The organism is Paenibacillus algicola (assembly GCF_005577435.1).
Taxonomy (GTDB): Bacteria; Bacillota; Bacilli; order Paenibacillales; family Paenibacillaceae; genus Paenibacillus_AQ; species Paenibacillus_AQ algicola.
The window spans coordinates 15,001-72,671 of the sequence record NZ_CP040396.1 but is presented as its reverse complement, the minus strand read 5'-3'; the positions used below and the strand labels follow the sequence as shown (position 1 = coordinate 72,671).

57 protein-coding genes, 2 rRNA genes and 1 riboswitch (2 of these 60 only partly in view) are annotated in these 57,671 nt (G+C 53.8%); of the genes, 3 read left to right on the top strand and 56 right to left on the bottom strand.

Annotation, left to right across the window (positions count from 1 at the left end):
• From folP to pth, 30 genes are all read right to left on the bottom strand, one after another.
• A protein-coding gene (gene folP / locus E6C60_RS00345; RefSeq protein WP_138223953.1) for a dihydropteroate synthase crosses the window boundary here: on the bottom strand, window positions 1-71 show its start. The gene continues 805 nt to the left of window position 1, outside the view; the window shows 71 of its 876 coding nt (coding positions 1-71); the start codon lies at window positions 69-71; its stop codon lies off the left edge, out of view.
• The gene (locus E6C60_RS00340) at window positions 68-976 is read right to left on the bottom strand and encodes an aminotransferase class IV (protein WP_138223952.1); all 909 of its coding nucleotides are present in this window, start codon (window positions 974-976) and stop codon (window positions 68-70) included. The genes folP and E6C60_RS00340 overlap by 4 nt, the downstream gene beginning before the upstream one ends.
• Window positions 973-1,554 (bottom strand): aminodeoxychorismate/anthranilate synthase component II, encoded by a 582-nt coding sequence (gene pabA / locus E6C60_RS00335; RefSeq protein ID WP_138223951.1) that lies wholly within the window; start codon window positions 1,552-1,554, stop codon window positions 973-975. Before pabA ends, E6C60_RS00340 begins: the two co-directional genes overlap by 4 nt.
• Before the next feature lie 12 nt (window positions 1,555-1,566).
• Window positions 1,567-3,207, bottom strand: coding sequence for an anthranilate synthase component I family protein (locus E6C60_RS00330; protein ID WP_138223950.1), 1,641 nt, complete (start codon window positions 3,205-3,207; stop codon window positions 1,567-1,569).
• Between the two features lie 209 nt (window positions 3,208-3,416).
• Window positions 3,417-4,355, bottom strand: coding sequence for a cysteine synthase A (gene cysK / locus E6C60_RS00325; protein ID WP_138223949.1), 939 nt, complete (start codon window positions 4,353-4,355; stop codon window positions 3,417-3,419).
• Between the two features lie 207 nt (window positions 4,356-4,562).
• On the bottom strand, window positions 4,563-5,513 hold the full coding sequence (locus E6C60_RS00320) for a peptidylprolyl isomerase (protein WP_138223948.1): 951 nt from the start codon (window positions 5,511-5,513) through the stop codon (window positions 4,563-4,565).
• A 20-nt stretch (window positions 5,514-5,533) separates the two neighbouring features.
• Complete coding sequence (gene hslO / locus E6C60_RS00315; RefSeq protein ID WP_138223947.1) at window positions 5,534-6,418, bottom strand: Hsp33 family molecular chaperone HslO; 885 nt, start codon at window positions 6,416-6,418, stop codon at window positions 5,534-5,536.
• A gap of 86 nt (window positions 6,419-6,504) precedes the next feature.
• Window positions 6,505-7,275 (bottom strand): type III pantothenate kinase, encoded by a 771-nt coding sequence (locus E6C60_RS00310; protein ID WP_138223946.1) that lies wholly within the window; start codon window positions 7,273-7,275, stop codon window positions 6,505-6,507.
• On the bottom strand, window positions 7,272-8,144 hold the full coding sequence (gene nadC, locus E6C60_RS00305; RefSeq protein WP_138223945.1) for a carboxylating nicotinate-nucleotide diphosphorylase: 873 nt from the start codon (window positions 8,142-8,144) through the stop codon (window positions 7,272-7,274). The genes E6C60_RS00310 and nadC overlap by 4 nt, the downstream gene beginning before the upstream one ends.
• Window positions 8,134-9,786 (bottom strand): L-aspartate oxidase, encoded by a 1,653-nt coding sequence (gene nadB / locus E6C60_RS00300; RefSeq protein WP_138223944.1) that lies wholly within the window; start codon window positions 9,784-9,786, stop codon window positions 8,134-8,136. Before nadB ends, nadC begins: the two co-directional genes overlap by 11 nt.
• A gap of 1 nt (window position 9,787) precedes the next feature.
• Window positions 9,788-10,726, bottom strand: a complete 939-nt coding sequence (nadA, locus tag E6C60_RS00295) for a quinolinate synthase NadA (protein ID WP_138223943.1) — start codon at window positions 10,724-10,726, stop codon at window positions 9,788-9,790.
• Window positions 10,727-10,954: 228 nt separating this feature from the next.
• A complete protein-coding gene (gene ftsH, locus E6C60_RS00290; RefSeq protein ID WP_138223942.1) occupies window positions 10,955-13,006 on the bottom strand; it encodes an ATP-dependent zinc metalloprotease FtsH in 2,052 nt (683 codons plus the stop codon).
• Between the two features lie 107 nt (window positions 13,007-13,113).
• Window positions 13,114-13,653 (bottom strand): hypoxanthine phosphoribosyltransferase, encoded by a 540-nt coding sequence (gene hpt, locus E6C60_RS00285; protein ID WP_138223941.1) that lies wholly within the window; start codon window positions 13,651-13,653, stop codon window positions 13,114-13,116.
• Window positions 13,654-13,714: 61 nt separating this feature from the next.
• Window positions 13,715-15,157 (bottom strand): tRNA lysidine(34) synthetase TilS, encoded by a 1,443-nt coding sequence (gene tilS / locus E6C60_RS00280; protein WP_138223940.1) that lies wholly within the window; start codon window positions 15,155-15,157, stop codon window positions 13,715-13,717.
• Between the two features lie 68 nt (window positions 15,158-15,225).
• Complete coding sequence (locus tag E6C60_RS00275) at window positions 15,226-16,134, bottom strand: serine/threonine protein kinase (RefSeq protein WP_138223939.1); 909 nt, start codon at window positions 16,132-16,134, stop codon at window positions 15,226-15,228.
• On the bottom strand, window positions 16,118-16,858 hold the full coding sequence (locus E6C60_RS00270; RefSeq protein WP_138227548.1) for a vWA domain-containing protein: 741 nt from the start codon (window positions 16,856-16,858) through the stop codon (window positions 16,118-16,120). Before E6C60_RS00270 ends, E6C60_RS00275 begins: the two co-directional genes overlap by 17 nt.
• A 145-nt stretch (window positions 16,859-17,003) precedes the next feature.
• The gene (spoIIE, locus tag E6C60_RS00265; protein ID WP_138223938.1) at window positions 17,004-19,514 is read right to left on the bottom strand and encodes a stage II sporulation protein E; all 2,511 of its coding nucleotides are present in this window, start codon (window positions 19,512-19,514) and stop codon (window positions 17,004-17,006) included.
• A 348-nt stretch (window positions 19,515-19,862) separates the two neighbouring features.
• Window positions 19,863-20,354 (bottom strand): S1 domain-containing RNA-binding protein, encoded by a 492-nt coding sequence (locus E6C60_RS00260; RefSeq protein ID WP_138223937.1) that lies wholly within the window; start codon window positions 20,352-20,354, stop codon window positions 19,863-19,865.
• A gap of 127 nt (window positions 20,355-20,481) precedes the next feature.
• Window positions 20,482-20,850, bottom strand: coding sequence for an FtsB family cell division protein (locus E6C60_RS00255; RefSeq protein WP_138223936.1), 369 nt, complete (start codon window positions 20,848-20,850; stop codon window positions 20,482-20,484).
• A 12-nt stretch (window positions 20,851-20,862) separates the two neighbouring features.
• Complete coding sequence (gene yabQ, locus E6C60_RS00250; RefSeq protein WP_138223935.1) at window positions 20,863-21,432, bottom strand: spore cortex biosynthesis protein YabQ; 570 nt, start codon at window positions 21,430-21,432, stop codon at window positions 20,863-20,865.
• The gene (gene yabP / locus E6C60_RS00245; protein ID WP_138223934.1) at window positions 21,429-21,707 is read right to left on the bottom strand and encodes a sporulation protein YabP; all 279 of its coding nucleotides are present in this window, start codon (window positions 21,705-21,707) and stop codon (window positions 21,429-21,431) included. Before yabP ends, yabQ begins: the two co-directional genes overlap by 4 nt.
• A 152-nt stretch (window positions 21,708-21,859) precedes the next feature.
• The gene (locus E6C60_RS00240; protein WP_138223933.1) at window positions 21,860-22,141 is read right to left on the bottom strand and encodes an RNA-binding S4 domain-containing protein; all 282 of its coding nucleotides are present in this window, start codon (window positions 22,139-22,141) and stop codon (window positions 21,860-21,862) included.
• Window positions 22,141-22,413 carry an HU family DNA-binding protein gene (locus E6C60_RS00235; RefSeq protein WP_138223932.1) on the bottom strand — a complete coding sequence of 91 codons (273 nt, stop codon included), beginning with the start codon at window positions 22,411-22,413 and terminating at the stop codon, window positions 22,141-22,143. Before E6C60_RS00235 ends, E6C60_RS00240 begins: the two co-directional genes overlap by 1 nt.
• Before the next feature lie 178 nt (window positions 22,414-22,591).
• Entirely contained in the window at window positions 22,592-24,091 is a 1,500-nt protein-coding gene (gene yabN, locus E6C60_RS00230) for a bifunctional methyltransferase/pyrophosphohydrolase YabN (RefSeq protein ID WP_138223931.1), read from the bottom strand.
• Window positions 24,092-24,332: 241 nt separating this feature from the next.
• Complete coding sequence (locus E6C60_RS00225) at window positions 24,333-26,039, bottom strand: putative polysaccharide biosynthesis protein (protein ID WP_138223930.1); 1,707 nt, start codon at window positions 26,037-26,039, stop codon at window positions 24,333-24,335.
• Window positions 26,040-26,261: 222 nt separating this feature from the next.
• Window positions 26,262-26,804, bottom strand: a complete 543-nt coding sequence (gene spoVT / locus E6C60_RS00220; protein ID WP_138223929.1) for a stage V sporulation protein T — start codon at window positions 26,802-26,804, stop codon at window positions 26,262-26,264.
• A gap of 280 nt (window positions 26,805-27,084) precedes the next feature.
• Complete coding sequence (locus tag E6C60_RS00215) at window positions 27,085-28,194, bottom strand: peptidylprolyl isomerase (protein ID WP_138223928.1); 1,110 nt, start codon at window positions 28,192-28,194, stop codon at window positions 27,085-27,087.
• Complete coding sequence (gene mfd / locus E6C60_RS00210; RefSeq protein ID WP_138223927.1) at window positions 28,178-31,705, bottom strand: transcription-repair coupling factor; 3,528 nt, start codon at window positions 31,703-31,705, stop codon at window positions 28,178-28,180. The genes E6C60_RS00215 and mfd overlap by 17 nt, the downstream gene beginning before the upstream one ends.
• Before the next feature lie 202 nt (window positions 31,706-31,907).
• Window positions 31,908-32,138: an anti-sigma-F factor Fin family protein gene (locus tag E6C60_RS00205; protein WP_138223926.1), complete on the bottom strand. Its 231-nt coding sequence runs from the start codon at window positions 32,136-32,138 to the stop codon at window positions 31,908-31,910.
• A 101-nt stretch (window positions 32,139-32,239) separates the two neighbouring features.
• Window positions 32,240-32,800 carry an aminoacyl-tRNA hydrolase gene (gene pth / locus E6C60_RS00200; RefSeq protein ID WP_138223925.1) on the bottom strand — a complete coding sequence of 187 codons (561 nt, stop codon included), beginning with the start codon at window positions 32,798-32,800 and terminating at the stop codon, window positions 32,240-32,242.
• A 169-nt stretch (window positions 32,801-32,969) separates the two neighbouring features.
• Between pth and E6C60_RS00195 the strand changes: the two genes are divergently transcribed.
• Window positions 32,970-33,119, top strand: a complete 150-nt coding sequence (locus tag E6C60_RS00195; protein WP_233281084.1) for a hypothetical protein — start codon at window positions 32,970-32,972, stop codon at window positions 33,117-33,119.
• Between the two features lie 149 nt (window positions 33,120-33,268).
• Here E6C60_RS00195 and E6C60_RS00190 read toward each other — a convergent pair whose 3' ends face one another.
• From E6C60_RS00190 to E6C60_RS00130, 13 genes are all read right to left on the bottom strand, one after another.
• Window positions 33,269-34,222: a ribose-phosphate diphosphokinase gene (locus tag E6C60_RS00190; RefSeq protein WP_138223924.1), complete on the bottom strand. Its 954-nt coding sequence runs from the start codon at window positions 34,220-34,222 to the stop codon at window positions 33,269-33,271.
• A gap of 44 nt (window positions 34,223-34,266) precedes the next feature.
• The gene (gene glmU, locus E6C60_RS00185) at window positions 34,267-35,676 is read right to left on the bottom strand and encodes a bifunctional UDP-N-acetylglucosamine diphosphorylase/glucosamine-1-phosphate N-acetyltransferase GlmU (protein ID WP_138223923.1); all 1,410 of its coding nucleotides are present in this window, start codon (window positions 35,674-35,676) and stop codon (window positions 34,267-34,269) included.
• Window positions 35,677-35,785: 109 nt separating this feature from the next.
• Window positions 35,786-36,073 (bottom strand): septation regulator SpoVG, encoded by a 288-nt coding sequence (gene spoVG, locus E6C60_RS00180; protein ID WP_036696395.1) that lies wholly within the window; start codon window positions 36,071-36,073, stop codon window positions 35,786-35,788.
• Between the two features lie 183 nt (window positions 36,074-36,256).
• Entirely contained in the window at window positions 36,257-37,084 is an 828-nt protein-coding gene (gene purR / locus E6C60_RS00175) for a pur operon repressor (protein WP_138223922.1), read from the bottom strand.
• A 95-nt stretch (window positions 37,085-37,179) separates the two neighbouring features.
• On the bottom strand, window positions 37,180-38,034 hold the full coding sequence (gene ispE / locus E6C60_RS00170; protein ID WP_138223921.1) for a 4-(cytidine 5'-diphospho)-2-C-methyl-D-erythritol kinase: 855 nt from the start codon (window positions 38,032-38,034) through the stop codon (window positions 37,180-37,182).
• Window positions 38,035-38,203: 169 nt separating this feature from the next.
• On the bottom strand, window positions 38,204-38,386 hold the full coding sequence (locus tag E6C60_RS00165; RefSeq protein WP_138227546.1) for a small, acid-soluble spore protein, alpha/beta type: 183 nt from the start codon (window positions 38,384-38,386) through the stop codon (window positions 38,204-38,206).
• 158 nt (window positions 38,387-38,544) lie between these two features.
• Window positions 38,545-38,820: a biofilm formation stimulator Veg gene (gene veg, locus E6C60_RS00160; protein ID WP_138223920.1), complete on the bottom strand. Its 276-nt coding sequence runs from the start codon at window positions 38,818-38,820 to the stop codon at window positions 38,545-38,547.
• Window positions 38,821-39,061: 241 nt separating this feature from the next.
• On the bottom strand, window positions 39,062-39,946 hold the full coding sequence (gene yabG, locus E6C60_RS00155; protein ID WP_138223919.1) for a sporulation peptidase YabG: 885 nt from the start codon (window positions 39,944-39,946) through the stop codon (window positions 39,062-39,064).
• A 112-nt stretch (window positions 39,947-40,058) separates the two neighbouring features.
• Window positions 40,059-40,946, bottom strand: coding sequence for a 16S rRNA (adenine(1518)-N(6)/adenine(1519)-N(6))-dimethyltransferase RsmA (gene rsmA / locus E6C60_RS00150; RefSeq protein ID WP_138223918.1), 888 nt, complete (start codon window positions 40,944-40,946; stop codon window positions 40,059-40,061).
• Window positions 40,946-41,494, bottom strand: a complete 549-nt coding sequence (gene rnmV, locus E6C60_RS00145) for a ribonuclease M5 (protein WP_138223917.1) — start codon at window positions 41,492-41,494, stop codon at window positions 40,946-40,948. The genes rsmA and rnmV overlap by 1 nt, the downstream gene beginning before the upstream one ends.
• Before the next feature lie 103 nt (window positions 41,495-41,597).
• Window positions 41,598-42,827 (bottom strand): ubiquitin-like domain-containing protein, encoded by a 1,230-nt coding sequence (locus E6C60_RS00140; RefSeq protein WP_138223916.1) that lies wholly within the window; start codon window positions 42,825-42,827, stop codon window positions 41,598-41,600.
• Between the two features lie 276 nt (window positions 42,828-43,103).
• Window positions 43,104-43,322, bottom strand: a riboswitch (cyclic di-AMP (ydaO/yuaA leader).
• Window positions 43,323-43,528: 206 nt separating this feature from the next.
• Window positions 43,529-44,293, bottom strand: a complete 765-nt coding sequence (locus tag E6C60_RS00135) for a TatD family hydrolase (protein WP_138223915.1) — start codon at window positions 44,291-44,293, stop codon at window positions 43,529-43,531.
• 99 nt (window positions 44,294-44,392) lie between these two features.
• Entirely contained in the window at window positions 44,393-45,676 is a 1,284-nt protein-coding gene (locus tag E6C60_RS00130; RefSeq protein WP_138223914.1) for an HD domain-containing protein, read from the bottom strand.
• A 327-nt stretch (window positions 45,677-46,003) separates the two neighbouring features.
• Between E6C60_RS00130 and E6C60_RS00125 the strand changes: the two genes are divergently transcribed.
• Entirely contained in the window at window positions 46,004-46,258 is a 255-nt protein-coding gene (locus E6C60_RS00125) for an AbrB/MazE/SpoVT family DNA-binding domain-containing protein (RefSeq protein WP_138223913.1), read from the top strand.
• 200 nt (window positions 46,259-46,458) lie between these two features.
• Here E6C60_RS00125 and rsmI read toward each other — a convergent pair whose 3' ends face one another.
• From rsmI to E6C60_RS00075, 10 genes are all read right to left on the bottom strand, one after another.
• Window positions 46,459-47,346: a 16S rRNA (cytidine(1402)-2'-O)-methyltransferase gene (rsmI, locus tag E6C60_RS00120; RefSeq protein ID WP_138223912.1), complete on the bottom strand. Its 888-nt coding sequence runs from the start codon at window positions 47,344-47,346 to the stop codon at window positions 46,459-46,461.
• Window positions 47,343-48,101: a tRNA1(Val) (adenine(37)-N6)-methyltransferase gene (locus tag E6C60_RS00115; RefSeq protein ID WP_138223911.1), complete on the bottom strand. Its 759-nt coding sequence runs from the start codon at window positions 48,099-48,101 to the stop codon at window positions 47,343-47,345. The genes rsmI and E6C60_RS00115 overlap by 4 nt, the downstream gene beginning before the upstream one ends.
• Before the next feature lie 149 nt (window positions 48,102-48,250).
• Window positions 48,251-48,622, bottom strand: a complete 372-nt coding sequence (gene yabA, locus E6C60_RS00110) for a DNA replication initiation control protein YabA (RefSeq protein WP_138223910.1) — start codon at window positions 48,620-48,622, stop codon at window positions 48,251-48,253.
• A 31-nt stretch (window positions 48,623-48,653) separates the two neighbouring features.
• Complete coding sequence (locus E6C60_RS00105) at window positions 48,654-49,454, bottom strand: PSP1 domain-containing protein (protein ID WP_138223909.1); 801 nt, start codon at window positions 49,452-49,454, stop codon at window positions 48,654-48,656.
• 57 nt (window positions 49,455-49,511) lie between these two features.
• Window positions 49,512-50,495 carry a DNA polymerase III subunit delta' gene (gene holB / locus E6C60_RS00100; protein ID WP_138223908.1) on the bottom strand — a complete coding sequence of 328 codons (984 nt, stop codon included), beginning with the start codon at window positions 50,493-50,495 and terminating at the stop codon, window positions 49,512-49,514.
• 56 nt (window positions 50,496-50,551) lie between these two features.
• The gene (locus tag E6C60_RS00095) at window positions 50,552-50,995 is read right to left on the bottom strand and encodes a YaaR family protein (protein WP_138223907.1); all 444 of its coding nucleotides are present in this window, start codon (window positions 50,993-50,995) and stop codon (window positions 50,552-50,554) included.
• Between the two features lie 230 nt (window positions 50,996-51,225).
• Window positions 51,226-51,555, bottom strand: coding sequence for a cyclic-di-AMP receptor (locus tag E6C60_RS00090; protein WP_138223906.1), 330 nt, complete (start codon window positions 51,553-51,555; stop codon window positions 51,226-51,228).
• Between the two features lie 68 nt (window positions 51,556-51,623).
• Window positions 51,624-52,265, bottom strand: a complete 642-nt coding sequence (gene tmk / locus E6C60_RS00085) for a dTMP kinase (protein ID WP_138223905.1) — start codon at window positions 52,263-52,265, stop codon at window positions 51,624-51,626.
• Window positions 52,262-54,148, bottom strand: a complete 1,887-nt coding sequence (locus tag E6C60_RS00080) for an aminotransferase class I/II-fold pyridoxal phosphate-dependent enzyme (RefSeq protein ID WP_138223904.1) — start codon at window positions 54,146-54,148, stop codon at window positions 52,262-52,264. Before E6C60_RS00080 ends, tmk begins: the two co-directional genes overlap by 4 nt.
• Before the next feature lie 118 nt (window positions 54,149-54,266).
• On the bottom strand, window positions 54,267-54,446 hold the full coding sequence (locus E6C60_RS00075) for a sigma factor G inhibitor Gin (protein WP_138223903.1): 180 nt from the start codon (window positions 54,444-54,446) through the stop codon (window positions 54,267-54,269).
• Window positions 54,447-54,673: 227 nt separating this feature from the next.
• Here E6C60_RS00075 and E6C60_RS00070 point away from each other — a divergent pair, with 227 nt between their 5' ends.
• Window positions 54,674-55,198, top strand: coding sequence for a hypothetical protein (locus E6C60_RS00070; protein WP_138223902.1), 525 nt, complete (start codon window positions 54,674-54,676; stop codon window positions 55,196-55,198).
• 36 nt (window positions 55,199-55,234) lie between these two features.
• On the opposite strand, the gene E6C60_RS00065 is transcribed toward E6C60_RS00070, so the two are convergent.
• From E6C60_RS00065 to E6C60_RS00055, 3 genes are all read right to left on the bottom strand, one after another.
• Window positions 55,235-55,657, bottom strand: a complete 423-nt coding sequence (locus E6C60_RS00065; protein ID WP_138223901.1) for a hypothetical protein — start codon at window positions 55,655-55,657, stop codon at window positions 55,235-55,237.
• Window positions 55,658-55,932: 275 nt separating this feature from the next.
• Window positions 55,933-56,049, bottom strand: a 5S ribosomal RNA gene (rrf, locus tag E6C60_RS00060).
• A gap of 178 nt (window positions 56,050-56,227) precedes the next feature.
• Window positions 56,228-57,671 (bottom strand): 23S ribosomal RNA (locus E6C60_RS00055) (it continues 1,489 nt past the right edge of the window).

Sequence of the window (57,671 nt, the reverse complement as noted above, 5' to 3'; positions counted from 1 at the left end):
AGTGTAGCACTGCCCAGCTTCAGCTCGGTCTGACCGCACTTGTATGTCTGCTCGTACACGGTGATTCTCATCCTCGAAGTCCCCTGCCTTCCTGTCTGTTCCCGGTCCATTGCCGGTAGGCCTGTAAAAGCTGCCCCGTAATCGGACCCATGACACCAGACCCTACCAATGCGGTTTTCTGTCCCTGGGCGAGCAGAGAAGTGATCGGCATCAGCTCCTGAACAGAGCCTGTCGTAAACACCTCATCCGCTTCCAGCAGGTCCTCCCAGCCATAACGGCCTTCATGGACGGGAATGGAAAGCTGCTGCGCCAGCTCCAGCACCGCCGCCCGGGTAATACCGGGCAAGATCCCGGTGCCGATGTCCGGCGTATACAGGTGGCCCTCCCGGATAAAAAACAGATTGCTTACAATGCCCTCCGCCAGCTCCTGGTTTACGGTCAGCATGCAGCCCTCGGCTTGGAGCGCAACGGCCTCCGGGTAACTTTGCAGTTCTTTTTTGGCCATAATGCTGTTCATGTAGTGCAGCGACTTCAGCCTGACCGGCGTCTCCGGCGTATTGCGGGGTGTATGCAGCAGCTGTAGCCCTCTCCCCTTCTGATACGCTTCGTCAGGCATTACGGGGAGCGGCTTCACGAGAAGCAGCTCCTGCGGAGCTTCATACATACCAGATGGCAAGCCGAGACCGCCCTCTCCGGCCGTTACCGTATACCGCACATAAGCATCCTTCAAGTCGTTAGCGGCAAGCAGAGCCTGCAGCCAGTCCCGGAAGGTGCTGTCATCCTGGGTATACGGAATGCCCAGCACGCTGCAGCTCTCTTCCAATCGCTTTAAATGCCGGTCCAGCAAAAAAGGCACCCCGTCGTAAGTACGAAAGGTCTCAAACAGCCCCATCCCGTAGAGCAGCCCATGATCGAGCACCGAGATGGAGGCCTGAGATGCCGGAATCACTTGTCTGTTGAGGCCAACCAGCCTCATGCCTGAGCGCCGGCCTTGTTCTGCAGAAAGCTGCGCAGCATTTGATGGCCATGGTCCGTAATAATGGATTCCGGATGAAACTGAACGCCTTCGATCGGATATTCCTTGTGCCGCAGCCCCATAATTTCGCCCTCTTCGGTCCAGGCTGTAACCTCCAGACAGTCAGGCAGACTTTCCTTCTCCACCAGCAGCGAGTGATATCTCGTCGCAGTAAAAGGATTGCTCAGACCCTGGAAAACCGAGGTGCCATGATGATGAATAGGCGAGGTCTTGCCATGCATCAAGCGCTCCGCCCGAATCACGTTGCCGCCAAATGCTTGTCCGATCGCCTGATGACCGAGACAGACGCCGAAAATAGGGATGCTGCCCTTAAAATGCTGAATCACGTCCAGGCTAATGCCGGCCTCATTCGGCGTGCACGGCCCCGGCGAGATCAGAATATGATCCGGTGCGAGCTTTTCAATACCGGCAAGATCAATTTCATCATTGCGGTACACCTGAACCTCTTCGCCAATCTCTCCCAAATATTGCACCAGGTTATAGGTAAAAGAATCGTAATTATCAATGACCAGAATCATGATTATCTCCCCTTATCTTAAAGCTGCGGCTGCAGCCTCTTCTTCACTGCACATGACGGCAGCGATCAAGGCCTTCGCCTTATTATGGCATTCGCGGTATTCCCGGTAAGGCTCGGAGTCAATGACAATGCCGGCTCCCGCCTGAATATATCCGATTCCGTCCTTGACCGCTAAGGTACGTATAATGATATTTAACTCCATGTCTCCATTATAATCGATCCAGCCCATCGACCCTGTGTAGGGACCTCTTGTGACCGGCTCCAGCTCCTCGATAATTTCCATGGTGCGGATCTTGGGGGCCCCGGTGATCGTTCCGCCGGGAAAGGCAGCAGCGATCACGTCATAAGCATGCTTCCCCTCGGCCAGCTGTCCCTCCACTTGAGAAACCAGATGCATCACGTGCGAATAACGCTCGATCGTCATCAGCTCCGGCACCTTCACCGAGCCATAGGCTGCAATACGTCCAATATCATTGCGCTCCAGATCGACCAGCATGATATGCTCCGCCCGTTCCTTCTCCGTCTGCAGCAGCTCGGCCTCCATCGCGGCATCCTCTTGTGGAGTGGCACCCCTCCGGCGGGTACCGGCAATCGGGCGCGCGGTTACCTTTCCGCCATCCAGCTTGATCAAGAGCTCCGGCGAAGCGCTCGACAGCGCAAACCCCGGCGAATTCAAATAGCCCATGTAAGGTGAAGGATTGAGCACGCGCAGCCACTCATACACTTGAGAAGGATGAGACCTAAGCTTCACGTGACGCCGAAGCGAGAGGTTCACCTGAAATACATCTCCATTGCGGATATATTCCTGAATATCTTCAACTGCCTGCTGAAAGGCCTCCTTGGAAAAAGGGCTCTCCAGCGCATCCCAGCCCGCCACCTCTGGCACCAGCAGTGACGCTGCTTTTTGACGTCTTGCGGCAGTGAGGGCTTGCTCTGCAGAGCGCTCTTGAGTATCTCCCGTTATCCACTGCTCCCAGGCCTTAAGCATGCTTTGCGCTTTAGCCTCAGCTTGCTCATATAGAAGCTGCAGCTTCATCTTATCCTCCGCAGTTAACGGGAATCCCGCGGGGTGTTCTGCTGGCTGCAGACTGTCCCCGTTTAAGCTGTCCTTGCTTCCCTCATCCGGCTTCCATGGGATATGAACAGCGCAGTACAGCGCATGCTCCTGATGATCATAGATCCACTGCGACTCCATCCGCATCCACAAATAATCGGGGAAGCCGGCGTCATCGCTGGCAATAACCGGAAGCTGCTCCAGTGAGCGGATGACATCATAGCCGAGGAAGCCGGCACAACCGCCCCGGAAATCCGGCCAACCGGGAGTGCGTGGTGCCCGGTACGGACGCATCCACTGCTCCAGCAGCGGCAGCGGATCGCCGTGAAGCGGCTTCGACTCTCCAGTGCGCAGATCCAGCACCTTCGCTTCCGTGCCTTTACCGGTAAGCACTGACACCGGATCTGTCCCTACATAGGTGTATCTTCCGCTCTTTCCGCTCTCCAGCACGAACGAATAGGGAGAGGAGGCCTGCCAGGCCGGGGTCCATGTTTCTGGCAGCTCGGGATAGACCTTGTTCCCTCCTGCTAAATAAGGCAGCATGGTCCAGCCTTCCTCCACCCAATTTAACCATTCGGCCAGCTTTGTTGTTCGTTCCATGCCTTTCCTCCCTATCCGTGAAAAATGCTGTCTGTTGCCTGTCAGTATACTTCATCCCGTCCAGCTTGAAAACCCCGCAGTAAGCAGCTTACGCCTTGTTCTCTATACAATGTCCATTCCGGCGCTGCCCCATCCGAACCCCCGGGAAAGAAACAAAGCCTTCAATGCGTCCTGCATTGAAGGCTGTTTCTCTATAAATTTAAGTGCAATTAGGATTCAAAGTTATACAGCGGTGTGCTCAGGTAACGCTCACCGTTACTCGGAATAATAACAACGACGCGCTTGCCTTCGCCAAGCTGCTTGGCAACCTTCAGTGCAGCGTGTACCGCAGCCCCGGAGGAAATGCCGGCCAGTACGCCTTCTTCTTTGGCAACACGGCGTGCCGTCTCGAAAGCATCATCGTTCTCGACATGGATAATCTCATCGTAAATGTCACGGTTCAAAATCTCCGGAATGAAGTTCGCACCGATACCTTGAATCTTATGCGGACCCGGCTGGCCTCCCGCCAGAATTGGGGATGCTGCTGGCTCTACTGCGTAAATCTTCACATCCGGGAACGCGTTCTTCAGCACTTCACCAGCGCCCGAGATCGTTCCGCCCGTGCCGATGCCGGCTACGAATGCATCCAGACTGCCGCCCACGGATTGAATCGCCTCCACAATTTCCGGCCCTGTCGTTTCACGGTGAATCTTCACGTTCGCCTGATTGCGGAACTGCTCTGCCATGAAGTAGGAAGGATTGCTGCGAACCAGCTCCTCGGCCTTCTTCACCGCGCCGTTCATGCCTTCAGATCCAGGTGTCAGCACCAGCTCTGCGCCGTAAGCACGCAGCAGGTTACGACGCTCCAGGCTCATCGTTTCCGGCATTACAATAACCGCTCTGTAGCCCTTGGCTGCCGCAACCATCGCAATGCCGATCCCTGTGTTGCCGCTCGTTGCCTCAACAATGGTGTCGCCCGCCTTCAGCTTGCCTTCCTTCTCGGCTTCTTCCACGATGCTGACCGCGATCCGGTCCTTGACGCTGGAGCCGGGATTCTGGTATTCCAGCTTCAGATAAATCTCTGCGCTGCCTTCCTCCACCAGACGGTTCAAGCGAACCAGCGGTGTTCCTCCGATCAATTCCGTTACGTTATTAACGACTTTAGCCATGGTAACTGCCTCCCTGTATGATATATTCCACTGCATTCGTATCTTTATTTATTGCATGAATAATTTCATTAATATCCGAGTAAAACGCTAGGTTTTGTAACTCCATATTATCAACGATTCTGTCCTGTGTCAACAACCTAAAATCACAGGAAGTCTCCATACGAAACAGGCCTTGGCAGCCGGAGAAATAAGCTGCAAAGGCCTGTTTTACGGTTGCCGGAATGGCGCGGGCGACGCCCCTGCCAGCATCCGGGCTTCATATTTGCTGCGGAGCCGCTGCTCCAGCTGACTTAAGGATTCGGAACGCTCCAGAGCCAGCTGTCTGCGGACGGTCTCACGAGTGAGCTTCGGATCTGGCGCTGCCGGCACGAGAATTCTTTTGACATATACAATACCAAAGCCGTCCTCCAGCGCAATCGGTCCTGCGATATCGCCGCTGCTCAGCTCCAGCACGGTCTCCATCAGCTCTTGCGGCTGAAAAGGATCATCCTCTTCAATCAGTCCCAGCCGGCCGCCGTCTTCTCTCGTGTATTCGTCGATCGAGTGCTCGGCAGCAAGAGCTGCAAAATCCTCACCGTCCTCCAGACGGTCCAGCAGCTCATTCGCCAGTGGCTCCTCCTCCACCTTGATCAGCGACAAATCCAGCTGCTTCTTGGGCACGAATTGATCCGGATGGTCCTCTAGATATTGATCAATTTCGCTAGAGCTGACCTTGACGTCTGCCGTTGCAATTTTCTCCAGCAGCAGCCGGTATTCGGTCTCTTCCTTCAGCACCTCTTCGGACAAGCCCAGCTGTGCCATAGCCTCCAGGAAACGTTCCCGGGAGCCGTAGGACTGAGCCATCCGATCCAGCTCCTGTTCAATCTCCTCCGGAGCTACCGTGATATTGGCCTGCTCCGCTTCCAGCGCAGCGACCTGGCGGTTCATCATCGTCAGCAGCACTTCGCTGCCGTATCTCCGCTTCAGCTCACGGCTCCACGCTTCTTCCGTGATTGCCTGCTCCTGCACCATGGCTACGGCCGATGAGCCGCTGCCTTCCTCTCTGGACAAGCCCTCCCGCGACAGAGCCCCCGAGAACACCATCCAGCTCCCCATAAAAAGCAAACCTGCTGACAGAACCATTACAGCTGCCCACAGTGCCTTTTCCTGTTTCGTCATCGGCTGCTCATCCCATATCTTTAAGATTTCGCCCGTTGTAAAACGGCTATCAATTCTTCCTCATCAAATGTATAGGCCTCATTACAGAAGTGACAGGTCACCTCGGCCTTCCGGTCCTCATCAATCATCGCCTGCAGCTCGCCCTCACCCATGCTGATCAGCGCGCGCTCCACCCGTTCACGGGAGCAGTCGCAGGTAAAGCTTACCTTCGTCTCCTCCAGAATCGTAATGTCGGGCAGCAGCCGCTTCAGAATGTCTTCCAGCTCAAGCCCTTCCTCCAGCAATGTCGTGATCGGTGGAATGTCCTGAATAGCTTTTTCAATAGTCCCGATTTCCTCATCCGTAATGCCGGGCAGCAGCTGAATAATAAAGCCGCCGGCATTGGCTACCGTATAGTCCGGGGATACCAGCACGCCCAGACTGACTGCAGAATTGGTCTGCTCGGATACGGCGAAGTAATATGTGAAATCCTCCGCCAGCTCACCGGACACGATCGGTATACTGCCACGGTAGGGCTCTTTAAGGCCGAGATCCTTGATCACGTGGATATATCCACTCGTGCCTACTGCAGCAGCGACATTCATTTTGCCGGGACGGATGTTCGTCATCTCCACATGCGGGTTATTCACATAACCGCGCACCTCGCCTCGGGCATTGGCTTCAGCCGCAATCAGACCAATCGGTCCATCGCCCCTCACCTGAATGCTGAGCCGCTCTTCCCCTTTCATCATAGCGCCCATCATGGCAGCGGCGGACGCCGTTCTTCCTAATGCGGCTGTTACGACGGGAAAAGTATCATGTCTGCGTCGCAGCTCCTCAACCAGATCGGTCGTCCGTACGGCAAATGCCCGGACCTTACCGTTCATGGCCGTTCCGCGGAGAATGCGGTCTATGCTGTTATCCATCTTCAGCCTCCTTTTGAGTCGTTAGCTCATGCTCTTCTTTATATATAACTCCTTGAAGTCCCTGTTCGTTGCGTTCCCTGCAGCACTTATTCGTTTCGTTCGTAAATAATCCGCAGCCCATCGAGGGTCAGGAGCGGATCAATATCGTCAATACAATGGGTTTCTCCCGAGATCAGCTCTGCCAGTCCGCCGGTTGCGATAACCTTAACATTGTCCGTTCCCAGCTCGGCTTTTATGCGCCTTACCAGACCCTCGACCTGTCCCGCATAGCCAAAAATCATCCCGGATTGCATAGCATGCACGGTGTTGCGGCCAATCGCCTTCTTGGGCTTCTCCAGCTCAATGCGGGGCAGCTTTGACGCCCGCTGCACGAGCGCTTCCGCCGCAATGCCGACCCCCGGAACAATGGCCCCACCCAGATAGCTGCCGCTGGCGTCAATACAATCGAACGTCGTAGCTGTTCCGAAGTCAACGACGATCAGCGGCCCGCCGCCATATTTTTCAACGGCGGCCACAGCATTGACAATACGGTCCGCTCCGACCTCGCGCGGATTGTCATTGCGCAAATTCAGCCCTGTCTTGATGCCGGGGCCGACGATCAGGGGATCCTGACTCATATATTTACGGCACATCTCTTCCACCACCGGAATTAACGGCGGCACTACGGACGAGACAATAACCCCTTCTATGTCGTTTACCGAGATTTGGGACATCTGAAACAGATTATGAATCAGCACACCATACTCATCTACTGTAGATTGACGGGAGGTACTGATTCGAAAATGATGCAGCAGCTCTTTGTGCTCATAAATGCCGAGCACAATATTCGTATTTCCGATATCGACGACGAGAATCATGCGGTACCCCCTTTTTTGCCATTGAGATCCAGACTGATGTCCAGGCTCTGAAAAGAGTAGGTTAACCGGCCGACAGAAATAACATCCACTCCGCTTGATGCGATCTGCCGCACTGTCTCCAGCGTGACATTGCCGGAAGCCTCGGTCATCACGTGCGGGGAATGTCCCTTAATGAGGCTCACGGCCTCCTTCATCTGCGAATCATCCATATTATCAAGCATGATAATATCGGCCCCCGCCGCAAGAGCCTCCTGCACCTGCGCGATGGACTCCGTCTCCACCTCAATCTTCATCGTGTGCGGAATGACGCTGCGGGATCTGGATACCGCATCCCCAATGCTGCCTGCGCCCTTAATATGATTGTCCTTGATCATGACGGCATCATACAAGCCAAAGCGGTGATTACCCCCGCCGCCGATCCGTACGGCATACTTCTCAAGCATCCGGTGACCCGGTGTCGTCTTGCGTGTATCGACGAGACGGGTTGGCAGGCCCTGCAGGGCATTCACGAATGCACGTGTCTTTGTAGCAATGCCCGAGAGACGCTGCAGTAAATTCAGAGCGAGCCGTTCACCGGTCAGAATATGGTGCGTACTGCCCTCAACGATCGCCAGAATATCGCCCTTCTTGACTTCCTGTCCATCCTCAACATGCGCGTGAAACACAAGGTCTTTATCTACAATCTCGAACACCAGCTTTGCGGCAGGCATTCCGGCCACCACACCGTCTTCCTTGGCATGGATGACTCCCTTAGACTCGTGGCCCGGCGGAATTGTAGACAAGGTGGTAATATCGCCGGAGCCGACGTCCTCGCGCAGCCAAGAGCGTATATCTGCAGCCAGATTTTCATTATATCCGTTAAACATCATCACTGATTTCCTCCGTCATTCCTTGATCGCGGCCCTGTACAATGTGCTTGCGCCACTTCATATCATCTCGCTCCGGGAAATCCTCCCGATAATGAGCTCCGCGGCTTTCCTCGCGGTAAAGAGCTCCCTGGATGACGAGCAGGGAGCTGGTGAGCAGGTTCGCAAACTCATACTCCTCCCGCCGGGTCAGCACCGAGTGCAGCAGCGGCAGCTGACGCTTCAGCTCCTCCATCGCGCGAAGCAGCGTTTCCTGGGTCCGTCGAAGTCCGGCGTAGCGCACCATGACCTTTTGCAGCTTGAGGCGCCGCTCGACAATAGGCTGGGAAGCCAGCTCTCTGCGCTCCCAGCTGAAGGCCTCCGGCTGAAGGCCTTCCTCCAGTGGAGACAGCCTGCGGATGGCTTCTGCAATCCGTCGTCCGTACACCAGCGCTTCCGACAAGGAATTGCTGGCGAGCCGGTTGGCTCCGTGCACACCGGTGGAGGATACCTCACCGCATGCAAACAGGCGTGAAAGACTGCTTTCGCCGTGCAGATCGGTTTTGACACCGCCCATCATATAATGCGCAGCAGGAGAAACCGGAATCCAGTCACTAGTCAGATCCAGGCCGTACCGCATGCAGGTTTCATATATAGTGGGGAAACGATGCTTGATCATTTCCGCAGATTCATGCGTAATGTCCAGATAGACGAATGTGGATCGGGTTTCCTCCATTTCGCTGACGATCGCCCGAGCGACAATATCGCGGGGAGCGAGCTCCAGCAGCTCATGATACCGGTGCATGAAGCGCTCGCCTTTAATGTTGCGCAAGAAGGCTCCTTCACCCCGCACCGCTTCCGAGATTAAAAAGCGCGGTGCACCGGGATAGCTTAACGCCGTCGGATGAAACTGAATAAACTCCATGTCGCGGACCGTAGCCCCTGCTCGGTAAGCCATAGCCACCCCATCGGAGGTCGCCACCTCCGGATTCGTCGTATATCGATACAGCTGACCGGAACCGCCTGAGCACAGCACGGTGGCTTCGCCGCGTACAAAGGTGCGGCTTCCATCCGGCATCTGCACCAGCGCTCCGAGACAGGCTCCGCTCCGGGTGACAAGATCAATCGCAAAATGATCGTCCCATACCTCTACCCGAGGATGGCTTTGAACCTTGTCGGAGAGTGCTCGCACAATCTCATGTCCTGTTGCATCTCCATTGGCATGAAGAATTCGCCGGTGACTGTGAGCCCCTTCCCGGGTGAGTGCCAGTACGCCGTTCTCCTCATCAAACAGGGTACCCAGACGGATAAGCTCCTTTACGCCTTCGGGTCCCTCATGAACGAGCACGTCAACGGCTGCCGAGGAACAGAGCCCTGCCCCTGCAAGCAGCGTGTCCTGCCGGTGATAGATCGGGGAATCATCCTCTGCCGTCACGGCAGCAATGCCGCCCTGGGCATACCGGGTATTGCTCTCCATTAGCGTCTTCTTCGTAATGAGCAGTACCTGGCGGTCCTTCGCAAGCTCAATAGCCGTATACAGACCTGCTATCCCTGAACCGATGACAATACAATCGGTGGTCACCACCGGAAGATTGCTCCAGTCTACATCAACGAGAAACGGAGGAATAACGGGAGCCTTTGAGGGGTCGATGACAGCACCGTTCATCCTATTTCACCTGCAGCATGCGTTCGAGCGATGCCCGTGCCTTATCGGCTACGGCCGGCGGAACGTAAATTTGCGGCTTCATCGTTTCCAGGCATTTCACCAGCTTCTTCAAATTATTGACCTTCATATTCGGACATACGAGAAACTTGGTAGCAAAATGAAATGCTTTATCCGGACTATCTACCCGAAGCTGATAGCCAGTTCCATCCTCGGTACCCACGATAAATTCCTTCGCCGGAGAATTCTTGCAATATTCCAAAATAGCCGTCGTGCTGCCTACGAAATCACCCAGCTCCACAACCTCTGGCCGGCATTCCGGATGAACGACAAACTCCGCCCCTGGATACTTGGCCTTCATCTCCATGACATCTTTGACGGTCAGCATATCATGCGTGTTGCAGTATCCTTCCCAAATAATCATCTTCTTGTCCGTATGCTGCTGTACATAATGACCGAGGTTCTTATCCGGTACCCAGATGATTTCATCAGAATCTACAGACTGAATGACTTTTACCGCATTGGAGGACGTGCAGCAGATGTCGGTTTCTGCTTTAATCTCCGCCGAGGAGTTAATGTAAGTCACGACCTTGGCGTTAGGGTGCTGTGCCTTCAGCTTGCGCAGTCCATCCACATTCACCATGTCAGCCATCGGACAGCCTGCGCGCTCATCCGGGATGAGCACGGTTTTGTTCGGGGCTAGAATTTTTGCGCTTTCACCCATAAAATGCACACCGCAAAATACGATGGTGTCTGCGTCGGTTTGTGCGGCTTTCTGTGCTAATAGGAAGGAATCTCCCCGAAAATCTGCGACTTCCTGTATTTCATCGCGCTGATAATAATGCGCCAGAATAATAGCGTTGCGTTCTTTCTTCAATTGGATTAAGCGTTCGCGTAACTCCCGGTTCTGTTCGGCTTTACGCTCCAGTGCTAAAGCTTCCACTTCTGACCCTCTCCCTTTATGTATTACGGCCAGATTGTCAGGCCGCAGCAATTTGAGTACAGATGCCCATCTACCTTGTGAAAAGAAACACCTGCTAGTTAACACCTAATGTACACAACGTTCTCCCGGCTGTCAACGTGATAAGATGCACAAAAAAAACCGGAAAACAAGGGATGTTCTCCGGTTCTATCTGTATATAACGCTGCAGCGTCAGTTTTGGCGATATTACTACGTTAATCTGCCGCCTTGGTCTGACCCGCCTGGAGGCTTATCGTCAGGATTGCTGTTCTCCGGCTGATCATTGTCCATTGGATTGTTCGGAATTTCTCCCGTGTTGGAACGCTCTTCCTGGTCTTTGCCCTGAATGCGAACACGTACGTCTCCAATGCTGTCGATGACCGGTTCACCGCTCTCGGAGGAGCCGCCTTCACCGTCGTTGCCGGAATCCACAGAACCTGTCTCGATCAATTGCTTGATCTGATCCAGCTCCAGCGTTTCCTTCTCCAGCAAGGTGTTTGCAATCAGATGCACTTCCTTCGCATGCTCGGTCAGGAGCTGGCGGCATTTCTCATAGCAATCCTGAATGAAATGCTGCATTTCCTGATCGATCTCGTATGCGATCTGATCACTGTAGTTCTGCTCGTGTCCGATATCCCGGCCCAGGAACACCTGTCCCTGAGAAGTGCCGAACTGCATCGGTCCGAGCTTCTCGCTCATGCCGTACTCCACAATCATGCTGCGGACAATGCTCGTTGCCTGCTGGAAGTCACTGTATGCACCGGTACCGATTTCGCCGATAAACAGCTCCTCCGCTACGCGTCCGCCCAGCAAGCCGGTAACCCGGTCCAGAAGCTCCTGCTTCGTCACGAGCATGCGGTCTTCCTTCGGCAGCATAATCACATATCCGCCCGCGCGTCCGCGCGGAATGATCGTTACCTTATGAACCATATCGGCATGCTCCAGGAAGTAACCAACGATAGTATGGCCCGCTTCATGATAAGCAACAATCCGCTTCTCGCGGTCACTGATCACGCGGCTGCGCTTCTCTGTACCGACGATGACACGGTCAATCGCCTCGTCAACCTCTTGCATGGAGATGTCCTTCCGGTTGCGCCGTGCAGCGAGCAGGGCCGCCTCGTTCAGGAGGTTCTCCAGGTCCGCACCTGTAAAGCCTGTCGTCCGCTTCGCAATAACATCCATCTTCACGTCTTTCGTGAGCGGCTTGTTACGGGCGTGAACGTTCAGTACCGCTTCGCGACCCTTCACATCCGGACGGTCCACCGTGATCTGGCGGTCAAAACGTCCAGGACGCAGCAATGCAGGGTCCAGAATGTCCGGACGGTTGGTTGCAGCAACGATAATAATGCCTTCGTTCGCACCGAAGCCATCCATCTCAACCAGGAGCTGGTTCAGTGTCTGCTCGCGCTCATCGTGGCCGCCGCCCAAGCCGGCGCCGCGCTGACGACCGACAGCGTCAATCTCGTCAATAAAGATAATACATGGGGCATTCTTCTTCGCATTCTCAAACAAATCCCGGACACGGGATGCACCGACACCGACGAACATTTCGACGAAGTCAGAACCCGAGATGCTGAAGAACGGAACGCCGGCTTCACCGGCAACAGCACGAGCAAGAAGCGTCTTACCCGTACCCGGAGGGCCTACAAGCAGCACGCCCTTCGGAATGCGGGCTCCTACCGTGTTAAACTTGCGCGGATCCTTCAGGAAGTCGACAACCTCCACCAGTTCCTGCTTCTCTTCATCCGCACCGGCCACATCCTGGAATGTCACCTTCTTCTTCTCTTCGTTATACAGGCGGGCCTTGCTCTTGCCAAAGTTCATGACCTTGCCGCCGCCGCCCTGCGCCTGATTAAACAGGAAGAAGAACAATGCGAACATAATGATCAGCGGAATAAAGGAGGACAGCAGCGTCAGCCAGATGCTCGGTCCTTCCGTTTTCTTAATATTAAAGGCCACCTCATTAGCTTCGCTGGCGCTCACGAGCTCTTCCATCGCGGCATCCGTTGCCGGGATGTAGGTCGAGAAATCCTCAAATTCCTCTTCGCCTCTAGGCTCTCTATATGAGCCGGTTACCAAGTAAGCATAACCGTCAAATTGAGCCGTTATTTCCTCAATATTATCGGCCTTAATCTGTTGCCGCAGCTCATCATACCTAGGGGTATCGGCTACTTCGTTCCCATTGGTCACGAATTGTACGATGCCCACCACGACTAAAAATAGAATCAAATAAAAACCAGAATTCCGGATGAACCGACTCATCCCCTACCTCCTCTCAAAGACACATAAGATATTTTAACACAGCCTGTCTGGCTATCTCAACAAAGCAAAGGACCGACCGATATCTCCGGTCTTTGCGGTCAGCCATTTCAGCTGCTGTAAATCTCCGGTTTTAAAATCCCGATATAAGGGAGGTTGCGGTAATGCTCGGCGTAATCCAGACCATAGCCCACAATAAAGGCATCCGGAATCACAAAGCCGGTATAGTCCGCCGTCAGCTCCACGGTGCGTCCGGACGGCTTGTCAAAGAGCGTCACTACAGATACCGTCTTCGCCTTGCGGTCCTCCAGCAGCTTAATCAGATAGCTCAGGGTAAGCCCGCTGTCGATAATATCCTCCACGATGAGCACATCGCGGCCTTCCACCGACTGGTCGAGATCCTTGATGATCTTGACGACGCCTGAAGATTTCGTGGAAGCCCCATAGCTGGATACCGCCATGAAGTCCAGCTCAATCGGTACTGTGATGTTCTTAACCAGGTCCGCCATAAAAATAAACGCGCCCTTCAGCACGCAAATAACCAAGGGATCGCGGCCTTCATATTCAGAGCTCAGCTTCTGACCCAGCTCCTTAATCTTTGCCTGTAGTTCTTCTTCACTAATTAGTACTTCTTGAATGTCATTCTGCAACCTGAGACAACCTCCTACGTGTTTGTATCGTCTAGACGAAAAAGCCGGGCTGTCCCCTGCATTACGCCTCTCCCGCATCCGACAGCGTAAGGCGCAGAATACGGGTAGTATGCTGCCCGACAGCAGCGTGAACAGAACGTCGTACGCCCGGGATCCAGATCAAGGTGCCAAGCCCGTCACAAACAATGGGAATGGCCTGGCGGGCTGACGGAGGGATTTTCTCGTTGATGAGAATATCCTTTACCTTTTTGCTTCCGTTTAATCCCATCAGCTTCATCTTGTCACCGGGCTGCCTGGAACGGACAATCAGGGGGAAGTGCAGGTGATCGGCATCGAAAAAAGCTTCCGCATTCAGCATGCGGGGATGCGATTCCAGTCGTGCTTCGTCCCACAGCTCCAGCTTGAGCCTGCGTTGAATCTCCGGCAGCAGGAGCTCGAGCTCCTGGGGAGAATGCAGCTCATATATGTAGTTTAGACAGACGGGAGGACCGTTCATAAAGGATACTGTATCGTACTCGCGGATACAGCAAATGCCTTCCCCTAGATCCAGACTCCACGAATTAGAAATGTCCTGCGCAATGCGTCTTCGGATCAATTCAATCTTCGTAAAATCCGAAATTTCACGGTCAGGCGACAGGTAATTTAATATTAGTTTAATCAAACGCCGTTGTAAAGCGACATGTAGGGCCAGGAAAGAGGGCGCGCTCATGGCCGGTCCGTATGCCCCCTTCTGCACCAGGGCCGTATAGGCCTCCTGTGCAGCGCTCTCCATGTAATCATCCTCGCTTCCGATAATCTCCGCCGTCTGCACAAGGGAGGATGAAATCCGGGGATTGTACTCCTCCAGAAACGGAAGCACCTGCAGCCGCACTGCATTTCGTCGATACTTCGTCTGCTCATTGCTGTCATCCACCGCATAATCCACTCCGCTCTGACGGCATATCGCCACCAGATCGGCTTTGCTGCGGCGCAGAAAAGGCCGGATCAGCTGAATGCCATCCTGAAGCCGGATCAGCTTCATGCCGGAGAGCCCGGAGGGACCGCTTCCGCGCAGCAGCCGCATCAAGACGGTTTCTGCCTGGTCATCGCCATGGTGAGCCAATGCAATGGACCTCGCTCTGTATTTTCCCGCGATTTCAAATAAAAATTCATACCGCTTCGATCGCGCAGCGTCCTGCGCATTCCTGCCGCTCTCCCGGATGTAGGCCGGCACATCCACCACAGCCATTTCAAACGGGATCGCAAGCCGGGCACACAGAGCCTCAACAAGCTGTGCCTCCTGATCCGATTCCTGACGGAATCCGTGATGCACGTGGGCACAGACCAGCTTCAAGGGAGTGAGGACTGTGGAAATATGATGCAGCGTGAGCAGCAGGGCCATAGAGTCCGGTCCGCCGGAAACTGCAGCCACGACCGTATCTCCACGTGACCATAATCCATTCTCCGAGGCCAGCTGCTCTATCTCTTCACTTAGCTGCTGCAAATTTGTTACATCTTCCACCATTTCATACCCCTTTACCCATGCACCTGTGTCTTATGATGATATTAACCCGTTTCGGCCCATATGATCTCCTATGTGGCCAAAAACAAATATAATGCCGCTCCCATAAGCAGCAGGGAGAGGACAAAGGAACGCCGGAGCCACCGGGGCGTCCTCTTGATAGTGGGAAGAGGGCGGGCATAAACGCCCCGCTTCCACGCGTTCATCGCTTCCCGTGAGTTTGCGAATCCGCCTCTTAATGCCCGGCTTAGCCAGGCCGCATATGGCTTGATATGGGGACATTTTCGCACCACAGCCTCCAGATCATGAACCCCCCGGACCTGAGGGAGCTGCGCTGACGCTTCCCGAAGGCTCTTCTCATCGAGAAGATGTATACACATCACGGCAAACGAGAACAAATCATAGGCTTCATCGCCGGTTCTGGAGCCGGCATTCCAGTAGCCTCGGTCATACCACTCCGTAAACTGCTTCACGCTCTTGCCTTCTGCGCTGACCCCGCCGAAGTCGATCAGCTCCACACTTCCGTAGGGAGATACCAGCACATTCTCCGGCTTTAAATCACCGAACACATAGCCCAGCCGGTGCAGGGAAGAGAGCCGCTCCAGCAGCTTCAAGCCAATCAAGCCCAGCCACTCCCGGCCGCGCACGCGGATAAACTGCCGAAGCTGCACCCCCTCCACATATCGCATGACATAGAAGGCAGCCTCCAGACCCGCCTCCATGGCGTCATCAGCCTCGATGAAATACGGCTTCGTGAACTGCCGATTTAGCGCCTTAAGAACGTTAATCTCTGACTGCAGCTCCAATGTATCGTATCCCATCTTGAGGGCATACCGCTGCTCCTGCCCCCGGCGGCGCACCAGATACACGCTGCCGTTCGCGCCGGAGCCCAGCAGACGTTCTACCACATACTGACTATGATGCCACTTGCCTGTAATGACCGTGCCGGGCGCACAGCCTGTCTCAGACGACGTAGTCACCGAGCATCCCTTCCTCTTGGCCGGAAAGTTCCCGCCTCTCTTGATTATATTCCAGTGTACCATAACGGAATTCATCAATCACCCCTAGAAGCGCGGGTCCTGTCGGCGTGGCTCCCTTCATCTGCAGGCGGCCGAACAGGCTCCTGACGCCTTCGAGATTCCCGGTCCAGTCTACATCCTTGACCACATTTTCCCCGCTCCCCCGGCCCGGAAAGTGGAACACGGACAGCCTGCTGCGGCCAGAGCGCGCCTTCAAGCTCAGCATCAGGTCCCGGATCGCCTCCTCCACGGCCGCAAGCTTCGGCTTCATGCTTGCACTGGCGTCAATGAGCAGCGCAACCTGCAAGGAGGAGGTTTCGCTGAGCTCATCGACGACCTGCACCACCTCTGCTCTTTTGTCCGGGGGGAGAGTGCTAAGATCTCCGCTTCCAAGAATATGGCGAATCTCTTGGTTCACCGCCTGCTGAATCGTCTGCACCACGGTCTTGCGGGTCATCATCTGCATCGTTCTTGCCAGCTGCGGAGTGCCCACCACCTGGTGAAGCCCGCCTCCGGCCTTGGCAATCTCGCGGATTTCCAGCTCTCCCAGCTCGCCAATCATGCCGTAATCAAGCACCCCGATGACGTTCACGGTGATGCCCTCCTGCAGCGCATGGGCTGCAGCCATAACCGGACTCTCTCCAACATTAGAGCATCCGTCCGTAATTAGCAGGATTTGTTTCATCATTGCAATCTCCTCCCGTTCTGTTGCCAACCGGCTTTGCTCTCTAGTATTTCCGCATTTCAGAGAGTCCAAACCCGATATCCTCGAACTTGAAAGACTGCAAGAGATCCCTGTTTACAAGATTAGATATTGTGAGGACATCGGCTCAGCTTACCGTGCGCGGCCTTTCCATTCTGGAGAAGCCAGGCACATGTACGTTCGCCCATTCCGGATGGAAATGATCTACCCGCCCGACGACGACCGTCATATCATCATGAATATGATTTTGCTGATAGCGAATGACCTTTTCCAGTAACATATCCGCAATTTCCTGAGGATCGCTGCTATCTACCTCCTGAATGATACGCTTCATCCAGATTTCCTTATTCACTGCATAGCCTGGGGCATCATAAATACCGTCCGTCATCATAATGAGCACATCCCCTGCCTGCAGCTGCAGCGACACAAAATCGACCTCTATATCCTGAATGATGCCAATCGGCAGATTGCTTGCTGTCACCGGGATGACCTCTTTCCCCCGCTTGATAAAGCTTGGCGTGCTGCCGATCTTCATAAACGTCGTTTGAGCGGAATATTGGTCAATCAGCGCCATATCCACGGTGGCGTAAATTTCCTCCGGCGAGCGGAGCATTAAGATCGAATTGACCGATTTGATAGCGAGACGCTCATCCATGCCGGACTGCAGCAGCTGTTCCAAAATATTCAGTGCCGAGCTGCTCTCCAGCCGGGCCCGCTCCCCATTCCCCATACCATCACTTAACGCGACTGCAAATGTTCCGTTCCCCAGCTCCACTGTGCTGAAGCTGTCACCTGACAGCAGATCTCCACCCTTCGCGGCGGCGGCGACGCCGGTTGTGATCTCAAAGGTTTTGGCGGACTTGAACCGGACAGTGGCCAGTCCGTCCTTGGGATGAGTCAATACCTCTCCCACAACGGCAATATGCTCTCCAATGATATCTGACAGCATCGGGGCAATGATTTTGCGGCATTCATCGTATCCCTTGGTATAGGCATGAATAATCTCGATTTCTACATGACCGGAGTCGAGACTGATAATATCAATGCCCTGCACGGACAAGCCCAGCTGCAGCAGCGCCTCGCGGATCTGCTCCTCCTGAATGTGCATCGTCTGGCTCTCTCTTTTAATTTCCCGGGCGAGGTCCTCCATCACCTGGGACACCCCCGACAGCTGCTCCGCAACCAGATGCCGGCTGTCGAATATCTGGCGCTTCCACTGCATATCATTTTGATATAGATGATACTGCTGCTTCAGCACCTCCAGCACTTCCTCCCGCTTGGTACAAAATTTACCCAGCTCTGGCGGCAGCTCCTCGGCTCTAAGATCCGGCTTGTTCTCAATCGACGTCATGATGTCGGACATATATTTATAGGTTTGATAAAATTTAGCGTCCCAGCAGTGGCTCTGCTTAAAGCAGGCTGCACAGGTGCCCTGCGCCGCGGCGTCCATAAAATGATTCAGCTCCTCCGCCTGCTTGCCGGGCGGATGCATGCTTTGCGTCGCCTGCCCAAAGCTTTGGGACAGCTGGCGGAACACCTGGGAGAACTGGGTGACACGCTCGGCGGTCAAGTCCCTGACGCGCTTCGCATATTCATGCTGCGACCGGGTGTGGTCCTGCGTGCCCGGCACGTATTTGCCGATCATCTGGAAGAAGCTCTTGGGGGTGATCAGGAAAAGGCCAATCGCAGCACAAGTCTCCCAGGTGGAGAGCAGCACCTGCTCCGGTTTATTGAAATAAATCGATAGGATCGTGGCGCCGAGCAGCATGCCGAGGGAAACGCCGGCTTTTTTGCCCTCGCGCAGCATGCCGGCCAGCATCCCGGCGAAGGCTAGCAGGCTCATCTGGGCAAAGGCGGATATGTCCGCGAGACTCAGAATGAGGCCTGTAACGACGCCGACGGAAGCGCCGAGCGGCGCTCCTCCCACCAGGGCGAACAGCAGGATCAAGTACCGAGAGAGCACATGCTCGGCTGACAAGCCGTGCACAGCCCAGCCTACCGCTCCTGTCATGACCGAGGCGAGCAGGATGATCAAACACAAGATTTCTTCGTTTTTTAGCATATAATTTTTCTTGCGGAAGGTCAGGACCGGGATCGCCTGGATAAACACCAGAGTCAGGACAAAGCTCAGCACCGCGTCCAGCGTAAGCATCATCATGCTGTACCAGGTCATGGACGGGCCGACCAGCGTCGCGAACAGGTTCACCACAAAGGTAGAAACGAACACCATCATCGGGGCGTAGGAGAGCTCTGCCCGCTCGTAGGATTCCAGCCCGCGCAGGATCAGGTAGAAGATGATCATCTCCGCCGGTATGATCAGCATATTAGGATAAGGGGCGAACAGGCTGCCTGCCATCACGGCTGCGCCTACCGGCAGCAAATAATCCCGGCGAACAAATACGATGACGGCGAAGAAAGCCGCAGCAAACGGTGACAGCTCGTCCAGAATTGTGGCCCGGCCCAGCAGAAAGCCCATAAAGCTTAATAGAATCATCCATTTTTTTGCAGCCAGCATATCCAAAGGGCGCTTCAGTGCCGACAATGACCCCAGAGTAACGCCCAAACGGCTGTACAACGCCCCCGCGCCTCTTTTTACCGTCCCTGTCCCCGGAAACATAACCACATTTCTTTTATCCATTATCCTGGCACCCCATTCATCACGAATTTGTTTGTAGGTCCCATTATAAAAGCAAGGATTTAGAAAGTTTGTCAGAACACCGGGTATGTGTCCAAGAAATTTCCGACAAAAAAGCCGGGCGGTCTGTCAGCCAGACAACCTCCCCCCGGCTCTAGGGTCAGACCGCTTTCAGCGTTTCAAAAGAGGGCTTAGCGGGTAATGAATGCGCGGTTTTTTGCAGGACCCCTTGGGGAAGGCGGCATCAGATCCGGGAGGATCCCGTTGTAACCTGTCGGACGCTCGGACCAGCTGACAAAAAAACCGCAGAAGGAAATTTCCTTCTGCGGTTCTGATCTATATGGGATCGGACTACATACGTTTGGCACCGCGTCCGCCGCGTTTGCCCTCCGTATTCTTCTTAAGTGAAGAGATGCGTTCCTCACTGTCTTTCAGGAAGCGCGACATTTTATCCTCAAATGAAGGCTTGTTGACCGCAGGCTTAAACGGGCGTCCGCCGCGTTCACGGTTGAATCCTCCACCGCCGCCTCCAAATCGCTCTCCGCCGCCTCCGCCGCTGCGTTCCGGTCTAGGTCCGCGTGGTGGACGGCTTTCCGAAGAAGCCGGCTTATCGACAGTCTGCTTGATCGAGAGACCGATCTTGCCATCCTTGTCGACGTTGATCACCTTTACAGTTACGACATCACCGATCTTCAAATGATCGTTAACGTCCTTTACGTAATTATCGGCGATCTCCGAGATGTGAACGAGACCCGTGACACCTCCTGACAGATCCACAAATGCTCCAAAATGCGTAATACCTGTCACCTTGCCCTCTAACTTGGTGCCCACTTCAATTGCCATAGAATAAAATGATCCTCCCTTAGAAATATACAGTCACATTGTGAATCTCGCTACGGTGATTTGATTATACCCAATGACCGAAAAGAGGTCAACAGAGTGATGCCGCGGTTTCGCAGGCTTTACTACCTTATTCCTGCGGCTGGATGATCGGAACCTCATTCGGCGGATACAGCCCAAATTTCTTACGGGCCATCTGCCCAATGTACTCCGGATCCTGCAGACGCTCCACTTCCAGATTAAGCTCCTTCAGTGCAGCCTTTACGGCCCTCTCTTCGCCTTGCTTCTCAGCAAGCGTGCTGCTGGTGCTCTGGATCTGGCCATACTGGCTGTACAGCGTGATCCCTGCCCAAACCACAAACGAAAGCATCACCACGGCGTATAACCTCTTTCGCCGCTTGACCCCCGCATTCCTGGCTGTATCGGGGGAATCCTCTTTGCGCACTGCCTCTGCTTTACGTTCTACGTCGGCTCTGCGTCCTGTACCCGCTCTGGCCATGGCCTATCCCTCCTAAAACCAGCGTTTCCAGACTGCCTTGAACTTGTCCGCTGCCTTCTTCCCCCATGCCGGCATAGAGAGCCGGGAAATGATCGGGGAGCAAATCCACCTCAGGATGGCCCTGAGCGGCGTCAGCAGCTTCCAAACCACTTGAAGCACAACCATCATCAACCGCCAAATCAGCTTCAGGCTTCCTTTCAGCAAGGAAAACAGCAGCTTCAATGGCTTCCATAGCAAGACGTCCAGTAAAGTCGTCAAAATGGACAGCAATGACATTGCTGCCTGAACTAACATTACCACAAAACGCCTGGTTGTAACACTCCCGATTAAAAAATAGATCCATACCCCTGCAAAAAGACCAACAAAAACATAGAATCGAAGCTGCCCGTGATTGGCGGCGTACAGCATACGGAATACGAACAGCGCTGCGCCGATCCAGTACAGCAAATCGATCACATGCACCGACCATTTCGGGAAACGAAGCTCTCCTGCCAGCACCCGGTAGCTGTCATAGGCCATTCCCATTGCTGCTCCGGAAACCATCATCCAGAGCAGCGTCATCCACTGCTCATGGGGGTTCATTTAAACAGCTTGCCCAGCAAGCTCTTCGGTTTGGCCTGATTCCCGGGATTGAGATAGGCAAAGGAATGGATCAAGCCTTCAATGGAGAGGATGCCCTCCTCCAAACTCAGGTTCTTGATATGTAAATTCTGGCCGCGGATGCTTAAATGCCCCAGCTCGGTCTGCAGAAGAAATTCTTCACTGTCAAAGCTTTCTACATTTTTGACACCGGTCATGTCCAGCAGCTTGCGGCTGTGCAGCCGCATATCGTGCGGCTTGTTTTTTTGGTCAATCATGGCATGTACCCCTCCCTTATACCAACAGCATATGGGGACAGGGATGCAATTAGAACCGGAATGCTGGCTCCAAGCGAGCAGGTATCCTCCGGGCGGATGATAAAAAGACATCCTCTCCGCCGGCGGAGAGGATGTCTTGGACGGCGATGCCGTTATTGCCAGTTTAAATCGTTGTCTTTCGCGATCGGCTCTTCCTTAACCAGAGTGTAGAGGCTTGCAGCCTCATCCTTGCGGGTGGTGTCCACCAGGCGCTCTACCCGGACGGTGACCAGCTTCTGTCCGAACTGGACCGTAATCTCGTCTCCGACCTTGACCGTGCCGCTCGGCTTCGATTCACGGCCGTTAATATATACCCGGCCCTGCTCCGAAACGTCCTTCGCCACGGTGCGGCGCTTGATGAGTCTGGATACCTTAAGGAATTTATCGAGACGCATTAGTTGACAGCTTCTTTAAGCTTGTTGCCTGCCTTGAATGCAGGAACGTTGGATTCTGGAATTTCAATGGTGTTGCCGGTTTGCGGGTTACGGCCTGTGCGGCCTGCACGCTTGCGTGTTTCGAAGGTACCGAAGCCGATCAGCTGTACCTTGTCACCGCTTGCCAATGCATCTGTAATTTCACCGAGGAAACCGTTCAGAACGTTCTCCACGTCTTTTTTAGACAAACCGCTTTTACTGGAAATGTTGTTGACGAGATCTGTTTTGTTCATGAGTTAAAATCCTCCCAATATTTCGAAAAATAGAATGTGTGTAATAGCAAGCACCGTGATTCCATCTGTTTACTCGGGCTTGCCTATCAAGTGTAATTCTGGATGGGGGAGCGAATTCCTGCCTTTGGGGGCGATTTTTTTGAAAATCTGCCTATTTATCGGCAAATTTCACGCTCCTTTATGCCTTGTCCCTGCCCCCGGATGTCTTCGCGGACTGCCACAGCTCTTCCATGACGTTCACAGGCGTCTTGCGAATATCCTCGCCCCGGGCCGACAGCTGCTCCTCGATATAGTGAAAGCGCTCGGTAAACTTGCGGTTGGTTCGGGATAGAGCCTCCTCGGGATCAGCCTGGATAAAGCGCGCAGCATTGCAGGCTGCAAAGAGCAGGTCTCCCAGCTCAAGAGCCTGCTCCTCCGGAGACAGTCCCTGCTCTACGGCTTCCCGTAGCTCCGCCAGCTCTTCTTCAATCTTCTGGAACACCCCGGAGATGTCATCCCAGTCGAAGCCCACCTTGGCCGCCTTCTTCTGCAGCTTGTAGGCCTTCATCAGCGCCGGCAGATCCCGGGGAACGCCGTCTAGCACCGATGTGGAGGACGCGGTCTGTCCTTTTCTCAGCTTCTCCTCCGCCTTCATCTGCTCCCAATTCTGCAAGGCGTCCTCGGCATCCTTCGCAGAGGTGTCGCCAAATACATGCGGATGCCGGAAGATCAGCTTGTCATTCAAGGAGCCAATGACATCTCTGACGGTGAAGGTACCGATCTCTTCCTCCATCTGCGAGTGAAGCATAATCTGCAGCAGCAGATCTCCGAGCTCCTCCTGCATATGATCGGGATCATCCTCATCAATCGTTTCCAGCACTTCGTACGTTTCCTCAATGAGGTTCTTGCGGATGGATTGATGCGTCTGCTCCCGGTCCCACGGACAGCCCTCAGGACTGCGGAGCACGGCTACAATCTCATGCAGACGGTCAAAGCTGCGCCGGCGCAGCTGCTCATCATCGCTGCGGGGCACATAGACGAGAGACAGATTTCCATAGCCCTCTACACGGTCCAGCTCATACAGCGGAATGTGCTGAATGGATTCCTGTCCCTCCACGCCCAGCGCATGCCCGACGATGACCTCATAGTCATCCGGGTACACCTCCATCAGCGCAAGCTTCACCTCGGATGCGGTAAACATATCATACACCTGACCGATCAGGGTGTGCAGCTGGGGCTGAAGCCGTGAAGACGACAGCCCGCCGGCATCCAGCAGCTGAAAGCCTTCAATCGGGTCAAACCCGAGACGTACGAACGCTTCGTCGAGAAAGCTTTCGCCTCCCAGCACCTTCAGGGCAATGCCCTGCTCCGGACAACGCTCCCGCAGCAGCCGTACGGTTGCCTCCGCCACCATGGGATGGCCGGGAACGGCATACACAATCTCTCCTTCGCCGGCAAGAGCCAGCTTGATCAATGACGCAGCAATATGCTCATACACCTCCGGGAAGGTATCATAGCTTTCATATACGGAGTCAAAGGACTTCATCTCTATGCCTGTCTCACGCAAATCATCAATTACCGGGTGCTTCAGGGTGCGCACATATACCCTGTCAGCCCCTTGAAGAGTCTTGAACATGCCTAAGGTCAGTCTGTCGGCATTCCCCGAACCCAGTCCGACCACTGTAATCGCTGCACTCATGGGGCTTCCTCCGTCTTCGTCCGCTGATGCTTCTACAGCGGTAGTATCGTAGTCTACTATACCACAGGCGCCGGTGCAACTCACGTCCGCCGCTGCGGTAGGCGGTAAGGCGTAAGCAGCGGCAACGTGTAAGCAGGCGCGGGCGTGAAGCTGTCACAGACGTGCTGGCTGCTCGCTCGGATGGTGGAGCCGAGACGTGCACGCGGTGGCTTCCACAGCGCTCGGCGTGAGAGACAGCGCGTCAGCGCAGCAGCCGCAGGCGCGTAAGCAGGGCGGCCAGCGGCCGGCCGATCTTCGGCAGCAGGTGAAGCTCCTCCTCTGAGAGGAGCTTCGTCCAGACGGCGCCGGCCACAAAGGCGCCGGCCCCTGCCGCCACGCCGGCCAGGCTTGCGGCGGCGGCGCTCATGCGGCCGGTGCCCAGCCCGGCCGCGGCTGCCAGGCCGCCCGCCGCGGTTGACGCGGCCCAGGCGGCCAGCACCAGGCCCGCGGTCACCAGCGCGGGCCGCAGGAGCAGGTGTGCGGCGGATAGCCTGACACCTGCATGACGCACCAGCAGCGCGGTATTGAGCGCTGCTGCGGTGCCATGCGCGGCGACACCGGCAATCGCCGCGCCGGTAATGCCGAGCTGGGGCACAAGCGCCAGGTTCAGCCCCAGCTTGAGCAGGGCCGCCGCCAGCAAATGCAAAGCTGGCGCCCGGACCAGGCCCGCGCCCTGCAGCAGCGCGGCCGTAATAATGCTCACCGTGCCAAACACCGCGGTGAGCGCAACCCAGCGCAGCACATCGCTGCCTTCGGCATCCTCGTACAGCATCACATTGACAGGCTCGGCCAGCACCGCAAGTCCTGCGGACGCAGCCAGGCCGAGCAGCCAGAACCAGCGCAGGGCGAGCTCGCTCTGCCGGGCCGCCAGCTCATGCTGTCCCCGGTAGCGCGCTTCCGCCAGCGCCGGGATGAACAGCACCGACAACGACGCCGCCAGCATCGTGACCAGCTGGACAAGCGGCAGCCCCCGGTTGTAAATGCCGAACCGGGCCAGCATGCCGTCCTCCGACAACCCGCTGCTCAGCAGGGACCGGGGTACGGTGAAGGAGTCCACCAGGCCGATCAGCGGGATCGCCAGGGCGCTGAGGCACACGGGCAGCGCATAAGCAGCCAGCACCTTCAGAATCCTCAGGGCGCTGGTCTCGCCCAGATGGACCTCCCCCGTGCTCCGCTGGCTTTGCTGAAACCCGGCTTGCCGCGACCACGCTGGCTCTGTGAAACCGGGAGTTCCGGAATCCTTCGCCGCAGCCCTTTTCTTTCCACGGCTCTTGCGCCAGTACAGCAGCATCACAAGCAGGCCTGCGACTCCGCCGGCGGCCGAGCCGAGCATCGCCCCGGCCGTAATTTGCGGTGCAGACGCCCCCTGCTGAAGCATATACAGCAGCAGCGTAATCATGACGATGACCCGAATGCTCTGCTCTGCAATCTGGGATACCGCTGTCGGCACCACATTATGCAGCCCTTGAAAATAGCCGCGCAGCAGCGCCATCCACGGCACAAAAAGCAGCGCCAGCGCAGAGGCCTGCAGAGCCGGCACCACCTGCTCACTGCCGATCCAGCTTCCGAGCAGCGGAGCTGTTGTATACAGCAGCAGCCCCAGCACCAGCCCCAAGCTGATCAGGAACAGGCTCGATATCCGCAGCAGGCGCCGGCTGTCCTGAGGCCGGCCCGCCGCCTCGGCCTCCGCCACGAACTTGGACAGCGCAAGCGGAAATCCCGCTGCTGCGAGGGTAATCATCATGGTATACAGTGGATTCACCGTATTATAAATGCCGAACACGGCGTCTCCGCCTATATTCTGCAGCGGTATCTTTTGAAGCGTCCCGATCAGCTTCGAGCCGATCGCCGCCGCGCTCAGGATAAAGGCCCCCTTCAGAAGCCTTGCCCCCGCTTCCCCTGTTTTCATAAGCTGACCACCATTCCTTGCAGATCTCTCACTGAATTGTCATGTACAGCCCATTATACGCTCAAAGGACGGCTTGACTCAAAAGACATGCAATTTCCGGCACCGCCAATGCAGAACCCGATCATCAAAAAGCTCCCGCCGCATCCCGCTCTCCAAGGGAGAGCTTCGTTGCGAGCAGGAGCTGAGGTTGTGCAGTCATGCAGGGGGCTTTACACCGCCGGTTTACTGTTCCATTTGCTTGCCAAGGAAAGCAGCGGCGGTTTCCGCCATTTTCACTTCCATTTGGCCCATCTTGACAGACTCGTCCTTGTTCAGCATCAGCACACAGCCAATCGGGTCACCGCCGGCGACAATGGGAGCCGCAACAAAGGTGGAGAACTCCTCCGGATGATCCTTGCTGATTTCGTACGTGCCTTTGTTTTCTTCCAGGATGGTCTTGCGATTCTCCATCCCGGTCTCCAGCAGATTGCCCACCGGCTTGTCCATGTACTCCTTCTTGGAGCCTCCAGCTACAGCGACGAAGGAATCCCGGTCAGCAATAATGGTAATATGGCCGGTGCTTTCATACAGGGACTCTGCGTATTCCTTGGCGAAATCTCCAAGCTCTCCGATCGGCGAGTATTTCTTCAGGATGACTTCTCCATCCCGGTCTACAAAAATTTCGAGCGGATCTCCTTCTCGGATCCGTAGAGTACGACGAATTTCCTTGGGGATGACCACACGACCGAGGTCATCGATACGGCGAACGATTCCAGTAGCTTTCATTTCACATGCTGCCCCGCTTTCTTAAGAAGATTTTTCAACTACTGATCGGTATGGGAAGAGGATGTCCCCAGCCAGGTATGTTAAGTGAATGTCTGAGCTTAGTATTCATCCTTTCCTATAACCTTATACATCTTTGCCCTGAATTGGTTGCGTTAGAGGGTAAAAAAATCCATAACGCCATGGCGGCGTTATGGATTTACTGCGTCCAGAAGCCAAAAGACTGCCCCGGCCTGCGTTCTCCGGGACGAGTGCTCCCGGCATTGCCGGCGCCTTTAGCAGCTTACTTGCCGGTATCCTCTGCTGCAGGCTCCTTCGCTTCAGGCTCCTTGCTCTCCGCACCGGGATCGCTCGTGCCAGGATCGGCCTGTGGCGCTTGCTCCGCTCCGTTCTCCTGCTCCGTAGACGGCTCAGCCGGCGTCTCACTCTTTGGCAGCTGGATGCTCTCAATGATGCTGTCCAGCTCTGTATTCATGAACTCATCCACCTTACTGGAAGCCAGGTCACTGCGAATCTGATCCTTGCGCTCATCGCTGAGCTTGTCAAAGGTCATTTCCTCGCGGCTTTCGACCTTCATCACATGGTAGCCGTATTCGGTTTCCACCGGCTCGCTGACTTCATTCAGGGGCAGGCTGAGTGCCTTCTCCTTGAACTCGGGCACCCAATCCTTCACTTCATAGTTCTCATACAGACCGCCGTTAGACTGGGAGCCCGGATCCTCTGAATACTCCTTCGCAACCTCCGCGAAATCAGCCCCGCCATCCAGCTTGGACTTCACTTCATTTGCCAGCTTCAACGCATCTTCCTTCGTGCGCTCCTTGCCTTCACTATCGGTCAAGCGGATGAGCACATGGCGCAGCGTGACCACGGTGAAATCCTCCTGCTTCTCGTCAAAGGTGTTCTTGATCTCTTCATCAGTCACCTTGTTCTTCTGGTCTTCCATAACTGTCATGACGCGCAGCATGTAGCTTCTCAGGTCATCCTCGGTCAAGCCCTGAGCTGTGAGCGCCGCTTCCAGCGCCTCGGCTCCCATGGCCTCCTTGTTCTTATCGACCAGCTCGTCCGCCTGCTTCTTCGCGGCTTCCCTGGATTCCTCGCTGGCATCCACCGCCAGATACTCATAGGCTGCGCCCTGCTTCGCGAGATATTCTTTGAATTCGTCCATCTGCGCGAACTGTGCAAATTGCGGTGACATGAACTGCATCACCTTCTGCTCCAGCTCAAATTCTTTCTCTGTGATCTCCCCGCCCTTATACTTCACAACAATCTTGCTGTTGTCCTCCGGCGCAGGTGCTGCCGCGTTCTCGTTCCCGCAGGCAGCCAGTGATATAGACAACATGGCGCTCATCGTCACCATGAACAGCTTTCCCGACTTCTTATTTCTTGACGGCATTCTGTAAATCTCCCTTCCCGTTAAATGACTCCTTCGCAGCCTCAAGAAACTGTTCCAGCAGCTTCAACAGCTCCGGATCTTGAAGTCCTTTGCACTTCAGGCGTATCGACATGCCTGAGCCCTGCTCAAATTGTACACGCTTTTCGAAGGAACTTCCAATCTGTGAAAGGCTGTTCCTGTTCACTATTTTATCCTGTCCTTCGTAAAACTGCAAAACAAGGTCGTCCCCGCGCTGCGTAATGGAGTCGATTCCGTAGCTCCGTCCGTATATCTTCAGCCTCGACACGGCAAGCAGGTTCTGAACGGCCTCCGGCAGCTCACCGAAGCGGTCCAGCAGCTCATCCTCCAGCTCTGCAGCCTCCTCAAAGGATGCCACCGCCGCCACTTTTTTATAGATCTCAATCTTCTGAATGCTGTCATAAATATAGTCAGAAGGAAGATAGGCATCGATTCCAAGATCCAAGGAGGTGTTCCAATCCCGGGACGGCTCCTGCGGCTCGCCCAGCATAGTGACCTTCCGCTTCTGGATTTCCTCCGCCAGCATTTGGGAATACAGATCAAACCCGACGGAGGCGATGAAGCCGTGCTGCTCCGCCCCGAGCAGATTGCCCGCTCCCCGGATAGACAAATCCCGCATGGCAATCTTGAAGCCCGAGCCGAGCTCCGTAAATTCCTTGATGGACTGCAGCCGCTTCTCGGCAACCTCGGTTAACACCTTATCCCGCTGATACGTAAAATACGCATATGCGATCCGGTTGGAACGGCCTACCCGCCCTCTCAGCTGATAGAGCTGGGACAAGCCCATCTTATCCGCATCGTGCACGATCAGGGTGTTCACATTCGGGATATCTACGCCGGTCTCGATAATGCTCGTACTGACCAGCACGTCATACTCCCCATCCAGAAAATCCAGAATCGTCTTCTCAAGCTCTGTTTCACTCATCTGTCCGTGGCCCACGCCCACCTTGGCCTCAGGCACCAATTCTGAGATCTGGGCAGCCATTTCCTGAATTCCCTGCACCCGGTTATACAGATAGTAGACCTGTCCGCCTCGGGCCAGCTCCCGCTCAATCGCTTCGCGGACAAGCGTCTGGCTATGCTCCAGCACATAGGTCTGCACCGGAAACCGGTTTTCTGGCGGGGTTTCAATGACCGACAGATCACGAACGCCCAGCATGGACATATGCAGGGTCCGCGGAATCGGAGTGGCGGTGAGGGTCAGCACGTCCACGTTCGTCTTCAGCCGCTTCAGCTTCTCCTTATGAGTAACGCCAAACCGCTGCTCCTCATCGACAATCAAGAGGCCTAGATCCTTGAATACCAGGTCCTGCGACAGCAGGCGATGCGTTCCGATCAGAATATCAACCGTCCCCTGCTTGACCTTCTTAATCGTTTCATTCTGCTCCTTGCGGCTGCGGAAGCGGCTCAGCACCTCAATGTTCATCGGATAGGTTGAGAAGCGCTCCCGGAACGTTTCGTAGTGCTGCTGGGCCAGGATCGTCGTTGGCACCAGCACAGCCACCTGCTTCCCTTCAATCGCCGCTTTAAAGGCTGCACGGACAGCAACCTCGGTCTTGCCATAGCCGACGTCTCCGCACAGCAGGCGGTCCATCGGGCGGTTCTGCTCCATGTCCTTCTTAATTTCTGTAATCGCCCGCAGCTGGTCCGGCGTTTCGTCATATGGAAAAATATCCTCGAACTCCTGCTGCTCAGCCGTGTCCTTCTCAAAGCCGTAGCCCGGTGCGGACTGCCGCTCGGCATACAGCTTGATCAGATCATCCGCAATATCCTGGACGGAAGAGCGAACCTTGTTCTTCACTCGCGTCCATTCGTTGCCGCCCAGCTTGTAAATTTTCGGCTCCTTGTCCTCCGAGCCTACGTATTTCTGGATCAGATCAATCTGCTCAATCGGTACCGATAGCTTGTCACTGCCCGCATATAAAATATGCATATAGTCTTTATGAATGCCATTGATCTCCAGCGTACCAATGCCCAGATATTTGCCGATCCCGTGGTTTTGGTGCACAACATAATCGCCGACCTTCAGCTCGGTATAGCTCTTGATCCGCTCGGCATTATCCATATTACGGCTTGTTTTTCTCGTCTTCCGCTGCTTCTGCGAGAACATCTCTGCCTCGGTAATGACTGCTGCATGCACGGAAGGGAGCTCGAAGCCGTTCTGCAGGCTGCCTTCAAGCAGCATCGGCTCCTCAATGCTATAGTCGTGCAGCACCCGCTTCATCCGGTCCATACGCTCGGCATCGCCGCCGAGCATCATCACCTTGATCCCGGATTTCTTCCATCTTTCCATCTCGGCCTTCAGCACGTTCATTTGGCCATGGAAATCCTGCATGCCGCGGGTAATGAAATTGACGATATTTTTCGGCTGCATCCGCGGCACCTGACGCAAAAAGACCGAGATCAGCAGGCTTTGGTAGCGTTGCTGGTAAATGACCTCTTCATGCTCCAGCGAGAGCGGCAGGCTTGGCAGCGACTTCCCGTGCTGAATCAGGTGCAGGTTCCACTCCGCTTCATCGCGTTCCAGCTGACGGGCGGTTTCCAGCAGGCGTCCTGGCTCATCCAGCACCAGAATCGTATCCTCTGCCATGTAGTCATACAGATGAGCGTGCTCCGGATATAGCAGCGAAATGTATTTATACATTTCCGGGAAATAAATACGCTCCCGCAGCATTTCCGCCTCCCGGCCGATCTCTTCCTTCAGGCGCTGCTTCGCCTGCCGGTCTGTCATGCGCTCCAGCTGGGTATCCAGCAGACTCAGCACAGTATCCGCTGCACGATTCAGCGACTCCTGACTCGCGATAATTTCTTTGCAGGGCGTAATCAGCACCTCACGGACCTTGTCAATCGAGCGCTGATCACCGGGGTCAAAGGTGCGGATGGAGTCGATGTCTTCATCGAAGAGCTCCACCCGGTATGCATGACGGGCTGTCATGGGATAAAAGTCGATAATGCCGCCGCGGACGCTCATCTCTCCCCGGGATTCTACCCGCTCCACGCGCTCATAGCCCATCTCGATCATCTGGTTGAGGAAGGCATCGAGCGCAAGCAGACCTCCTTCCTGCAAAAGGATACGCGCATCCTTCATCGCCTCCGGAGCGGGAAGCAGCCGCCGCACCCCTGAAATCGGAGCCACGACAAGGCCCCGGAAGCCGCGAGCACAGCGATGCAGCACTTCAATTCGCTGGGCAAGGGCCTCCGGGCTGGATACGGCCGATTCGGCCGCCACAAGCTCATTCGCCGGGTACAGCAATACATCCTCCGGAGATAGAATCTCCTGAAGGTCATCGTAAATTTTCTGGGCCGAGAACATGTTGTGGGTCACAACCAGCACAGGACGCTGCTGATTCTGCATCACCCCTGCGATCATGACCTGCCTGGAGGAGCCGGTAAGCCCGGATATGAGCTGATCTCTCATCCCGGAAGCCAGTCCCGCTGTAATGGATTGAAAATCCTTATCCTCGGAAAAAACATCAATAAGTGCTTGTAGCAAAAGGGGCACCTCTCTTTATGCAAGCGAAATATAAAAAGCTCATCAGTAATTGAAAAGAAGCCTTCAGCATGTCTGCCAAGGCTCTTGTAGTCAGTGGTTCTGTCTGTCCTAGGAATCCGTCATGAAGAGATGTACAGGCTGCGTCATTTAGGACAGCGGCTGCATATAGGCCCCGTGCAGGCTGCATCATTGACTGCCCACTCTATTGAAGCGGGCTCGCCAGCAGGCTGAGCTCCGGATGCATCTCCAGCGCTTCCCGGCAATGATCGCAGGTCACGTTGACAATCATCTCTCCGTTAAAATCATACGCTATTATATCCCTGCGTTCCTCGGGGGTCAAGGCATCCAGCCCGAGCCTCGATTCGGAAATGCCGCGGGAATCAATCACGCCTTGATGGGTCCGGCAGTGTCTGCAAACATAATTTATCGCCATTGTATGCCTCCTGGGAATGGTTTATGTTCCTCAGTATGTCCCTATTCAGAGACTTTAAGACAAGCTTCCGTTGGCAATGAGAGAGAGATTCTCGAGTACTTCTAGCCGTTGAACCGCTGCATAGTCTGCTCGAAGGTATGGCTCAGGCTGTGCTCCAGAGCGTCGCAGGTGCTGTGGATCATTTGCTGCAGCGGCTCCTGCTCCTGCTTGGGAAAGGTCCCCAGCACATAGTCGACGACAGCCCGTCCCGGAGTCGGCCGGGAAATGCCCATGCGCACCCGGTTGAAGCTCTGCGTGCCTGTATGCTGAATGATCGACTTGATGCCGTTATGTCCACCGGCACTGCCCTGGTAGCGCAGACGAATTCTGCCGACGGCCGTATCCAGATCATCATAAACGACGATCATATCGTCCAGATGAACTTTATAATAATCCATATAAGCCCTGACGGCCTCGCCGGATAAGTTCATATACGTCATCGGCTTCATCAATACAGCCTTCTGACCGTTGATGATCCCTTCTGCGATCACGGATTTGCATTTGCTCTGATTAAAGGTGAAGCCATGCCGGGAGGCCAGCTCGTCCAGAGCCATAAACCCGACATTATGGCGGGTCTTCTCATAGGCGGGGCCCGGGTTGCCCAGGCCGACAATCCATTTCATGAGTAAACGTCCTTTCTGCAATTATGCTTTCCTCTTTCCCCTATTCTAAAGTACAATAGATGGACAAAGGACATGTGATAGTCATGTCATCATCCCGACATAAGAAGGTGGAGCGCTATTGGATCATACGAGGAAGATGTTGACGCACCACAGCCACTTCCAGTACCACATGAAGCATGGAATCCCCGTTCAGGTCTATGACCAGGGAGTTCATATTACACTGGGCTGCATCACAGCCGTGGAGCCGCAGTTTGTCGAGATTGAGGGCGCCGTATACAATCGGAACTGCTTCACGTTCGTATCCCGTCCCGGATATTGACGTTTCGCTGCCCTTCCCGCCCCTTATTGAAAGCGGTTACCCGCTATGGATAGGCTGTCATATGCAGTATCAGTCCATCGGCGTATAGCCGCTAAGGGTTACCGCTCCTTAGGAAGGTGCGGTAACCCTTAGCGCTGGCCTGATGCCGGTTATTCGATCTCGAACAGCTTGCTGATGGACAGCTCTTCATGGACACGGATAATAGCCTCGCCCATTAGCGGAGCTACGGACAATACTGTCAGCTTGCTGCTTGGGTTTGGATGGGTAATCGGAATCGTATCCGTCACAATGACTTCCTTCAGCGGCGAATTCTCCAGCCGCTCCATCGCCGGGCCGGAGAGCACCGGATGTGTACAGCAGGCGTATACTTCCTTCACGCCGCCCTCCATCAAGGCATTGGCTCCCAGCACAATGGTGCCGGCTGTATCAATAATATCATCGATCAGAATAGCGGTCTTGCCTTCAATATTACCGATAATGTTCATCACTTCGCTGACATTCGGCTCCGGACGGCGCTTGTCGATAATCGCCAGCGGGGCATTCAGGAAATCAGCGAGCTTGCGGGCGCGGACGACACCGCCATGGTCTGGAGATACGACCACCGGGTTCTCGATTTGCTTGGACCGGAAATACTGGGCAATGATTGGCACCCCCAGCAAATGGTCTACCGGAATATCGAAGAAGCCCTGGATCTGCATCGCATGCAAATCCATACAGATGACGCGGTGAGCACCAGCAGTTTCGATCAGGTTCGCTACGAGCTTTGCTGTGATTGGATCACGCGAGCGTGCCTTGCGGTCCTGCCGGGCATAGCCGTAGTAAGGAATAACAACGTTAATGCTCTTGGCCGATGCGCGCTTCAATGCATCCACCATAACGAGCAGCTCCATCAGGTTATCGTTGACCGGTCCGCAGGTAGACTGCACGATATATACATGACAGCCGCGGACGCTCTCGGAGAGCTTGACTTGAATTTCGCCGTCGCTGAAGCTGGTGGTCAGCGAATCGCCCATCGGAATGCCGATGTAGTCTGCGATTTGATGGGCCAGCTTGGGATTGGAGTTACAGGTGAAAATTTTTAATTTGGAATCAAGATAAGTCATAAAATAAAAACCCTCCGTGCTGGTTCAATTGTGTAGCTGCCTGATCACTCCGGCTTGGACGAGGAATTGCTGCTCTTCTTGGCCTTGGCGCGGGAGCGGATTTTCTCGGCGTATCCCGGCTTGTTCTCCTGGCGCACTCTGGCAATCGCCAGATCATTCTCCGCTACGGAATGCGTGATCGTGGAGCCGGCTACAACGAATGCGCCCTTGCCCACTTTTACCGGGGCTACAAGATTAACATTGCTGCCGATAAAGGCATCATCTTCAATTTCAGTAACAGATTTATTATAACCATCGTAGTTCACGGTTATCGCGCCGCAGCCGACATTTACGTTCTTGCCTACCGAGGCATCGCCGATGTAGCTGAGGTGAGAGACCTTGGAGCCATCATCAATGACGGCATTCTTCACTTCCACGAAGTCACCGATCTTGACGTTCTGGCCCAGCTTGGTGCCCGGACGAAGATACGCATAAGGCCCGACAGACGTTTCTGCCCCCACCTCTGCTTCGCACAGTACCGAATATTTCACGGTTACGCCGTCAGCGAGAGAAGAATCTTCAATCTCACTGTTAGGTCCCAGCGTACACTGACTTCCGACTGTCGTGCTTCCCTTCAGAAACGTTCCCGGATAAATCACGGTATCGCTGCCGATCTGAACATCTGCCCCGATGTACGTAGAGGACGGATCGATCAGCGTGACTCCGTTCAGCATATGACGTCTTGCAATGCGCTCCCGCATCAGAGCTTCGGCTTGCGAAAGAGCGAGACGGTCGTTCACGCCGATGGACTCTGCCTCATCCTCTGTCTGGTAGCCCAGCACCTTGTCGCCAGATTGCTTCAGGATGCTGATACAGTCGGTCAAATAATATTCCTGCTGAGCATTCTGGTTCGTGACCTTCTCCAGCGCGGCGAACAGCTTGGCATTATCGAAGCAATAGGTACCGGTGTTAATCTCGCACACCGCATCCTCTTCCGGACTGCAATCCTTCTGCTCTACAATGCGCAGCACATCGCCCTTCTCGCTGCGGATAATCCGTCCGTAGCCCTTCGGGTTGTCCATATGGGCTGTCAGAATGGTGACTGCCGCCTGATTGCTCTCATGCAGCTCCAGCAGTCCCTCAAGCGTCTCTGGTGTCACGAGCGGGGTATCACCGCAAATAACAATCGTAGAGCCTTCCTCCTGACCGATCAGCTCCTTGGCCTGCTTCACAGCATGACCAGTTCCAAGCTGCTGCTCCTGCAGCACATATTCCGCCGCATCACCCAGATAAGAGCGTACAGCTTCCGCGCCATGCCCGACCACGACGACGGTACGTTCCGATTTCACTTGTTCAACCGTTTGCAGCACATGACCCACCATCGGTTTCCCGCAGACGGGGTGCAGCACTTTATATAATTTGGATTTCATTCGTTTGCCCTGGCCAGCGGCGAGGACTACAGCTAATCTTTTCAAGGGCCCTGCCTCCTCCTCTTGAACTCACTACTGAATATATATCATTCTAGAAAAAAAGAAAAGAGAGCCACGGGTATGGCTCTCTTTTCTTCGAACCCCAATAGTAATCCTAAGCGCCTTCTTCAATGACTTCTTCCTCTTCCGTCGCAGCACGCTCGTATTCAGCCAGTACAGCAGACTGAATCTTCTCGCGGGTGCCGGAGGAAATCGGATGAGCAATATCGCGGAACTCCCCATCAGGAGTACGCTTGCTCGGCATAGCAACAAACATTCCGTTATTGCCGTCAATCACGCGAATGTCGTGAACGACAAACTCGTTATCGATGGTAATGGATGCGATTGCTTTCATTCTCCCCTCAGAGTTCACGCGGCGGAGTCTGACATCCGTAATTTGCATTGTGTGTTCACCACCTTTTTCCATCAGAGACTTGGTGTATAATTCCACACAGCAATTCCGAAATCCTTCTTTTTTTCTAACAAAATGTCCTAAAATCAGGAATTTTTTTCGAAATCAGATATTTTCGACAGACTTCGTCGGGATTCGTTTGAAAACGCTACAATATCGACAAATACAGCGCCCTTATTGTTGAAAGTAATTTCCGGGCCGAACCGTAATCATCTTGCTCCGCGCATCTACATCGTTCAGGCATGCAAGCGAAATATAATCCTGCAGCAGCCGCTCCTGCGATTCGATCGCACCGGACTCCACCAGCACACCTACGCCTGCAACCTCGGCATTAAATTCAGCCAGCAGATCCACCATGCCCTGAATCGTTCCGCCTGCCTTCATAAAATCATCCACGATCAAGACCCGGGACTGCTCCCGCAGCGCTCTCCGTGAGAGAGACATCGTATGAATGCTCTTATGGGAGCCGGATACATAGTTAATGCTAACCGCCGAGCCCTCGGTTACCTGATGGTCTCTTCGCACCAGGACCACCGGCAGGTTCAGCTGCGCTGCCGTCGCATAAGCGAGCGGAATGCCCTTGGTCTCTACCGTCATCACCACATCGATATCCCGATGCGCAAAGGCCGTAGCGATAATCTTGCCTGCCTCGTTCATTAGAGAGGGCTGTCCAAGAAGGTCGGACATATACAAATAGCCTCCCGGCAGGATCCGGTCAGACTGCTGCAGCTTGCCGCACAGCTCCTGAACAAAGTCCAGCGCACGCTCCTGGCTCAGCTTCGGAATATACCGCACACCGCCGGCAGCACCCGCCAGCGTCTGCAATTCACCGAGGCCCTCCTCCTCGAACACTTCCTTGATGATGGCCAGGTCCTCACTGATGGAGGACTTGGCTGCACCATACCGATCCGCAAAGGTCGTTAAGGGAATTAATGTATGGGGTTTAGCCAATAAGAACTGGGTCATATCGACCAGTCGTTCGCTGCGCTTTAATTTTTTCACGTCGTATCCTCACTAAATCCGAATATTATACAGTTAATATAACATTCTCGTACGTCTTTCCACAAGAACTTGTGGAATCGGCGCCCTTTTCTTGCTTATGTAAGCAGCCTAACCGCGTACACTTCCTTGCAGAAGCCGCGCAATCCGTTGTAGATCCGGGCCACCTTCGACTCCTTGGACACGAGCCCGAACACCGTCGGTCCGCTGCCGGACATGAGGGCGCCATCGGCTCCCAGCCTCAGCATCGCCTCCTTGAGCTGCTGCACCTCCGGGTGCAGCTTCGGTGTGACCTCTTCCAGCACGTTGCCAAGCTGCTCACACATCTCTGTGAAGCTTCCCTTGGCCAGCGCTGCAGTCATCTCCTTCGCGGAAGGGTGGAACTTTATCTGATCTGCCTTCAGCTTGCCGTACACCTCCGCCGTAGACACATTGATTGGCGGCTTGGCCACAATGGCCCAGCCCTGCGGCGGCGGGCTGACCGGGGTCAGAATCTCTCCCCGTCCCGTTGCCAGTGCTGTTCCCCCTGTCACACAGAAAGGAACATCTGAGCCCAGCTCTGCCCCGAAGGCGAGCATGTCCTCAAGCGGCATATTCAGTCCCCACAGCCGGTTCAGGCCGCGCAGCGCAGCCGCTGCGTCACTGCTTCCGCCTGCCAGCCCGGCAGCGACCGGAATGTTCTTGTCCAGGTGAATATGCACACCCTTGCGGACCCCGTAACGCTCCTTCACGAGCCTGGCCGCCTGAAAGGCCAGGTTCTTCTCATCCAGCGGAATGTAGCCCGCCTGGCTTGTAATCATAATCGTATCCCTTGGCTGCTCCTCCAGCTCCAGACGGTCTGCCAGATCGATCATGGTCATCACCATCTCCACCTCATGGAACCCGTCAGGCCTTTTGTGAAGCACATCTAGCATTAAATTAATTTTGGCCGGAGCCTTCTCGTATATTTTCAACACCGTTCACCTGTCCTTAGCATCTCCCATAAGCTCATACCTGACCCACAGGGGAAAAACATCTAATGCCTCTATATTAGCAAACCAGAACGTACAAGTCATTTATATGCGTCAAAAATGAAAAAGGCCTTCCCGAAGGAAGGCCGACGTTATAAGTGCCTTTGCTGCATTACTGCTGTGGTCCGCGGGCTGCGCGCTCGGCGAGCTCAATCGCTTTTTTGACCATATTGCCGGCGTCGCTGGCCTTGATCCCGCCCCAGCCCTCTTTTTGCACCGTGTCATAAAAACCGAGCTCCTTCGCCAGCTCATACTTCAGCTCTTCCGACATCATGCTTCTTCTTCTCCGGCTCACTGTTGAATCCGCCTCCTTGAACGTGATGTGGGGGTGACCGTCCTTAGTATGCTCCCGTTCTTCCTCCTCATGCCTTCCCATTCATGGAACGAACAGCAGCAATGCAACCGCTGCGCAAATAAAAACAGCCCCCTTCGGGAGCTGCCTGCACACAAAAGCTATGACTTGATATAGGTGATCTGCATCTGGCCTTCTTCATCCAGAACGACGATTTCAACCGTCTCTGTCAGTATATCAGCATAACTGTAAGACACACGTTTAAAGGTTTGCTGGTCCTGATCCAGCTTTACAATGAATACAGAAGGGTAGGTTTCTTCCAAAACACCAGTGCGCTCAACGGTCTTGCGGCGACCTCCGTTAGCCCGCAGCGCAATTTTTTGCCCCAAGTGGGCATCCAGACTGCGTTTGATATCCAACAGCGAATTTTTAGCCATTGTCAACGACCACCTCTTTCCTTGTCCATTATACCTATCAACCAGAAGACTGTCAAATCAAAACCATTAATTATATCAGCAACAAAAAATCATTGTCAATAACTTTTTTTGGGGCGGAAAAGTCTCATGCGTTGAGTCCTTATTATGCGCAACACAAACCAGCTGTATGCATTCGGATGACCGAATACATACAGCTGGTTTGCAGACATGATACAGGTGACAGGTGGACAGAGGTGACTGACTAGCTGATCGACGGCGTTACTTTGAGCGTGGACAGATCCTGCAGCCGGGGAGAACCGATCCGGTGGCTGCCCCGGGTCTCAATGCCGCCCAGCCCCTGCGTACCGCTAATGGTGTTATGCAGCACATCATTCATATTCATCGTTTCCCGAACCGACGTATAAGCCGCCTTGCAGGCGACATAGACGGGGTCCAGGGCATGGATCAGCACCCGGCCTGGCGAGCTGGCAAAATTGGCTCCGGTTTGCAGCATCGCCTCGAAATGCGACTGACAGGCGCCGGCAATGACGATCAGCGCATCCAGATTGCGCTCATACTGGCGCGCGGTTTCAATCGCCCGCACGAAATGGTGCGAATTTTTGTAGCTGTCCAGGCTGTACAAATCATAAGGCTGAGGGCGCTTTAACACCCCGTCATGGCCGGTTATGACGACGATATCAGGACGCACTCGCGGCAGCAGCCGATGCAGCGCATCAGCCATCGACGATTCATGCACATAATGCCCTTCCGCCGGGACTCTGAGCTGCTGATATAAAGCGAGGCTTTTTTTTAAATACATAGGGTCTCCATCCAGATGCAGCACTCTGCCCGGAACATCAAAATACCCCTTATCGCTGCTCGATCCCCATTCATCCCGTATTCCGTCCAGCCGCCGTGCACAATCCAGCTTCAGCCGGGTCAAGGATTCCTTCGCTTTAATTTGAGCCTGCTTGGTGCGCTCGCTGACCGCAGGCCGCGCAGCAGGCACCAGATCGCTCAGGGGTGCATCCGCCAGCAGCCGGAAATCTGTTCCCTTGATCACCGCTGCGTTGGGACGTACCGACTCGATCCGGAACGTCACATCCCCGCCATACGACCTGCGGACGACCAGGTCTCCTAAATTCATTTCAGCATCCCCCCTGACTTCATCCTATGGGCGCAGGCCGGGAAAGGTTCGCGCCAAGCACAAATAAACCGGGGAGCATCTCCCCGGTTTATTTGCAGCGTCTTGCAGGTATTTAAGAAAGCCCAATCCCGGCTTCCAGCAGCACATCACTGAGCCGTGCATACTCCTCCATACTTAGCGTCTCTCCGCGGCGGGTCGGCTCAATCCCGGCCTCCTGCAGCAGACCTTCCAGCTGCTCCCGCCCATCCTTCGGGAAATATTTGCTCTTCAGATTGTTCGCAATCGTCTTTCTGCGCTGGGCGAAGGAGGCCTGGATCACCTCGAAAAAGTGCTGCTCATTCTTCACCGCAACAGCAGGCTGATCCCGAACCTGAAGCCGGATGACCGCCGACTCTACGTTCGGCTGCGGAATAAAGACGGTGTGCGGCACCGTGCAGACCAGCCGCGGCTCTGCATAATACTGCACCGCAATGCTCAGGCTGCCATAATCCTTACTGCCCGGGGAGGCTGCCATGCGCTGCGCAACCTCCTTCTGGATCATGACCACAATATTCTCCAAGGGGAGCTTCTCCTCCAGCAGCTTCATCATAATCGGGGTCGTTACATAATACGGAAGGTTGGCAACGACGCTCACCTTGGATACCCCGTCAAAGCGCCTTGCAAACAGCTCCTTCAGATTCACCTTGAGCACGTCGCCATGCTCCACAGACACGTTGGGATACGGCTCCAGCACCTCCTCCAGGATGGGGATCAAGCGCTGGTCAATCTCCACTGCGGTGACCGTACCGGCCTGCTGAGCGAGCTTCTCGGTCAGTGCACCGATGCCCGGGCCGATTTCCAAAGCTCCCTTCTCCTTGGTCAGATCAGCAGCCTTCACGATATTGTGCAAAATATTCTGGTCAATCAGGAAATTCTGGCCGAGGCTTTTCTTAAATGAAAAACCGTGCCGGGCAATGATCTCCTTCGTTCGTTTCGGTGTTGATATATCTTCAGTTCCCATTAATGCTTCCCTCCGTCTTCAAGCGTAGCAGCCGCTGCCTGAAATTCCTCCGGTGTAATTTGAAACATGGCCAGCCGCTTCAGCAGCTGCTTGCCATTGCAATAGCCGATACCAAGCTGATTGCCGATCTGCATGCGTCTTGCCGCCGCATCTGGATGCAGCAGCAGCCCCGCCTCAATAACCTCCTCCATGGAGATCAGGCTGTCCGCTTTATCGAACGCTGTATGCACGCGAGAGAGGGCGTGCCGGATCGCCTCAACAGATGCATTCTCGACACCGATATCGCCCTTGCGGGTCGCATCAGCCTCCGGAATAAACGCGTGCTTGCAGCCCGGCACCTTGGCATCGATGATTTTGCGAATCCGCTCTCCCGCATGGTCGGGATCTGTCAGAATAATGACACCTCGCCGCTCCTGCGCAAGCTTCACCTTGGCAATGACCGCGCGGTTTACCGCAGAGCCTCCCGTCTCGATCGTATCGGCCTCTACAGCACGCTTCACCGCGACCGTATCATCCCGGCCCTCCACCACAATAACTTCCTTGATCATGCTTCATTCGTCCTTCCAAAAAAAAGAAGAGGATCATATCCTCTTCTTAGCATCTCATTATATTACATAAATAGTAGCCTATTTCTCATGGAAAAGTAAAACATTAGTTCGATTCAGGCTTGACGGGTCCAATGACATACACGGTATGCCCGTTCTTGCGTCCGAAGTTCAGTGCTGCACGCAGCGAGTCGTAATACACGTCAATCTTGTTGCCCTTGATCGCACCGCCTGTATCTTCGGCACGGCGGAAGCCAATGCCCTCAATATAAACCCACCAGCCAATCGGAATGACGTTAGGATCTACAGCGATGGTGCGGCCTTCCGTAACACGCGTACCGGAAGCGGTCTTCGTACCGATGCCCGGCTGCTCCGAGGAGTACGCCGTCATGGATACATTCTTCAGGACCTTCTTATATTCAAAATCAATACCGGCTTTAGAAACGACGTTGTTCTGCTTACTCTCTGAGCTTGAGCTCGACTGAACGGCGGCCTTTGGCTGAACGGCAGGCGTCTTCGCCGAGGTCTTAGTCGTCGTCTTGGCTACAGTCGTTGGCTTTACAGCCTGAACGACCGGCTCTTCCTTCACCGGCTCCGGCGGCTTCTTCGTGCCGACCGCGATCACTTTATCCATCGTCTTGCGTTCGACTTCCTTGGACACCACTTGTTTGGAAACCAGCTGTCCATCTTCATACACCTTCTCAATATGGTGAATGATCAATCCAGGCTCTCCCGCTTGAACCACCCGGTTATCACCCTTCAGAAGCGAAGGGTCTGACGTCTTGATGACCCGGTATTCGCGGACCTCTTCTTCTTGTACCTGCTGCTTACTTACGCGAACAACGCGAATGTCGGAAGCCTCGGACAGCTTGCTGTCCAGTGCAGGAGTTACTTTATCTTCATCCTGGACGGTAATGCCGGCTTTGTTCAGCACGTTCTGTACAGTGTCCTGGGTTGTAAATACCGTTTGCGTATTGCCGTCTGCGGTAACTGTAATAGGAACCGCACGTTGAATGACGATCCGGTCTCCATCCTGAAGACTTCCGTTTAGCGGCATGGATATTTCATCCTGCGGCTTCAGCGAGATCGAATGCTCTTCCAGCACATTTTGCAGCATGGCCTCATTCGTTTCCACCGTGGTCACCCGTCCATCGACCACCAGGTGAATTTCTTTGCCCGACTGGTTGTGTATAATCAGCAGTACGAGCAGCGTAATGGTGATGGTACCAAAGGCCGCCAGCATCAGTTGACGCAGAAAATCATGCTTCCATCGTAATGCGTATGACATGCTGGATGATTGTGAATCATGGGTCTGTTCTGGTTGTAAAACGCCCACTGCTTCATCCTCCTTCATAGCCCCGCCCTCTAGATCATGCATGAGTGTATATGACGCGACTATAGCAAATTTGTCTCACAGAGTGCCCCGCTATAGATGTGCACCCTGCGTTACGCCCCGTCTATTCGTGCATGTGTTCTGCCACCCCCCTTGTGTATCCCAGGGTATGATGGCGCTCTCTCCAATATTCTGAATATAAAAAAAGCCCGAAAAAGAGTATTAGAGACTCTTCTCGTGGCTTTTCCAGCTGTAGTCTTGGAAAGGATGCACGACCGTTGCCTCTCTTATTTACGCTTACGGGGTTAGCTGTCGGGTTCGGACGTAAGAGAGACGCCCTATCTCGAGTCAACCGCTCATGGCGGCTGCCCTCAAATTCACCCCAAAGACCCGAATTGAAATCAAATACAGTGCTCACAGCCCTTATGTATAGTTGCTCGTTGACCCTGTATCGGTTCCCCCGTTCTCCATGATCTGGAGATTAAGCGAGACGGTTTGTAAATGAATATGCTGCTGGTGTCAAACCAGCGCTTCATAAGTACTGAAAAGATGATACTCTCTTTACATGCAGGTTGTAAAGCAACGTTCAACCACATTTTTTCTGATAAATAGTTAAATTATTGTAATAATCGGACCATTTTTGATGATAAAATCTTAATTCATCGCAAATGCTCGCTTTTTCACCGCTTTTGCTCCCGATTTCATCAAATCCCAAATCGTTCCAGACCATTTCGGGTTGTAATCTCACTAATTTCTTCCAGAGACAACCCCTTCAATGCAGCGGCTTGCTCTGCCACATACTTCACGTAAGAGGACTCATTTCTTTTTCCCCGGAACGGGTGCGGTGTCAAATATGGCGCATCGGTTTCCAGTAAAAGGCGGTCCAGCGGCACCTGTGTCAGCACCTCTTTAGGCTGTTTGGCATTTTTGAACGTAATAGGTCCGCCGAAGGAAATATGAAAGCCCATATGCAGGCACTGCTTGGCCGTTTCCCAGCTGCCGGAGAAGGAGTGCATGACGCCGCCCACCTCCGACGCTTTTTCCTCCTTCAGAATTCGCAGGACATCCTCATGCGCATCCCGATTATGAATCACGATGGGCAGATTCAGCTCCTTCGCCAGCTGAATCTGCTGCCGGAACACCTTATGCTGTATCTCTTTGGGAGACGTGTCCCAATGGTAGTCCAGTCCAATTTCGCCAATGGCTACAACCTTCCGGTGAGCGGTCAGAGAAGCAATCCACTCCAGGTCCTCCTCCTTCATCGCAATGGCGTCTACCGGATGCCAGCCTACGGCTGCATATATAAAATCATATTTTTCCGCGAGCTGCATCGTCGTCGGGATGGTCTCACGATTGAAGCCAATGTTGATCATACGCGTAATTCCCTGGTCTACTGCCCGTTGAATGACGGCTTCACGGTCCTCATCAAAGGCTGCAGAATCCAAATGGGTATGAGTGTCGAATAACATAACGTGTAAAGCTCCCTTCCTGTCGAAAATAAATCAGCTTGACCTTTTTATCCATCATTCCAGCTCGATGGACATGAGAAACCACAAATTCCCTGTGCACTACCGTGCAAGCAGACTGGTGACGTCAGCGGGCAATATGTCCCACACCGTTCTCAGCTTGTCCTCCGGATAGTATAGATGGGAGCGTCCGCGGTGAATGCCGCTGATGGAGCGCACAATGTCTGATACCTCGGAGATTTCCCGCAGCTGATCAAACCGGTCCAGCAGTAAAATCTGCTTATGGCTTGCTGTAGAGCCTGAAGGAAATTCATCATAGGGCAGATCGGTCGGAAAATCAACCTCCAGATCATACTCCGGATTCAATCCCGCTTCCTGAAAGGCGTGGCGAAGCTCGTCGATCGTCTCTTTGTCGATATGATCGATTTCTACATATTTATACAATCGGCGGTGCATAAAGCGGCAGCAAAGATCCCGGAGCAGCTCGTCCTTTTCATAGGTCCATTGCAGAAAAGCGGTCTGTATAAGCGCTTCATCAAGGCGCAAATACTGATTGACATCAGGATTGCCCTCAAACAAAGCCGGCAGCGGCTCTACCATGAATTGAAAAGGATATCGATCCCGGAACAGCTCCTTCGCCCGGCGGAATATTTGCCGTAATATAATTTCGGAGCTTCTCGTCACAGGATGAAAATAGACCTGCCAGTACATCTGGTAACGTGACATCAAATAATCCTCGACCGCATGCATGCCGGACTGCTTAACCACCACCCGATCCTTATAGGGCCGAAGCAGCCTGAGAATCCGATCGGAATCAATCGTGCCATAGTTAACACCCGTATAGTACGCATCCCGAAGCAAATAATCCATGCGATCTGCATCCAACGGGCTCGTGACCAGATTACTGACAATGGGCTTGTCATAGCTCTTCTGAATGACAGCAGCGACCTTGCGAGGGAAATCCGGATCATGGCTGGTCAGCACCTCATTGACACAGGTATCCTCTGTCAGGATTCTGCAGGTCCAATCCTCATGATTCATATGAAAGGCTTCTTCTATAGAATGTGAAAAAGGACCATGGCCCAAATCATGCAGGAGCGCAGCACACAAGGCAACCAGCCGCTCTTCTTTTGGCCAATCCGGATAGCTGCCCCGTTCAAATTGAGAAATAATCTTTCTCGTAATTTCATAGACACCCAAGGAGTGGGAGAATCGGCTATGCTCCGCCCCGTGAAAGGTCAGAAAGGAGGTGCCTAGCTGCCGAATCCGGCGCAGCCGCTGGAACTCCGGCGTGTTAATCAGCCGCCAAATCAAATCGTCCTGGACATGAATATAGTTATGAACGGGGTCCTTGAATACCTTCTCTTCCGAAATGGAACGTCTCATGCATATCCTCTCCTTCTCAAGATCAATGTGATGGACTGAATGTTGAGCTTTCACTACTTTTGACGCATAATGTAGAATAATGTCGAATTAAGTAAAATAGCGACTTCCAAATCGACAAATCTGAATATTCCCTTAAAAATAACAGGTTTTTGAACTTTTTGTGATCATATAAAGCTTTTCTCACTATAATTTTGTTAATAGGTGTGATATTCTCAAATAAACAGGTTGACTGTTTTGGGAATCGTTGGTACTATAAATAACATAAAAGATAGAACTATGTCGAATAATGACTTTTTTAAATTATAGCGAGAGGGGCATGAATCAGTTATGATGAAATCAACAGGTATTGTAAGAAAGGTAGACGAGCTAGGACGGGTAGTTATTCCGATTGAGCTTCGCCGTACGCTGGGCATTGGTGAGAAGGACGCATTGGAGATCTATGTAGACGGCGAGCGCATTATGCTGAAGAAATACGAGCCAGCCTGCATTTTCTGTGGCAATGCCGAGAACGTAACCTACTTTAAGGGCAAGATCGTCTGCCATGAGTGTGTATCTGAGATTCCGTCACCGGTAGCCAACTAATTTCTATTTGAGATACAATCCATAGAATAAGTCATGCTGCTTGCATTAATTCTAACCTTTATATATCTCCTTTATGGCCTTCCAGCGCTTATGGCGCCGGAGGGTTCTTTTTTGTGTGCTCACGCCCGATACAGCAGCTTTGCGAAGCGCTCGGTGTTCCCGAACGCTTCAGCTCCTGCCGCTTTCCATCAATATAAAGGCTATAGCAGCGCATTATAAATGTCCCGCTTGGACACTCCCCGGTCGGATGCGACTTTCTTCATGGCATCCTTCCGGCTCAGACCAGTCTCTTCGTAATGCGCCACATGATCTTCTATAGACATGCTCTGCCACCAGGAGTCCCGCTCCTTCTGCTCCTCTTCTTGGCTGCCTCCCTCCAGAACCACGCAGTATTCTCCGATCGGGGGATGCTCCTCCAGCCACTCCATGCACTCCTGGAGCGTGCCGCGGGTAAATTCCTCATACCGCTTCGTCAGCTCCCGGGCCAGGACCGCTCGGCGATGACCGAGCGCTTCCTGCATGAAGGAGAGCGTCTTCTTGATCCGGTGAGGAGACTCATAAAACAGCAGTGAGCCTGCAGATGCCGGAAGAGACTGGAGCAGAGCCACCGCATCCTTCTTCTCTCGGGGGAGAAAACCGATGAACGTGAACCGCTCCGTTGAGAGCCCCGAGGCAATCAGCGCAGAAAGGGCCGCGTTCGCTCCGGGAACCGGAATGACGGGAATACCTTCTGCTATAGCGAGCCGAACCAGATCGCTTCCGGGGTCGGAAATGGCCGGCAGGCCGGCATCGCTGACGATGGCTGCATTTTTTCCTTCTATTATATACCTGATAATCTCAGGACCGCTCGCCCCTTTATTATGCTCGTGATAGCTAAACAGCTGCTTCGGCTGAATGTCAAAATGCGTCAGCAGCTTGCGGGTCTGCCGCGTATCCTCGGCTGCGATAATATCGCATTCTGAAAGGGTACGCACGGCGCGGTATGTCATATCCTCCAGATTGCCAATCGGTGTGGCAACCAGATATAGTGCGCCAGGGCCGCCTTCGGAGGCTGGCGACTGAAAGCTGCTCTGGGAGCTGATGCTCATGAGGTTTCCTCTTTTCCGTAATAGATTTCCAGCAGCTCCGGACAATACACACCCTGTTCATCATAAACAAGGAGCGGCGGCTGCAGCCGGACCTCTGGCTTTCCGTCCCGGAGACATTCGATCAGGACCATATTGGCCTCCACACCTGCTCGGGGATGCACGAACCGGATGATCTTGGGCTCCAGCCGGTATTGATGCAGCAGCACCATAATTTCTGCAAGCCGGTGAGGCTTGTGCACCATAGCCAGCTTTCCGCCGGAGCGCAGCAGCCGGGATGCGGCCTGAATGACCTCTTCCAGCGTACAGTGGATTTCATGGCGGGCAATCGCCTGATGCTCATTCAGCTTTCTATCACTGCCGTTAAGCGGCATATAGGGCGGGTTCACGGTAATATAGTCATATACGCCGTGGCCTGTTTCCAGGTAGAGCTCCCGCAGATCTCCTTCCCGCATGCTTACGCGTTCCTCCAGCCCATTCAAGGCAATGCTTCGGCGCGCCATGTCAGCAAGCCGTGGCTGAATTTCAATGCCCTCCAGGCTTGCTTCTGTGGCCGTGGACAGCAGGAGCGGAATGACGCCATTCCCGCTGCATAGATCCAGCAGCCTTCCCCGCCGCGGAACCCGGGCAAAGCGGGCCAGCAGCACGGCATCCATGGAGAAGCTGAATACCTCATCGCTTTGTATAATCCCCATATTATGGGTTAGCAAATCATCCACACGTTCAGATGGCTGTAGCTGTATCGGTTTCTTGATCATGATGAACATTCATTCCTTCTCTAATTTAACTTTAAACCTCCGCGGAATACAGATTACAAAAAAAGCCGTAGGCATCTGTACCCTCCTACGGCTTGTTGGATCTCTTGTATATAGTAATGACGGTTATACTCTACGGCTGACATTAGCTGTCACTTATTCAGGAACGACAGACAGAATAGACAATCGCCTTCGGTTCGCAGATGTCCGTAATAGACATTGCAAATATGAAAGCCCTCATGATACAAGCGCGCCAGATTATCATATCCCTCTCCAACCATATCCTCCGCGCCTGCCTGCACAGCAGCCCGGGATTTGGATGTCGAGGAAGCGGAGGCTGCAGGGTCTGCCGGCTGAACCTCTCTCTTCAGCACCTTGCGGAGCTGTTCATTTTCCAGGCCGAGACGATGGTTATCCTCCAGCAGCTCCTTGATGATCTGCTTCAGCTCACCCAGTTCACTGTTCATATGCCCCAGCTGGGACTCCATCTCTTGAATGCGCGTAAAAATGTTGTTCTTCTCCAAGATTACACCCCGAAAGTAACCATTCTATAGTCTACTTGATGACCACGTCATCCAGCGGAAGCTCCTTAACCTTGCCAATCTCGAACAGCTGTACATGTACGGTTCGTTTATCTGCGTTCACGCCGACAACCTTCCCGTCTCCGAGCGAGGTTACGACAAGCTTGCCCACAGAAGGCAGCTCTTCCTTGCTGCTTTCATAGTTATCATGCTCAAACTTCAAGCAGCACATTAATCTTCCGCAAAGACCGGAAATCTTCGTCGGGTTCAGCGACAAGCTCTGATCCTTGGCCATCTTGATCGATACGGGCTCGAAATCACCCAGCCAAGAGGAGCAGCAAAGCACTCGTCCGCAAGGTCCCAGACCGCCCAGCATCTTCGCCTCGTCACGTACGCCAATCTGGCGAAGCTCAATTCGAGTGCGGAAAATGCCTGCCAAATCCTTCACCAGCTCCCGGAAGTCTACGCGCCCTTCAGCTGTAAAGTAAAAAATAATCTTGTTGCGGTCAAAGGTGAATTCCACATCCACCAGCTTCATCTTCAGTCCGTGATCCCGGATTTTATTTAAACAGGTCGTGAAGGCATCCTTCGCCGCCAGCTTGTTCTCATCGACCACCTTAGCATCGTTGTCGCCGGCGATGCGGATCACTTTCTTCAGAGGAAGCACCACATCACATTCCTGAACCTCTTTCTTGCCAATCACTACATGTCCGTATTCAATCCCCCGAGCAGTTTCTACAATGACACATTGTTCCTTCTCTACGGGAAGATCCAGCGGATCAAAATAATATACCTTGCCCGCTTTCTTAAAGCGGACACCCACTACGCTGTACAAAAAATTAACCCCCTTGTTAGCCTTGCCTATTGGCCCTTACGGGTGTATGGGGTAATCTCACGCCGGAGCTTCGCCCATCCCCAATAACAATTGCTCGAGACAGAGCTGTCCGTTGACGTTGTAGCGTAATTTCTTCTGACACTCTGCGGCCAAATCCATGCAGGAGACCCATTGTGATGTGCTACGGGCTGAAGCATGACCGGTGATGAACTCAGCCTGATCTATAAAAACGAGGCAATCCTGCCTGCCGTACTGGACATTGATCATGTCTTTAAACCATAAATGAAACAGGCTGAAGAGCATGTCCAAATGCTCCGAGAGTCCGGTTCTGAACACCTTCTGGCTTGCTGTGATCATAGCCATGCCGGAGCGGTTCACAGACTCCTTCCCTAATTGTAACATTACGTTTCTAATTTCTGCAAACCAATTCTCATTTAAAATTGCTCTGCAGCCCTCTAATCCGGAGGCCAGATGAACGGCGCACCGGACAAGGGCTGCAGGATATTCCTCAGCAATCAGCACCTGTTCCATCATCGCGGAATCCAGCGCCCTGAAAGGGACCTTCTGCACCCGGGATTGAATCGTAGGCAGCAGTGCCTGTCCATTCTCGGCGATCAAAATGGCCACGGCAGGCAGCTGCGGCTCTTCCAGAAATTTCAGCAGGCTGTTGGCGGCTTGAACCGTCATTTTGTCAGCATGCTCGATAATATAAACCTTGGGATGATTCTGCTGCGAGCGGTATGAAAAAATCCGCTGAAGCTCGCGGATTTGGTCAATCTTTATGCTGGCGCCATCCGGCGAGATCATCGTCAGATCCGGATGGTTGCCATGATCGACCTTCCGGCACTCCAGGCACTTGCCGCAGGCATCATCACTCTCCTCTGTACAAAAGAGCGCTTTTGCAAACATCACGGCCATCTCCAGCTGTCCCGCACCCGTGGGCCCGCTGAACAAATAAGCGTGACTGATGGCCTTGCGCCGCATGGCATTTTGAAGCAGCTGCTTGGCAGCCTCCTGCCCCAATATATCGTTAAAAGACATAAGTCCTCTCACTTTCCCATTCATCTACTGCCAAACCTTTATGGATGGCATGCATGCTAAAAAGCTAAATTAATAAGCATTCCGCGGATTTCTCCGATCTTGCTCAACAGCTCAATCTTGCCCTGCTCACTCTCCAGCAGCTCGTCTGCCATCGCCAGCAGCAGGGAATCAATCTCATCAATTACGTTGTAACGCTTGCTTCTTCCCCGGCGGTCCCACCCGCGGGTTTCCTTCATCTTTACGCCCCGGCGGACGGTTTCTTCCAGAAATCGCTTCACCATGAATCGGTAGGCCTTTAATTCGCGGATCGTCATGACTCTCGCCAGGCGCTCGCCCTGCATTGCAATTTCCCGCATCTGCCGGCTTAATTCCTCATTCGTAGCCTTTTCTCCCTGCTGGTACATAATATCCGAGAAGGATTTCTGCTGCACCGGCTTGGCATTATTGTCCGCAGTGGTCAGCTCGCTTTTTAGAGGTCGAAAGCCTGGATTGATTTTCATGCCATTCACCGCCTTTTGGGGTATCATTTCTTATAGCTCCAGGAGCCTTTCTTACATATAGCTACCCGTTGAAGGGTGTAATCCGCCCAGCTTCATCATCTCATCATCAGCTGCCGAGTATATTGAACGAGAACAAGAAAGCCGCGTGCGGTTCTCATGCAAGCCTTCCGATTGAAGCATTCCCTCTTTATACTCGGCAGCGGGCTGTTCGTCGAGACATCAGGTGCAGATTAGAAATGCTCAAACCGCTCAACAGGAAGCACGAACACAGTAGCTCCGCCCACCTGCACCTCGACAGGAAGCGGCAGATACGAATCGGTCGTCCCGCTCATCGGGGTTACCGGCGTAACCAGCTGCTCACGTACCTTACAGCTATTGCGAATGACGTTCATCACGCTTTCTACCTGCGTATCATCGACCCCGATCATAAACGTCGTATTGCCCGCTTTCAGAAAGCCTCCGGTACTGGCCAGCTTCGTTGCCCGAAAATTTGCTTTAACCAGACCGGCCGACAGACGGTTGCTGTCCTTATCCTGTACAATCGCCACGATCAATTTCATATGCCATGTCCCTCCTTATTAATATCGGCATGTTTAGAAGCCGTATGTTTATTATTTGACAAAGCTGATCAAAAACCCTTTAATACTGTGCTTTCCAGCGCTCGTATGAGCTCTTTTTCAACGAGGGCCGGCGGCCTGGATGCATCAATAATCCGGATTCGTTCCGGATCTCTCTGCGCCACCTGTCGATACCCTTCCCTCACCTTGCGGTGAAATTCAAGGCTTTCCATATCCAGGCGGTTGTACTCACGCTCTTCATTGGCTGCAATGCGCGACAGTCCGGTCTCCGGGTCCAGATCGAGCAGCAGTGTCAGATCCGGCATGCGGTCTTCAATAGCAAACTGGTTCAGTCTCCATACCTCTTCCATCCCGATCCCTCGTCCAAGGCCTTGATATACCAGACTGCTATCTACGAAGCGATCACATAGTACGGTCAGACCGTTGGCTAAGGCTGGCTCTACCTTCTCGACGAGATGCTGCCTTCTGGCGGCTGCATACAACAGTGCCTCGGTCCGGGCATCCATCTCTGTATGGCTGGGATCCAGGATGAGTGATCGTATCTTCTCCGCAATCTCGATGCCTCCGGGCTCTCTGGTGATTAAATAAGGAATGGAATGGTTTTGAAAATAAGCTGCTAAACGGCCAACCATCGTTGTTTTTCCGGAGCCCTCACCTCCCTCAATCGTAATAAACATGGGTTTGCGGTTCATGACGTAACCTGCTTTCCTGAAGTATTTCGCACTAGGATGGTGCGCAGTGCCGGATCCGCCGCACCTTGGCATTTCGCTCCTAGATCTTTTAACCGGACAAGCCGCTTCGCCTGCTTCGGGGTAATCCGCTCCCCCGCATACAGCAGCGGAATTCCTGGCGGGTATGGGACGATCGTCTCTCCGGCAATCTCTCCAGCACACTGCTCCGGCGGCAAGGCTGTCAGTTCCTTCGGATCCAGTGTGCCCAGATGAAATGCCACCGGCTCACTATAGCTTTGGGCTTCAAAAATGTTCCACGTGGAAACATCGTGAGTCGCCGGGTGCCTAAGTTGAGGTGAGGAGTCAGCCGAACTGATCTGATCGGGCTCCTCATTGGAGTCTGTCCGTTGCAGCTCCTGCGGCGACTGCACCGGAGGTGAGGGCGCAGCCGAACTGATCTGAACGGGCTCCTCATTGGAGTCTAGCCGTTGCAGTTCCTGCGGCGACTGCACCGGAGGTGAGGAGTCAGCTGAACTGATCTGATCGGGCTCCTCATTGGAGTCTGTCCGTTGCAGCTCCTGCGGCGACTGCACCAGAGGTGAGGAGTCAGACGAGCTGAGCTGATCGGGCTCCTCATTGGAGTCTGCTGGCTGTTCGCCCAGGTCTTCCTCCACCATATGCTGCAGAGCCTGTAAGAGGTGCTTGGCATCCTCCTCCGTGGAGCCAAGCGTAAAGAGCAGAACGACGTGATGCTCGTCGCTCATCTCCGGCACACAGCCGCGCTCCTCTAGCGCGCGCTGAAGTGCAAAGCCGCTCAGGGCCCCCGTGCGGTCATATATGACCGCTTTGAAGGGGTCCTGATGCGTGTACGCCGCCGGCCCAGCTTGCGGCGGCGGGTCTTGTCCGCCGGCCGCGCTTGCGGCGGCGGGGGTGCGGGGCTGCGGCGGCTGCAGCAGCCCCAGGCGCGGCAGCTGTGCGAGGCCGCGCTTGAAGGTGTTCACGGCGGCGAGCCCCGCCGTGAAGGCACTTGGGCCCTGCGCATGGATCAGGCGCCGGGCCAGATCGAGCGAGCCCATTACCGGATAGGATGGGCTCGAGCTTTGCACCATGGCGAGGCGCTGGCGCAGCAGGGCGCGGTCCAACCGCGGTCCCTGCACGTGCAGCATGGCGCCCATCGTCATGGCGGCAAGCATTTTGTGCGTCGACTGCACAACGACATCTGCTCCGCATGACAAGGCGTGCCGAGGCAGATCAGGATGCTGGCCATAATGTGCGCCATGTGCTTCATCCACCAGCAAAGGGATCCCCGCCGCATGACAAAGCTCGCTCCATGCCGTCAGATCCGTACCCATACCATAATAATTGGGCATCGTCAGCAGCACACCCTTGGCCTTTGGGTAGGCAGACAGCGCAGCACTCCCTGCTGCCAGCGACGGGGCAATAGCCAGACCGCTCCCTGCATCCACCTCCGGATCCAGAAAAACAGCCTGTGCTCCTGCGAGCATCAGTCCGTTCAGCACTGACTTGTGCACATTGCGCTGAACCAGAATCAAATCCCCAGGCTGCGCGCATACCGTCAGAATCATCGCCAGATTACCGACCGTACTTCCCCCCACCAGAAAAAAACTCTCCTCCGCCCCAAAGCAATCCGCAGCTAGTCGTTGTGCTTCCAAAATAACACCGTCCGGCTGATGCAAATCATCGGTTCCCGTAATCTCTGTCACATCGACAGAAAGGACATCCATCAATAGATCAGCCCCAGTCACCCCCATATAGGCCTTTCCGTTCTTATGTCCCGGCACATGAAACGAGGCTCTTCCCTTCTGGCGGTAATTCTGCAAAGCCTCCCATAAGGGGGCACTCTCTTTATTTCGTAGTTGAGCATCCTTGTACTCTATCGACATCGTCTTAATCCTTCCAAGCCTGGTTTAACTACCTCTATTCTAACGTAAAATGCTTCTCACGCCTATGCCTCATGAAGACCGGATATTTACACTCAATAAAAAAAGGCCCCCAAAGGCCTCAATGTGTTACAGCAATTTGCTTCAAACGATGAATAAAGTACTGATACTTCGCATCCTCTGCGTTCGTATGCACGATTTCGGACTCACAATCTTCACAGACGAACTGAGAAACAATCGTGATTCCCTCCTGCTTGATCTGGCTGCATACGATGCACACTTGTCCCGCCATCTCTTCCATGAGCCAACCCACCTCCATTGATTTACTATTAGTATGACAGGTTTTCTAGTATTTTAAACCTTTTCATAGGTTGTGATTTCCATTTATGCCCTTTTCAACATATACTATGTGTAGTGCCTGGCGAAGGGTGTCTGTACCTACAAATCTTCACAAAATTTCATTGCCAGCCGATAAAACAAGTACATACTCTTTTCTATCGAAGCTACTAAAGGAGGGCCGTGAGCACGATGGCCGATCAATCTCATCAGAAAGCGACTTTTTATCAATACCGACTGCTCAAAAAAATCACATTCCCCCGCTGGATGTGGACTACCTACCTTCTCCTTCCCTGTGCTGCAGTCGCTTCCCAAATGGTCATCCTCTCCTGGGACAGCTTTATTTTCTTTCTCCTGGCAGGCATGCTCATTTTTTGGATACAATTTGTCATTGGCAGATCCGTTCTGCATTTGACCGGGTCCCTCTCCTCGCGTAAATGGCGGTTTAGCCTCCAAGCACCCTGGATCGGTTATATGCCTGAGCAGCATGTCAGCAGCTTCCGATTTATCAAGGTGCAATGGCATACGAGCTGGATCGGGTGCGTTCTCATCGCATTGATGGCATTCTGGTCTCCGCTTTCATTTACAATCTCAGCATACTTTTGGCATCTCTGGCTGGTAGGACCGCGCTATTATGCCTGGTACCGGTTAACGCGGCAGTATAAGGACGGCATGCTGAAGTTCGGACCGGATGATGTATCCTACTATTCTCAATAAACGATTAAAAAGACCTTTATCCATGTGGATAAAGGTCTATTTCTTACTTTCCAGCCCTTGCAGCTCTTTCTTAACAGGTGCCGGTATCGTAATTATCAATGAATCGTCGTGTACCGTGAGGTGGACGATATTTTTTCCTTTTTCAAAAATAATCGGTGATGTGCCTTCCTGATCTTCTTTCTCCTGCCAGCCCCATGATTTAATTTCTTCAAGATAAGGCTCGGGAAGACTTTCATCTTCCTTCAGGCCTGGCAAAACATATCTTACATAATCAAGCTCCCCCGTGCCCTTGGCCTGCTCTGTTCGATTGGCTTCTTTAGGCACCGGAAACGACTTCACATTCGCAGCTCCATCAAAAGATTCCCATGTAGGTTTGTCCGAAATACTACACCCAGACCCCATCAGCAAAATTGCTCCTGCGCAAATCCCCCCTGCAAGACGCATCCTGCTGTTCCGCATGAAATAACCTCCTTCCCAGCCGCATCCACATGTATTACCGGACTTCCCATGTTGATCTTGAATGTTGAGTGGTGGATAGGCTGTAATCCTAGACCGTTTAACCTATACATTACATATATCTGCATGTACGGAAATGACGTATGACCTGTTTTATACTATTCCTATTATACTGATTTCCCATAAGATTCGGTAACAAAATCTTCATCTGTTTCTGCCAGCACGGATGAAACAGACAAAATAAAAACCACCGTCGATGTCATCGACGATGGTTCTTCGCTTGGCGGCGTCCTACTCTCCCGGGACCCTGCGGTCCAAGTACCATCGGCGCTGGAAGGCTTAACGTTCGTGTTCGGGATGGGTACGCGTGGAACCCTTCCGCCATCACCACCAAACATGATTTTTCGGAGCATAGCTCTTCAAAATCGCTGCGAGAAAATATCAAACCTAGATATTCACCCTCAGTGTGCTCAGATGTTTGATCACCTGAAAACTAGATACGAAACGAATGTGCGTTGTTAGTTTGATCATTAGCGTAATGCTTCCGAAGCTAGCTTTACTTCGTAAAGCTTGTAGGATAAGCCCTCGACCGATTAGTATTGGTCAGCTCCATGCATTGCTGCACTTCCACCTCCAACCTATCTACCTCGTGGTCTTCAAGGGGTCTTACATACTGGGAAATCTCATCTTGAGGGGGGCTTCACGCTTAGATGCTTTCAGCGCTTATCCCTTCCGTACGTAGCTACCCAGCCATGCTCCTGGCGGAACAACTGGTGCACCAGCGGTACGTCCATCCCGGTCCTCTCGTACTAAGGACAGCTCCTCTCAAATTTCCTACGCCCACGACAGATAGGGACCGAACTGTCTCACGACGTTCTGAACCCAGCTCGCGTACCGCTTTAATGGGCGAACAGCCCAACCCTTGGGACCTACTTCAGCCCCAGGATGCGATGAGCCGACATCGAGGTGCCAAACCTCCCCGTCGATGTGGACTCTTGGGGGAGATAAGCCTGTTATCCCCAGGGTAGCTTTTATCCGTTGAGCGATGGCCCTTCCATGCGGTACCACCGGATCACTAAGCCCGACTTTCGTCCCTGCTCGACTTGTAGGTCTCGCAGTCAAGCTCCCTTATGCCTTTGCACTCTTCGAATGATTTCCAACCATTCTGAGGGAACCTTGGGGCGCCTCCGTTACTCTTTAGGAGGCGACCGCCCCAGTCAAACTGCCCGCCTGACACTGTCCTCGCACCGGATCACGGTACCAAGTTAGAACCTAGATACGATCAGGGTGGTATCCCAACGGCGCCTCCACAGAAGCTGGCGCTCCTGCTTCAACGGCTCCCACCTATCCTGTACAGATCGTACCCAAATCCAATATCAAGCTGCAGTAAAGCTCCATGGGGTCTTTCCGTCTTGTCGCGGGTAACCTGCATCTTCACAGGTATTAAAATTTCACCGGATCTCTCGTTGAGACAGCGCCCAAGTCGTTACGCCATTCGTGCGGGTCAGAATTTACCTGACAAGGAATTTCGCTACCTTAGGACCGTTATAGTTACGGCCGCCGTTTACTGGGGCTTCGGTTCACAGCTTCGGATTGCTCCTAACCGCTCCCCTTAACCTTCCAGCACCGGGCAGGCGTCAGCCCGTATACTTCGCCTTACGGCTTCGCACAGACCTGTGTTTTTGCTAAACAGTCGCTTGGGCCTTTTCACTGCGGCCCCCTCGTGCTATTCACACTACCGGGGCACCCCTTCTCCCGAAGTTACGGGGTCATTTTGCCGAGTTCCTTAACGAGAGTTCTTCCGCGCGCCTTAGAATTCTCTTCTCGCCTACCTGTGTCGGTTTGCGGTACGGGCACCTTCACCTGACTAGAGGCTTTTCTTGGCAGTGTGAGATCATGACCTTCGCTACTGTAATTTTCGCTCCCCATCACAGCCCAGCCTTAGAAGTGTGCGGATTTGCCTACACACCAGCCTCACTGCTTAGACGGACATCCATCAGTCCGCGTCACTACCCTC

Excerpts from the sequence above, each read along its gene's own strand:
- spoVG (WP_036696395.1), bottom strand. The coding sequence starts at position 36,073 with ATGCAAATTACGGATGTCAGACTCCGCCGCGTGAACTCTGAGGGGAGA.
- veg (WP_138223920.1), bottom strand. The coding sequence starts at position 38,820 with ATGGCTAAAAATTCGCTGTTGGATATCAAACGCAGTCTGGATGCCCAC.
- E6C60_RS00270 (WP_138227548.1), bottom strand. The coding sequence starts at position 16,858 with ATGAAACAAATCCTGCTAATTACGGACGGATGCTCTAATGTTGGAGAG.
- rnmV (WP_138223917.1), bottom strand. The coding sequence starts at position 41,494 with ATGATCAAGGAAGTTATTGTGGTGGAGGGCCGGGATGATACGGTCGCG.
- yabN (WP_138223931.1), bottom strand. The coding sequence starts at position 24,091 with ATGAGTGCAGCGATTACAGTGGTCGGACTGGGTTCGGGGAATGCCGAC.
- E6C60_RS00115 (WP_138223911.1), bottom strand. The coding sequence starts at position 48,101 with ATGATCAAGAAACCGATACAGCTACAGCCATCTGAACGTGTGGATGAT.
- cysK (WP_138223949.1), bottom strand. The coding sequence starts at position 4,355 with ATGGCTAAAGTCGTTAATAACGTAACGGAATTGATCGGAGGAACACCG.
- E6C60_RS00070 (WP_138223902.1), top strand. The coding sequence starts at position 54,674 with ATGGCCGATCAATCTCATCAGAAAGCGACTTTTTATCAATACCGACTG.
- E6C60_RS00075 (WP_138223903.1), bottom strand. The coding sequence starts at position 54,446 with ATGGAAGAGATGGCGGGACAAGTGTGCATCGTATGCAGCCAGATCAAG.
- E6C60_RS00235 (WP_138223932.1), bottom strand. The coding sequence starts at position 22,413 with ATGAACAAAACAGATCTCGTCAACAACATTTCCAGTAAAAGCGGTTTG.
- tilS (WP_138223940.1), bottom strand. The coding sequence starts at position 15,157 with ATGGTGGAAGATGTAACAAATTTGCAGCAGCTAAGTGAAGAGATAGAG.
- E6C60_RS00310 (WP_138223946.1), bottom strand. The coding sequence starts at position 7,275 with ATGATTCTCGTCGTCGATATCGGAAATACGAATATTGTGCTCGGCATT.
- yabP (WP_138223934.1), bottom strand. The coding sequence starts at position 21,707 with ATGATTGACCAAAAAAACAAGCCGCACGATATGCGGCTGCACAGCCGC.
- E6C60_RS00225 (WP_138223930.1), bottom strand. The coding sequence starts at position 26,039 with ATGAAAACAGGGGAAGCGGGGGCAAGGCTTCTGAAGGGGGCCTTTATC.
- rsmA (WP_138223918.1), bottom strand. The coding sequence starts at position 40,946 with ATGGGAACTGAAGATATATCAACACCGAAACGAACGAAGGAGATCATT.
- hslO (WP_138223947.1), bottom strand. The coding sequence starts at position 6,418 with ATGGATAACAGCATAGACCGCATTCTCCGCGGAACGGCCATGAACGGT.
- E6C60_RS00205 (WP_138223926.1), bottom strand. The coding sequence starts at position 32,138 with ATGGCGATAAATTATGTTTGCAGACACTGCCGGACCCATCAAGGCGTG.
- yabQ (WP_138223935.1), bottom strand. The coding sequence starts at position 21,432 with ATGAACCCCCATGAGCAGTGGATGACGCTGCTCTGGATGATGGTTTCC.
- E6C60_RS00260 (WP_138223937.1), bottom strand. The coding sequence starts at position 20,354 with ATGGCAATTGAAGTGGGCACCAAGTTAGAGGGCAAGGTGACAGGTATT.
- E6C60_RS00190 (WP_138223924.1), bottom strand. The coding sequence starts at position 34,222 with ATGACTTATCTTGATTCCAAATTAAAAATTTTCACCTGTAACTCCAAT.
- E6C60_RS00125 (WP_138223913.1), top strand. The coding sequence starts at position 46,004 with ATGATGAAATCAACAGGTATTGTAAGAAAGGTAGACGAGCTAGGACGG.
- E6C60_RS00065 (WP_138223901.1), bottom strand. The coding sequence starts at position 55,657 with ATGCGGAACAGCAGGATGCGTCTTGCAGGGGGGATTTGCGCAGGAGCA.
- spoVT (WP_138223929.1), bottom strand. The coding sequence starts at position 26,804 with ATGAAAGCTACTGGAATCGTTCGCCGTATCGATGACCTCGGTCGTGTG.
- tmk (WP_138223905.1), bottom strand. The coding sequence starts at position 52,265 with ATGAACCGCAAACCCATGTTTATTACGATTGAGGGAGGTGAGGGCTCC.
- E6C60_RS00195 (WP_233281084.1), top strand. The coding sequence starts at position 32,970 with ATGAAGCATGGAATCCCCGTTCAGGTCTATGACCAGGGAGTTCATATT.
- E6C60_RS00095 (WP_138223907.1), bottom strand. The coding sequence starts at position 50,995 with ATGAAAATCAATCCAGGCTTTCGACCTCTAAAAAGCGAGCTGACCACT.
- spoIIE (WP_138223938.1), bottom strand. The coding sequence starts at position 19,514 with ATGGATAAAAGAAATGTGGTTATGTTTCCGGGGACAGGGACGGTAAAA.
- E6C60_RS00340 (WP_138223952.1), bottom strand. The coding sequence starts at position 976 with ATGAGGCTGGTTGGCCTCAACAGACAAGTGATTCCGGCATCTCAGGCC.
- E6C60_RS00080 (WP_138223904.1), bottom strand. The coding sequence starts at position 54,148 with ATGTCGATAGAGTACAAGGATGCTCAACTACGAAATAAAGAGAGTGCC.
- nadC (WP_138223945.1), bottom strand. The coding sequence starts at position 8,144 with ATGATGTTTAACGGATATAATGAAAATCTGGCTGCAGATATACGCTCT.
- E6C60_RS00240 (WP_138223933.1), bottom strand. The coding sequence starts at position 22,141 with ATGCGTCTCGATAAATTCCTTAAGGTATCCAGACTCATCAAGCGCCGC.
- nadB (WP_138223944.1), bottom strand. The coding sequence starts at position 9,786 with ATGAACGGTGCTGTCATCGACCCCTCAAAGGCTCCCGTTATTCCTCCG.
- E6C60_RS00135 (WP_138223915.1), bottom strand. The coding sequence starts at position 44,293 with ATGTTATTCGACACTCATACCCATTTGGATTCTGCAGCCTTTGATGAG.
- E6C60_RS00330 (WP_138223950.1), bottom strand. The coding sequence starts at position 3,207 with ATGGAACGAACAACAAAGCTGGCCGAATGGTTAAATTGGGTGGAGGAA.
- E6C60_RS00130 (WP_138223914.1), bottom strand. The coding sequence starts at position 45,676 with ATGAGACGTTCCATTTCGGAAGAGAAGGTATTCAAGGACCCCGTTCAT.
- pabA (WP_138223951.1), bottom strand. The coding sequence starts at position 1,554 with ATGATTCTGGTCATTGATAATTACGATTCTTTTACCTATAACCTGGTG.
- ftsH (WP_138223942.1), bottom strand. The coding sequence starts at position 13,006 with ATGAGTCGGTTCATCCGGAATTCTGGTTTTTATTTGATTCTATTTTTA.
- holB (WP_138223908.1), bottom strand. The coding sequence starts at position 50,495 with ATGTCTTTTAACGATATATTGGGGCAGGAGGCTGCCAAGCAGCTGCTT.
- E6C60_RS00320 (WP_138223948.1), bottom strand. The coding sequence starts at position 5,513 with ATGACGAAACAGGAAAAGGCACTGTGGGCAGCTGTAATGGTTCTGTCA.
- E6C60_RS00090 (WP_138223906.1), bottom strand. The coding sequence starts at position 51,555 with ATGAAATTGATCGTGGCGATTGTACAGGATAAGGACAGCAACCGTCTG.
- yabG (WP_138223919.1), bottom strand. The coding sequence starts at position 39,946 with ATGAATTTAGGAGACCTGGTCGTCCGCAGGTCGTATGGCGGGGATGTG.
- rsmI (WP_138223912.1), bottom strand. The coding sequence starts at position 47,346 with ATGAGCATCAGCTCCCAGAGCAGCTTTCAGTCGCCAGCCTCCGAAGGC.
- E6C60_RS00255 (WP_138223936.1), bottom strand. The coding sequence starts at position 20,850 with ATGGCCAGAGCGGGTACAGGACGCAGAGCCGACGTAGAACGTAAAGCA.
- E6C60_RS00215 (WP_138223928.1), bottom strand. The coding sequence starts at position 28,194 with ATGCCGTCAAGAAATAAGAAGTCGGGAAAGCTGTTCATGGTGACGATG.
- pth (WP_138223925.1), bottom strand. The coding sequence starts at position 32,800 with ATGAAATGGATTGTCGGCCTGGGCAACCCGGGCCCCGCCTATGAGAAG.